This window comes from Humibacter soli, assembly GCF_054779035.1.
This window is the reverse complement of sequence record NZ_BAAGYX010000001.1, coordinates 1024686-1081896: the sequence shown is the minus strand read 5'-3', so window position 1 is coordinate 1081896 and position 57211 is coordinate 1024686. Positions and strand designations below refer to the sequence as shown.

At 66.2% G+C, this 57211-nt stretch carries 54 protein-coding genes and 2 tRNA genes (2 of these 56 only partly in view); 41 read left to right on the top strand and 15 right to left on the bottom strand.

Going from position 1 to position 57211, the window contains the following annotated elements; translation table 11 throughout:
* Both ACYVDN_RS05060 and hemW read left to right on the top strand, forming a co-directional pair.
* Positions 1-730: the 3' portion of a DUF1990 family protein gene (locus ACYVDN_RS05060; protein ID WP_460569064.1), read on the top strand. The gene continues 56 nt to the left of window position 1, outside the view; the window shows 730 of its 786 coding nt (coding positions 57-786); its start codon lies off the left edge, out of view; it ends in the stop codon at positions 728-730.
* Positions 705-1928, top strand: coding sequence for a coproporphyrinogen-III oxidase family protein (gene hemW, locus ACYVDN_RS05055; RefSeq protein WP_460569062.1), 1224 nt, complete (start codon positions 705-707; stop codon positions 1926-1928). The genes ACYVDN_RS05060 and hemW overlap by 26 nt, the downstream gene beginning before the upstream one ends.
* A 7-nt stretch (positions 1929-1935) precedes the next feature.
* On the opposite strand, the gene ACYVDN_RS05050 is transcribed toward hemW, so the two are convergent.
* Positions 1936-2340: a DUF4870 domain-containing protein gene (locus tag ACYVDN_RS05050; protein WP_460569060.1), complete on the bottom strand. Its 405-nt coding sequence runs from the start codon at positions 2338-2340 to the stop codon at positions 1936-1938.
* A gap of 135 nt (positions 2341-2475) precedes the next feature.
* On the bottom strand, positions 2476-3210 hold the full coding sequence (locus ACYVDN_RS05045; protein ID WP_460569058.1) for a DUF4870 domain-containing protein: 735 nt from the start codon (positions 3208-3210) through the stop codon (positions 2476-2478).
* Between the two features lie 240 nt (positions 3211-3450).
* On the opposite strand from ACYVDN_RS05045, the gene hrcA reads away from it, so the two are divergent.
* The 19 genes from hrcA to ACYVDN_RS04950 all read left to right on the top strand — a co-directional run bounded on the left by hrcA (position 3451) and on the right by ACYVDN_RS04950 (position 21787).
* A complete protein-coding gene (gene hrcA, locus ACYVDN_RS05040) occupies positions 3451-4485 on the top strand; it encodes an HrcA family transcriptional regulator (RefSeq protein ID WP_460569056.1) in 1035 nt (344 codons plus the stop codon).
* A gap of 59 nt (positions 4486-4544) precedes the next feature.
* A complete protein-coding gene (gene dnaJ, locus ACYVDN_RS05035) occupies positions 4545-5645 on the top strand; it encodes a molecular chaperone DnaJ (protein ID WP_460569054.1) in 1101 nt (366 codons plus the stop codon).
* 6 nt (positions 5646-5651) lie between these two features.
* The gene (locus tag ACYVDN_RS05030) at positions 5652-6389 is read left to right on the top strand and encodes an RsmE family RNA methyltransferase (RefSeq protein ID WP_460569052.1); all 738 of its coding nucleotides are present in this window, start codon (positions 5652-5654) and stop codon (positions 6387-6389) included.
* A 44-nt stretch (positions 6390-6433) separates the two neighbouring features.
* Positions 6434-6790, top strand: coding sequence for a histidine triad nucleotide-binding protein (locus tag ACYVDN_RS05025; protein ID WP_460569050.1), 357 nt, complete (start codon positions 6434-6436; stop codon positions 6788-6790).
* A 70-nt stretch (positions 6791-6860) separates the two neighbouring features.
* Positions 6861-7865 (top strand): PhoH family protein, encoded by a 1005-nt coding sequence (locus ACYVDN_RS05020; RefSeq protein WP_460572248.1) that lies wholly within the window; start codon positions 6861-6863, stop codon positions 7863-7865.
* A gap of 43 nt (positions 7866-7908) precedes the next feature.
* Positions 7909-8370, top strand: coding sequence for an rRNA maturation RNAse YbeY (ybeY, locus tag ACYVDN_RS05015; protein ID WP_460569048.1), 462 nt, complete (start codon positions 7909-7911; stop codon positions 8368-8370).
* 15 nt (positions 8371-8385) lie between these two features.
* Positions 8386-9717 (top strand): hemolysin family protein, encoded by a 1332-nt coding sequence (locus ACYVDN_RS05010; protein ID WP_460572246.1) that lies wholly within the window; start codon positions 8386-8388, stop codon positions 9715-9717.
* On the top strand, positions 9714-10643 hold the full coding sequence (era, locus tag ACYVDN_RS05005) for a GTPase Era (protein ID WP_460569046.1): 930 nt from the start codon (positions 9714-9716) through the stop codon (positions 10641-10643). Before ACYVDN_RS05010 ends, era begins: the two co-directional genes overlap by 4 nt.
* Before the next feature lie 132 nt (positions 10644-10775).
* The gene (locus tag ACYVDN_RS05000) at positions 10776-11978 is read left to right on the top strand and encodes a sensor histidine kinase (protein WP_460569044.1); all 1203 of its coding nucleotides are present in this window, start codon (positions 10776-10778) and stop codon (positions 11976-11978) included.
* On the top strand, positions 11975-12631 hold the full coding sequence (locus ACYVDN_RS04995; RefSeq protein WP_460569042.1) for a transcriptional regulator: 657 nt from the start codon (positions 11975-11977) through the stop codon (positions 12629-12631). Before ACYVDN_RS05000 ends, ACYVDN_RS04995 begins: the two co-directional genes overlap by 4 nt.
* Positions 12632-12717: 86 nt before the next feature.
* The gene (locus ACYVDN_RS04990; RefSeq protein ID WP_460569040.1) at positions 12718-13479 is read left to right on the top strand and encodes an ABC transporter ATP-binding protein; all 762 of its coding nucleotides are present in this window, start codon (positions 12718-12720) and stop codon (positions 13477-13479) included.
* Positions 13476-14882, top strand: a complete 1407-nt coding sequence (locus tag ACYVDN_RS04985; RefSeq protein WP_460569038.1) for an ABC transporter permease — start codon at positions 13476-13478, stop codon at positions 14880-14882. The genes ACYVDN_RS04990 and ACYVDN_RS04985 overlap by 4 nt, the downstream gene beginning before the upstream one ends.
* A gap of 43 nt (positions 14883-14925) precedes the next feature.
* Positions 14926-15690 carry an alpha/beta fold hydrolase gene (locus ACYVDN_RS04980; RefSeq protein WP_460569036.1) on the top strand — a complete coding sequence of 255 codons (765 nt, stop codon included), beginning with the start codon at positions 14926-14928 and terminating at the stop codon, positions 15688-15690.
* Between the two features lie 117 nt (positions 15691-15807).
* A complete protein-coding gene (locus ACYVDN_RS04975) occupies positions 15808-16677 on the top strand; it encodes a fumarylacetoacetate hydrolase family protein (protein WP_460569034.1) in 870 nt (289 codons plus the stop codon).
* A 181-nt stretch (positions 16678-16858) separates the two neighbouring features.
* A complete protein-coding gene (gene leuA / locus ACYVDN_RS04970; RefSeq protein WP_460569032.1) occupies positions 16859-18631 on the top strand; it encodes a 2-isopropylmalate synthase in 1773 nt (590 codons plus the stop codon).
* Between the two features lie 9 nt (positions 18632-18640).
* Entirely contained in the window at positions 18641-19441 is an 801-nt protein-coding gene (locus ACYVDN_RS04965) for a phosphotransferase (RefSeq protein WP_460569030.1), read from the top strand.
* Positions 19442-19525: 84 nt separating this feature from the next.
* Entirely contained in the window at positions 19526-20263 is a 738-nt protein-coding gene (gene recO, locus ACYVDN_RS04960) for a DNA repair protein RecO (RefSeq protein WP_460569028.1), read from the top strand.
* A complete protein-coding gene (locus ACYVDN_RS04955; protein ID WP_460569026.1) occupies positions 20260-21072 on the top strand; it encodes an undecaprenyl diphosphate synthase family protein in 813 nt (270 codons plus the stop codon). Before recO ends, ACYVDN_RS04955 begins: the two co-directional genes overlap by 4 nt.
* A 19-nt stretch (positions 21073-21091) precedes the next feature.
* The gene (locus ACYVDN_RS04950) at positions 21092-21787 is read left to right on the top strand and encodes a DsbA family oxidoreductase (protein ID WP_460569024.1); all 696 of its coding nucleotides are present in this window, start codon (positions 21092-21094) and stop codon (positions 21785-21787) included.
* Between the two features lie 99 nt (positions 21788-21886).
* On the opposite strand, the gene ACYVDN_RS04945 is transcribed toward ACYVDN_RS04950, so the two are convergent.
* Entirely contained in the window at positions 21887-22369 is a 483-nt protein-coding gene (locus ACYVDN_RS04945) for an aminoacyl-tRNA deacylase (RefSeq protein ID WP_460569022.1), read from the bottom strand.
* An 83-nt stretch (positions 22370-22452) separates the two neighbouring features.
* Between ACYVDN_RS04945 and dusB the strand changes: the two genes are divergently transcribed.
* The 9 genes from dusB to ACYVDN_RS04900 all read left to right on the top strand — a co-directional run bounded on the left by dusB (position 22453) and on the right by ACYVDN_RS04900 (position 31412).
* Positions 22453-23670 carry a tRNA dihydrouridine synthase DusB gene (gene dusB / locus ACYVDN_RS04940; RefSeq protein WP_460569020.1) on the top strand — a complete coding sequence of 406 codons (1218 nt, stop codon included), beginning with the start codon at positions 22453-22455 and terminating at the stop codon, positions 23668-23670.
* Positions 23660-24922, top strand: coding sequence for a deoxyguanosinetriphosphate triphosphohydrolase family protein (locus ACYVDN_RS04935; protein WP_460569018.1), 1263 nt, complete (start codon positions 23660-23662; stop codon positions 24920-24922). The genes dusB and ACYVDN_RS04935 overlap by 11 nt, the downstream gene beginning before the upstream one ends.
* Positions 24923-25001: 79 nt before the next feature.
* Positions 25002-26915: a DNA primase gene (dnaG, locus tag ACYVDN_RS04930; protein WP_460569016.1), complete on the top strand. Its 1914-nt coding sequence runs from the start codon at positions 25002-25004 to the stop codon at positions 26913-26915.
* A 41-nt stretch (positions 26916-26956) separates the two neighbouring features.
* Positions 26957-27772: an ABC transporter ATP-binding protein gene (locus ACYVDN_RS04925; RefSeq protein ID WP_460569014.1), complete on the top strand. Its 816-nt coding sequence runs from the start codon at positions 26957-26959 to the stop codon at positions 27770-27772.
* A gap of 86 nt (positions 27773-27858) precedes the next feature.
* Positions 27859-27931: transfer RNA gene (locus tag ACYVDN_RS04920), tRNA-Asn, on the top strand.
* A gap of 75 nt (positions 27932-28006) precedes the next feature.
* A complete protein-coding gene (locus ACYVDN_RS04915) occupies positions 28007-28888 on the top strand; it encodes a sulfurtransferase (protein ID WP_460569012.1) in 882 nt (293 codons plus the stop codon).
* Between the two features lie 55 nt (positions 28889-28943).
* Positions 28944-30248, top strand: coding sequence for a sensor histidine kinase (locus ACYVDN_RS04910; RefSeq protein WP_460569010.1), 1305 nt, complete (start codon positions 28944-28946; stop codon positions 30246-30248).
* Positions 30245-30910 carry a transcriptional regulator gene (locus ACYVDN_RS04905; protein ID WP_460569008.1) on the top strand — a complete coding sequence of 222 codons (666 nt, stop codon included), beginning with the start codon at positions 30245-30247 and terminating at the stop codon, positions 30908-30910. The genes ACYVDN_RS04910 and ACYVDN_RS04905 overlap by 4 nt, the downstream gene beginning before the upstream one ends.
* Before the next feature lie 151 nt (positions 30911-31061).
* On the top strand, positions 31062-31412 hold the full coding sequence (locus ACYVDN_RS04900; protein ID WP_460569006.1) for an SHOCT domain-containing protein: 351 nt from the start codon (positions 31062-31064) through the stop codon (positions 31410-31412).
* A gap of 139 nt (positions 31413-31551) precedes the next feature.
* On the opposite strand, the gene def is transcribed toward ACYVDN_RS04900, so the two are convergent.
* The gene (gene def, locus ACYVDN_RS04895; protein WP_460569004.1) at positions 31552-32118 is read right to left on the bottom strand and encodes a peptide deformylase; all 567 of its coding nucleotides are present in this window, start codon (positions 32116-32118) and stop codon (positions 31552-31554) included.
* A gap of 41 nt (positions 32119-32159) precedes the next feature.
* Between def and ACYVDN_RS04890 the strand changes: the two genes are divergently transcribed.
* From ACYVDN_RS04890 to ACYVDN_RS04880, 3 genes are all read left to right on the top strand, one after another.
* Complete coding sequence (locus tag ACYVDN_RS04890; protein ID WP_460569002.1) at positions 32160-33128, top strand: DMT family protein; 969 nt, start codon at positions 32160-32162, stop codon at positions 33126-33128.
* 90 nt (positions 33129-33218) lie between these two features.
* Positions 33219-34472: a glycosyltransferase family protein gene (locus tag ACYVDN_RS04885; RefSeq protein WP_460569000.1), complete on the top strand. Its 1254-nt coding sequence runs from the start codon at positions 33219-33221 to the stop codon at positions 34470-34472.
* Positions 34473-34481: 9 nt separating this feature from the next.
* Positions 34482-34555 (top strand) — tRNA-Ile (locus tag ACYVDN_RS04880).
* A gap of 55 nt (positions 34556-34610) precedes the next feature.
* Here the strand turns inward: ACYVDN_RS04880 and ACYVDN_RS04875 are convergent.
* The gene (locus ACYVDN_RS04875) at positions 34611-35729 is read right to left on the bottom strand and encodes a tyrosine-type recombinase/integrase (RefSeq protein WP_460568998.1); all 1119 of its coding nucleotides are present in this window, start codon (positions 35727-35729) and stop codon (positions 34611-34613) included.
* Between the two features lie 470 nt (positions 35730-36199).
* On the opposite strand from ACYVDN_RS04875, the gene ACYVDN_RS04870 reads away from it, so the two are divergent.
* A complete protein-coding gene (locus ACYVDN_RS04870) occupies positions 36200-36505 on the top strand; it encodes a hypothetical protein (protein ID WP_460568996.1) in 306 nt (101 codons plus the stop codon).
* 122 nt (positions 36506-36627) lie between these two features.
* A complete protein-coding gene (locus tag ACYVDN_RS04865; protein ID WP_460568994.1) occupies positions 36628-36795 on the top strand; it encodes a LysM peptidoglycan-binding domain-containing protein in 168 nt (55 codons plus the stop codon).
* A 25-nt stretch (positions 36796-36820) separates the two neighbouring features.
* On the opposite strand, the gene ACYVDN_RS04860 is transcribed toward ACYVDN_RS04865, so the two are convergent.
* From ACYVDN_RS04860 to ACYVDN_RS04840, 5 genes are all read right to left on the bottom strand, one after another.
* On the bottom strand, positions 36821-37246 hold the full coding sequence (locus tag ACYVDN_RS04860; protein WP_460568992.1) for a hypothetical protein: 426 nt from the start codon (positions 37244-37246) through the stop codon (positions 36821-36823).
* A 238-nt stretch (positions 37247-37484) separates the two neighbouring features.
* Positions 37485-37631, bottom strand: coding sequence for a hypothetical protein (locus tag ACYVDN_RS04855; RefSeq protein ID WP_460568990.1), 147 nt, complete (start codon positions 37629-37631; stop codon positions 37485-37487).
* A gap of 210 nt (positions 37632-37841) precedes the next feature.
* Complete coding sequence (locus ACYVDN_RS04850) at positions 37842-38042, bottom strand: hypothetical protein (RefSeq protein WP_460568988.1); 201 nt, start codon at positions 38040-38042, stop codon at positions 37842-37844.
* A gap of 689 nt (positions 38043-38731) precedes the next feature.
* A complete protein-coding gene (locus ACYVDN_RS04845) occupies positions 38732-39229 on the bottom strand; it encodes a hypothetical protein (RefSeq protein ID WP_460568986.1) in 498 nt (165 codons plus the stop codon).
* Positions 39226-43023, bottom strand: coding sequence for an alpha-N-acetylglucosaminidase TIM-barrel domain-containing protein (locus ACYVDN_RS04840; RefSeq protein ID WP_460568984.1), 3798 nt, complete (start codon positions 43021-43023; stop codon positions 39226-39228). Before ACYVDN_RS04840 ends, ACYVDN_RS04845 begins: the two co-directional genes overlap by 4 nt.
* Positions 43024-43293: 270 nt before the next feature.
* Here ACYVDN_RS04840 and ACYVDN_RS04835 point away from each other — a divergent pair, with 270 nt between their 5' ends.
* Complete coding sequence (locus ACYVDN_RS04835; protein WP_460568982.1) at positions 43294-44511, top strand: ROK family protein; 1218 nt, start codon at positions 43294-43296, stop codon at positions 44509-44511.
* 380 nt (positions 44512-44891) lie between these two features.
* On the top strand, positions 44892-47579 hold the full coding sequence (locus ACYVDN_RS04830; protein WP_460568980.1) for an AAA family ATPase: 2688 nt from the start codon (positions 44892-44894) through the stop codon (positions 47577-47579).
* 665 nt (positions 47580-48244) lie between these two features.
* On the opposite strand, the gene ACYVDN_RS04825 is transcribed toward ACYVDN_RS04830, so the two are convergent.
* The 3 genes from ACYVDN_RS04825 to ACYVDN_RS04815 all read right to left on the bottom strand — a co-directional run bounded on the left by ACYVDN_RS04825 (position 48245) and on the right by ACYVDN_RS04815 (position 50779).
* Positions 48245-48841: a hypothetical protein gene (locus ACYVDN_RS04825; protein WP_460568978.1), complete on the bottom strand. Its 597-nt coding sequence runs from the start codon at positions 48839-48841 to the stop codon at positions 48245-48247.
* Positions 48842-49023: 182 nt separating this feature from the next.
* Complete coding sequence (locus tag ACYVDN_RS04820; RefSeq protein ID WP_460568976.1) at positions 49024-49560, bottom strand: hypothetical protein; 537 nt, start codon at positions 49558-49560, stop codon at positions 49024-49026.
* Positions 49561-49681: 121 nt separating this feature from the next.
* Entirely contained in the window at positions 49682-50779 is a 1098-nt protein-coding gene (locus ACYVDN_RS04815; protein WP_460568974.1) for a fatty acid desaturase family protein, read from the bottom strand.
* A 110-nt stretch (positions 50780-50889) separates the two neighbouring features.
* Between ACYVDN_RS04815 and ACYVDN_RS04810 the strand changes: the two genes are divergently transcribed.
* Entirely contained in the window at positions 50890-51102 is a 213-nt protein-coding gene (locus ACYVDN_RS04810) for a hypothetical protein (protein ID WP_460568972.1), read from the top strand.
* Positions 51103-52097: 995 nt separating this feature from the next.
* Here ACYVDN_RS04810 and ACYVDN_RS04805 read toward each other — a convergent pair.
* Positions 52098-53099 (bottom strand): diacylglycerol/lipid kinase family protein, encoded by a 1002-nt coding sequence (locus ACYVDN_RS04805; protein ID WP_460568970.1) that lies wholly within the window; start codon positions 53097-53099, stop codon positions 52098-52100.
* Between ACYVDN_RS04805 and ACYVDN_RS04800 the strand changes: the two genes are divergently transcribed.
* Positions 53074-54072: a GAF and ANTAR domain-containing protein gene (locus tag ACYVDN_RS04800; protein ID WP_460568968.1), complete on the top strand. Its 999-nt coding sequence runs from the start codon at positions 53074-53076 to the stop codon at positions 54070-54072. The genes ACYVDN_RS04805 and ACYVDN_RS04800 overlap by 26 nt on opposite strands.
* Positions 54073-54096: 24 nt before the next feature.
* Entirely contained in the window at positions 54097-54837 is a 741-nt protein-coding gene (locus ACYVDN_RS04795) for a GAF domain-containing protein (protein ID WP_460568966.1), read from the top strand.
* A 730-nt stretch (positions 54838-55567) separates the two neighbouring features.
* On the opposite strand, the gene ACYVDN_RS04790 is transcribed toward ACYVDN_RS04795, so the two are convergent.
* Positions 55568-56152: a hypothetical protein gene (locus tag ACYVDN_RS04790; protein WP_460568964.1), complete on the bottom strand. Its 585-nt coding sequence runs from the start codon at positions 56150-56152 to the stop codon at positions 55568-55570.
* A gap of 349 nt (positions 56153-56501) precedes the next feature.
* Here ACYVDN_RS04790 and ACYVDN_RS04785 point away from each other — a divergent pair, with 349 nt between their 5' ends.
* Positions 56502-57211, top strand: the 5' portion of a protein-coding gene (locus ACYVDN_RS04785; RefSeq protein WP_460568962.1) for an IS256 family transposase. The gene runs 577 nt beyond the window's last position; only the first 710 of its 1287 coding nucleotides appear in the window; it begins with the start codon at positions 56502-56504; the stop codon falls past the right edge of the window.

Genomic DNA, 57211 nt, shown 5'->3' with positions numbered 1-57211 from the left:
CCTCGCACACGACCTCACGATGCATCCGCCGAAGGGTTTCCGCGCGAGCTCTCGTTCGGTGAGGCTCGGCAGCGGCGACGAGAGGTTCACCACCTCGTCGCGCGCGCTCATGACGTGGGGCATCCAGCGCGGAAGCGGTGTGCAGATCACCGAGATCGAGCCGGGCACCGGTGAGGAGTACGCCGGCATCCGATACGCGGAAGACGGCACGCCTGAGCGGCTTGTGCCGCACCGCGGCACGGAAGCCGTCTACGACGAGGACGGTCATCCCTACATCGCGAACGGCATGACAGCTGTGCTGCGGGTTCCCTTCGGCCCGTTGCACGTGCACGCGCCGGTGCGCGTCGTGTACGTGATCGAGGAGAAGCACAGGGTCGGCTTCGGGTACGGCACCATGCACGGTCATCCCCTCTGCGGCGAGGAGTCGTTCGTCGTCGAGCAGCGGGACGACGACTCCGTCTGGCTCACGATGCGTTCGTTCTCCCGCGTGGCATCGGGATTCCGTGCCGTGGCGGGCCCCTTCGCCCGCGCCAATCAGACCAAGCTCACCAAGCGCTACCTTCGCGCACTGCACCCGGTGAGCGGCAACCCCGTCGTTGGTCAGCTGACGGGAGCGGATGACGCAGGTGCCTCATCCGACACGGTCGTCGCAGAGGCCATGCTGGACGAACCGGCCGGTCGCGACGCCGGCTCGATCACGGCACATGCCGAGCGCCCTGCCGATCGCTGATCCGGCGCCGCGCGACGGACTGCTCCCACCGAGCGCCGCCGTCGGCTCCGAGAACCGCGATTTCGGGGTGTACCTGCACGTGCCGTTCTGCCGCGTTCGGTGCGGCTACTGCGACTTCAACACCTACACCGCCACCGAGCTGCGCGGCGTGAAGCAGACCGACTACGCGGACCAGGCGCGCAACGAGGTCGGGATGGCTGCCGAGGTGCTCTCGGCCTCGGGGGTTCCGGCCCGACGGGTCGCCACGGTCTTCTTCGGGGGCGGGACGCCCACGCTGCTTCCCTCCTCAGACCTCGGCGCGATGCTCGGCGACGTGCGCGAGACCTTCGGCCTGGCAGACGGGGCCGAGATCACCACGGAGGCGAATCCGGACAGCGTCGACGCCCGCTATCTCGCCGAGCTCGCGGACGCCGGCTTCACGCGGGTCTCGTTCGGCATGCAGTCCGCCGTTCCGCATGTGCTGCGCACACTGGAGCGCACGCACGATCCTGACAGGGTGCCGCTCGTGGTGCAGTGGGCGAAGGACGCCGGGCTGCAGGTGAGCCTCGACCTCATCTACGGAACGCCTGGGGAGTCGATCGACGACTGGGCGACATCCGTCGGCGCCGCGCTGGCGTGCGAGCCCGACCACGTCTCGGCCTATTCGCTCATCGTCGAGGAGGGCACCAAGCTGGCAAGGCAGATCCGCCGGGGCGAGGTCGCGGAGCCCGACGAGGACCTTCAGGCGGACATGTACGAGCTCGTCGACGAGCGCCTGGGCGAGGCGGGCTTCGAGTGGTACGAGGTGAGCAACTGGGCGACGGATGACGCACATCGGTCCCGCCACAACCTGGGCTACTGGCTCGGTCACGACTGGTGGGGCGTGGGCCCCGGTGCGCACAGCCACATCGGTGGGGTGCGCTGGTGGAACGTGAAGCATCCGGCCGCGTACGCGCAGCGCGTGCTTACCGGAGACTCGCCGGCTGCGGGGAGGGAGACGCTCGATGTCTCGACACGCCAGTTCGAGGACGTGCTGCTTCGCGTGCGCATCCGCGAAGGGCTCCCCACTTCGGCGTTGCACGGTGCTGGGCGCGCAGCGGTCGCCGGACTGATCGCCGACGGTCTCGTCGACGCGAAAGCCGCCCTGCACGGATCTGTCGAGCTGACCCGAGCAGGACGGCTGTTGGCGGACGCCGTCGTGCGACGCCTCGTGGAGTGATCGAGGACTACTTGATGAACTGGATGGTCATCGGGTAGCGGTAGACCTCGCCGCGGTTGGAGTGAACGGCAGCGATGATGCTGAAGACGATGTTCACGACCCAGGCGGCGAGCAGGATGAGGAACCCGATGAAGATGAACGCGGTGATCCATCCCACGATCACGGCGATCAGCAGGGTCAGCTGGAAGTTGAGCGCGTTCTTCGTGCTCTCGCGCACGAACGGTCCGCGGTCCTTCAGGATCAGGAAGCCGATCAGCGCGGGGAGGAACGCCAGCGTCGCGTAGCTGATGAACGCGATGATGCCGCCACCGAGGTTGATGAGCATCGCCCACATCTTCTCGTTGGCGGGGTCGAGCGGCCGCGCGCCCTGGGCATACGGATTCTGCGGCGGTGGGGGTGGCACGTTGCTCATGTCGAACTCCTTTGCGGTTGCGCCCGGCAAGGGCGGCGTACGGCCCCCAACCCTAGGGCACACAGGTTGCTCAGAGGAAGGGGATAGTTCGGCGCGCCGCCGGTGGGTCCTCCTCTGCGGGACCCGCTGGGCTGACTACTTGATGAAACGGAAGTTCCAGGGGTAGCGGTAGCTGCCCCCATCGTTGATCCGCACGCCGGCGATGATCGAGAAGACGACGTTGAGGATCCAGAGCACCCACGGCAGCAGCACCAGGATGCCGGGCAGGAAGAAGATTCCCGCAGCGAAGAAGATGCCGTTGAGGATGGCGACCACGATCCAGAGCGCGACGTAGAGGATCGTGAACGTGATCTGCCAGTTCAGCGCCTCCTTCGCCTCGACGTTGGTGCGTGGACCGCGGTCCTTCAGCACGAGCCAGATGATCAGCGACGGCAGGAAGCCGATGATGCCGCCGATGTTCGCCCACATGGCCGCGCTCTTGTCCGCTTCGGGAGACAACGGCTGAGGCGCAGCTGACGCGTACTGCGGCTGACCGTACTGGGGCTGGCCGTACTGCGGAGGCTGCTGCGCGTATTGCGGGGGCTGCTGCTGCGCGTATTGCGGGGGCTGCTGCTGAGCGTACTGAGGCGGCTGTTGCCCGTACTGAGGCGGCTGCTGTCCGTATTGACCCGGCTGCTGCGGCGCCTGCTGACCATAGGGTGGCGGCTGCTGACCCGGCTGCGGCTGCTGCCTGTACTGCGGTGGCTGCTGAGGAGGAGGAGGCGCGACAGGCTGTTGCTGGGGTGGCTGCTGTCCGTACGGCGGCGGTGGGGGCGAAACCGGTGGCTGATTCGGATCGGCCGGTTGTTGTGGTGTGTTCGGATCGCTCATAGCACGCTGCCTTTCGAACGGATGCGGGATCATGGGTCTCGCGTAGTCGCAATGCGCACGCACGCGACGCACGTCACTGTGCGAACTGGATCATGCTGAGTCGTGCTAGCCATAAGGTACTGCCGGTACTGGCCGTCTGCAATGATCGACGCTCAGCGCGGCATAGGGCGCTGGCGATATGATTGGCACTCGATAGCGGCGAGTGCCAACCCCTTGCCCCGACGACCGAAAGGAGGCGACGTGGTATCGGATCGCAGCCTCGAGGTCTTGCGGGTGATCGTTCAGGACTACGTGGCATCCAGGGAGCCGGTGGGCTCGAAGAGCATCGTTGAGCGCCACGGTTTCGATGTCTCGGCCGCGACGATCCGCAACGACATGGCTGCGCTCGAAGAAGAAGAGCTGATCGTGGCGCCGCACACGTCGTCGGGCCGCGTCCCGACCGACAAGGGCTACCGGCTCTTCGTCGACCGAATGTCGGAGGTGCGACCGCTTTCCGTCGCACAGCGCCAGGCGATCGAGGTATTCCTCGGGCAGTCCGTCGACGTGGATGACGTGCTGGCACGTACCGTTCGCCTGCTCGCGCAGTTGACCCAACAGGTCGCGCTTGTTCAGTACCCGTCGACCTCGAGCGCTCGGGTGCGCCACATCGAGTTCGTGCCCCTCGCTCCGCGCCGTGTGCTGTGCGTGCTCATCGCCGACTCCGGCGTCGTCGAGCAGAGCATGGCGGAGCCGGATGGCGAGCTGGGCGAAGCAGCACTCACCGAGCTGCGAGCCAGGGTGAACGCCGAGGCTGCCGGCCTGCGTCTCGCCGACGCGGCGATCGTGTTGCGCGGTCTCCCCGAGAGGCTGGCCACGGAGCGATGGGACGAGGATGCCCGCGGTTTCGCCCGCGTGCTGTGCTCGGGCATCGTCGAGCAGATCGAGTCCACTCGGCAAGAGCGCCTGATCATGGCCGGTGCTGCCAATCTGGTGCGTACCGAGCACGACTTCAGCGGCAGCGTCACTCCTGTGCTCGAGGCGATCGAGGAACAAGTCGAGCTGCTGAAGCTGTTCGGCGAGATGGCGCAGGACCAGCACGGTGTGGCGGTGCGGATCGGACGCGAGAACGTCGCGACGACGCTCGCGGAGGCATCCGTGGTCGCCAGCGCATATTCCGGCTCGGGTGCGGAGGTCGCACGGCTCGGCGTGCTCGGTCCGACACGCATGGACTACTCGAACAACATGGCCGCTGTGCGTGCCGTGGCCCGTTATCTTTCGCGTCTGCTCGGCGAGTGACTGCTCGGGCGGCAGGCGTGACGCACTCAGTACACGACAGTTAAGGAAACCCCTCTTCCGTGGCCGATCATTACGAAGTCCTCGGTGTCTCGCGCGACGCGACGACCGAAGAGATCAAGAAGGCGTATCGAAGGCTCGCACGCGAGCTGCACCCGGACGTCAACCCGAGTCCGGAGGCGTCTGAGCGCTTCAAGCTCGTCACGCATGCCTACGACGTGCTGAGCGACCCCCAGCAGCGCCAGCAGTACGACCTCGGCCCGCAGGGCGGCTTCGAGGGTGCCGGCTTCAACGGGTTCGGCGACATCTTCGAGACGTTCTTCGGCGGAGGAAGCGGCGGATCGCAGCGCGGCCCCCGGTCGCGAAAGGAACGAGGGCAGGATGCCCTGCTCCGGGTGGAGATCGACCTCGACGAGGTCGTGTTCGGCGCCCATCGCGAGCTCGACGTCGACACCGCCGTGGTCTGCGAGACCTGCGGCGGGTCGTGCTGCCAACCGGGGACCGCACCGGTCACCTGCGACATCTGTCACGGAACGGGGAGCATCCAGCGCACCGTGCGGTCGCTGCTCGGCAACGTCATGACGTCGTCGCCGTGCGGAACGTGCCGCGGCTACGGAACGGTGATCGCGACCCCGTGCGTCACGTGCCAGGGTCAGGGCCGGGTCCGCGCACGGCGCACGGTTCCCGTCGACATCCCGGCTGGCGTCGACACCGGGCTTCGCCTGCAGATGCCCGGCAGCGGCGAGGCGGGGCCGGCGGGCGGCCCGAACGGCGACCTGTACCTGGAGATCAAGGTGCGCCACCACGAGGTGTTCAGTCGCGACGGCGACGACCTTCTGTGCACGCTCTCCGTGTCGATGCCCGACGCGGTGCTCGGCACCCACGCCAGGGTGAAGGCGCTCGACGGCGACATCGACGTCGAGGTGAAGGCTGGAGTGCAGAGCGCCGACGTTCTCACCGTGAAGGGTCGCGGCATCACCCACCTGCGCGGCACGGGTCGTGGCGACCTGCGCATCGGCGTGCAGGTCGTGACGCCCACGAAGCTCGACCGGCACGAACGCGAACTGATCGAGCAGTTCGCGTCGCGTCACAAGGCGGAGAAGCCGACGCTCTCACGATTCCAGCAAGGCCTGTTCGCCAAGCTGCGAGACCGGTTCCTCTAGGACCGGATGGCGAACCTCTACCTGCGCGAAGACCTGGCCGACGCGACCGTCGGCGGCGAGGTCGTGCTCGAGGGGGCAGAGGCGAAGCACATGGTCTCGGTGAGCCGAACACGCACCGGCGACGAGGTGGCGCTGTCGAACGGACGCGGGCTGATGGTCGACGGGGTGGTCGAGGTGGCCGAGCCGGCGCGAGCCGTCGTTCGGGTGGCGGCCGTGCGGGACATCCCTGCGCCGAGTCCTCGCCTCCTGCTCGTTCAGGCTCTCGCAAAGGGCGGCCGCGACGAGCTCGCCGTGCAGACCGCCGTCGAGCTCGGCGTCGACGCGATCATCCCGTGGCAGGCGGCGCGCTCCGTGTCGCGCTGGGTCGGTGACAAAGAGCGCAAGGGCGTTGAGCGCTGGTCATCCATCGTGCGCGAGGCGACGAAGCAGTCGGTGCGGGCATGGCTGCCGTCCGTCGAAGACCCGGTGACCACCGCACAGCTTGGGCTTCGCGCGCCGACCGTCAGGATGCTGGTGCTCGAGCCGGGCGCGCCGCAGCCGCTGACGGGCATCCGCGTCGAGCCGGACGACACGCGCGACATCGTGCTGGTGGTCGGACCCGAAGGCGGGGTCGCGCCGGAGGAGTCCGAGAGGCTCGTCGCTGCAGGAGCGGCCTCGGTGCGCCTCGGCGACTCCGTGTTGCGCACGTCGAGCGCGGGTCCGGCGGCGATCGCGGTGCTCAACGGCACCCTCGGGCGTTGGTGATCACGACCGACCGAGTGTCGGCCCCACTTCGTAGAATGGAAGGTATGACGCAGACCGAGCCCAGCATCTTCACGCGCATCATCGAGCGGGAGATTCCCGCCGACGTCGTGTACGAAGACGACCGGGTGATCGCGTTCCGCGACATCGCCCCTCAGGCGCCCGTGCACATCGTGGTGGTGCCGAAGACGGCACAGTACCGCAACGTGGTCGAGCTGGCCGCCGGCGACCCCGAACTCCTTGCCGAGGTCGTGCGGGTGGCGCAGCAGATCGCAGACGACACAGCAGACGGCCAGTTCCGTCTGGTCTTCAACAACGGCGAATCCGCCGGTCAGACGGTGTTCCACGTGCACGCGCATGTGCTCGCGGGAGACCTTTCGGAAGGAACACTTGGCTCGAAGTGATGGGGCGCCGGCACCGACCGACGCCGGCCGCGACAACGCGGAAGCCCGGCTGCACGTCGACGGGGTCGCCATGGTGCGGCTGCTCGGCGCCCAAGACAGACTGCTGACCACACTCGAGAAGCAGTATCCGTTGGTGAGCGTGCATGTCCGCGGCAACGACATCTCCATCACCGGGGACCCGACTCAGGTCGAGGCGGCACGCCGTCTCGTCGAAGAGCTTCTCGTTCTCGTGCGCGACGGGCACGACCTGTCCCCGGTCGAGGTGGCGAGCTCCGCTCGCATCATGCAGTCGGGTACCAGTCCGGCCGACGTGCTCAGCCAGGCCATCCTGACGGCGAAGGGCAAGAGCATCCGGCCCAAGACGCTCGGGCAGAAGCAGTATGTCGACGCGATCGACCAGAACACCATCGTGTTCGGCATCGGCCCTGCCGGAACGGGCAAGACCTACCTTGCGATGGCGAAGGCCGTGCAGGCCCTGCAGCGCAAAGAGGTCAACCGCATCATCCTGTCCCGGCCCGCCATCGAGGCAGGGGAGCGGCTCGGCTACCTCCCTGGAACCCTCACCGACAAGATCGACCCCTACCTGCGGCCACTGTATGACGCACTCAACGAGATGATGGACCCCGAGCTGGTGCCCAAGCTGCTCGCGAGCGGCACCATCGAGGTCGCCCCGCTGGCGTACATGCGCGGCCGCACGTTGAACGACTCGTTCATCGTGCTCGACGAGGCGCAGAACACCACGCCGGAGCAGATGAAGATGTTCCTCACGCGGCTCGGGTTCGGATCGAAAATGGTCGTCACGGGCGACATCACGCAGATCGACCTTCCGACGTCGGCCAGCGGCCTGCGGCTCGTCACGCGCGTGCTCGACGGCATCGACGACATCCACTTCTCACGACTCACCAGTGACGACGTCGTGCGACACAGCCTCGTGGGAAGGATCGTCGACGCGTACACCGAGTACGACGCCCGCAAGCAGGCCGACCACTACGAGCGCGAGCAGGCCCGCGAGTTCGCGAACCGTGCGGAGCGCCGTTCGGCTGCTCCACGCGATCACCTCCCCAAGCGCCGCTAGCGGCCACGACGAGCACGACCCGCCCCACCGCGAAGAGGACACCGTGAGCATCGAAGTGAACAACGAATCGGCGATCGAGGTCGACGAGTCCGCCCTGCAGCGACTCGCGATCTACGCGCTCGACACCATGCACGTCTCGACGGAGGCCGAGCTGGCGATCCTGCTCGTCGACGAGGCGGCCATGGAGCAGCTGCACGTTCAGTGGATGGACGAGCCGGGGCCGACCGACGTGTTGAGCTTTCCGATGGATGAGCTGCGGCCGGGCACCGAGGACGAGCCGGCGCCGGCCGGACTGCTCGGAGATGTCGTGCTGTGCCCTCAGGTGGCCGGAGCCCAGGCGGAGACCGCCGGTCACGGGTTGATGGACGAGCTGAAGCTGCTCACGGCGCACGGCATCCTGCACCTGCTCGGGTTCGACCACGCCGAGCCGGACGAGGAGCGTGAGATGTTCGCCATCCAGCGGGACATCCTCGTGGGCTTCGCGGTCGCCGAACGGCGACGATAGGCGGTCGTTGTGCTGATCGCGCTGTTCTTCGTCGTCGGACTGCTGCTGGTCGCGTTCGGTGGGCTGATGGCGGCGGTGGACGCGGCGATTTCCGTGCTGTCCAGGGCGGATATCGCGGAGCTCGCGCCGAGCTCGCGGTTCCGACGGTCGCTCGACGCGATCGCAGCCGATCCCGACGCACACCTGAACGCCGTCAGCTTCGCCCGCATCATCTCCGAGACGACGGCAGCCGTGCTCGTGACCCTCGCGTTCGCGAACATCTTCACGCAGTGGTGGCTGGCGCTCATCCTCTCTGCCGCGATCATGACCGGCGTGTCGTTCGTGCTGGTCGGCACGAGCCCCCGCAGCGTCGGACGCGCGCATGCGAAGGGGCTGCTCAAGGCAACGGCGCCGCTGGTGCACGGAATCCGAGTGCTGATCGGCCCGATCGTGCGGGGCCTCGTCGTACTCGGCGACCGGGTCACCCCTTCGCGGGCGAGATCGGCGACCGTCGCGAACGAGGAGCAGCTGCTCAGCATCGTCGACGAGGCGGCAGAGCTCTCCGTGCTCGAGGAGGACGACAGGGAGCTCATCCACTCGATCTTCGAGTTCAACGAGACCCTGGTGCGCGAGGTGATGATCCCCCGCACCGACATGGTCACCGTGGATGACGACGCCACCGTCTCCACTGCGATGAGCGTCTTCCTGGCAACGGGTGTCTCGCGGGTGCCCGTCGTGGGCGGCGACGTCGACGAGGTGATGGGCATCCTCTACCTCCGGGATGTCGCACGGGAAGCATACGAGCGCCCGCTCGACGTGGATGTCGAGACGATCTCGGGACTGCTCAGGCCGGCGTCGTTCGTGCCGGAGTCGAAGAAGGTCGACGCCCTTCTGACCCAGATGCAGTTGGAGTCGAACCACCTCGCGATGGTCGTAGACGAATACGGCGGCATCGCCGGTCTCGTGACCCTCGAGGACCTCATCGAGGAGCTCGTGGGAGACATCTCGGACGAGTACGACCACGAAGCGCCGCTGGTGGAGCCCCTCGGCGAAGGCCGATACCGGGTCAGCGCCCGGCTGCCGGTCGACGAGCTCGGCGACCTGTTCGGTCTCGAGCTCGACGACGACGACGTCGACTCGGTCGGCGGACTCTTCGCCAAGACGCTCGGCCGCCTTCCTGTCGAAGGATCGGTGGCCACCGTGAGCGGACTGAGGCTCACCGCCGACCGCTCCGAGGGCAGGGAGCGCCGCATCAGCACGGTGCTCGTGGAGCGGGATGCCGCGCTGTTCGGCATGGAGGAGGCCGCAGGAGGCCGCGATGACACGCGTGCGACGGCGCCGACAGAGATGAGAGGACACACCGCATGAGCGGACTCGGGGACAGCGAAGCTGGCGACCGGCAGGAGACCGCGTTCCGTGCGGGATTCGTCTCGTTCGTCGGCCGGCCGAACGTGGGCAAGTCCACGTTGATGAACGCCCTCGTGGGGGAGAAAGTGGCGATCACCAGCTCCAAGCCGCAGACGACGAGGCGGGCCATCCGTGGCATCGTGAACCGCGCAGACGGACAGCTGATCGTGGTCGACACCCCCGGAATGCACCGCCCGCGTACCCTGCTCGGCGAACGCCTGAACTCGCTCGTGCAGTCGACCCTCGGTGACGTCGACGTCATCGGATTCTGCGTTCCGGCGGACGAGAAGATCGGCCCGGGCGACAGATACATCAACGAACGCCTCGACGAGTATCCGCGCGCCAAGAAGGTTGCGATCGTCACCAAGACCGACACGGCCGGCAAGGCGGCGGTCGCCGACCAGCTGCTGACCGTGTCCGCGCTGCGCGAGTGGGACGCGATCATCCCGCTCTCCGCAGTGAAGGGCGAGCAGCTCGACGTCCTCGTCGACGAGCTGATCGCTCTGCTGCCCATCTCGCCGCAGCTCTATCCCGACGAGACGATCACCGACGAGCAACTCGAGGACCGCGTGGCGGAGTACATCCGCGAGGCCGTGCTCGAAGACGTGCGCGACGAGCTGCCGCACTCGCTCGCCGTGACGATCGACGACATCGTCGAGCGGGACGACAAGCCGCTCACCGAGATCTACGCCAACCTGTTCGTCGAGCGCGACAGCCAGAAGGCGATCGTGATCGGCAAGGGCGGGTCGAGACTGCGGACCATCGGTGAGACTGCTCGCGCCCAGATCGAGCCGCTCGTCGGCACCAAGGTGTTCCTGTCCATCCGCGTCAAGGTCGCCAAGGAGTGGCAGCGCGACCCGAAGCAGCTTGGCCGCCTCGGGTTCTGACGCCTTCGCTGGTCGAGTAGCGCGCCGCAGGTGCTCACGTATCGAGACCGAAGGATGCACGGGCATCCGTCTGCAGGATGATTCCGGGCTTGCGATGCCGATAGGCACCGTGCCGACGCGTAGCGTTGACGGGTGCTTCGCTCCATCAGCAGGACCCAGCTGGTCGTCGACATCGTCGTCGCCGGCGGCATCCTGCTGCTCTTCGTGTGGTCGGCGGCCGCACAGGCACCGTTCATCGGCACCCTCGTCGCACTCGTCGCGTGCGCGTCGCTGGCGGTACGACGGCTTTCGCCCGGCATAGCGCTGATCGGCGCGTGGGCAGCTGCGCTCTTGCAGATGGCCGCGCTGCAGACCGTGACGCCCGTCGACGTCGCTATTCTCGGGGTGCTCTATGCGACGGCGTCGTACGGCGGGCGCCTGCTGCGGTGGCTAGGCCTGGCCTCGGCGGTCGTCGGCGGCATCATCGCCGCCCTCTACCTCTCCCTCTTCACCAGGAGCGGCTTCGCTGTTCAGCCGAGCGACTTCGCGAGGTGGATCGTCGTCGTGACGGCGTTGACCGTCGGTTTCGTCACGCTCCTCGGGCTGAGTTGGACTCTCGGTCTGCTCGCACGCACGATCCGCCTGTCGCGCGAGGCGCGCATCCAGGCGGCAGTGTCTGCGCAGCGAGCAGCGTACGAGTCCGCGATCGAGCAGGAGCGCACCAGGATCGCCCGCGACATGCACGATGTCGTCGCGCATTCTCTGGCCGTGGTGATCGCTCAGGCCGACGGGGCCCGATACGTCGGGGCGGAGAACCCTGAGCTGCAGGCCGAGGCGCTCACCACCATCTCGGCGACCGCCAGGTCTGCACTCGGCGAGGTGCGGGTGCTGCTGACGCAGCTGCGGAGCGAGGAGCCTGAAGGCCCGCAGCCGTCCTTGGATGACGTGCCGGCGCTGCTCGACGGCATGCGCAAGGCGGGGCTGCGCATCGTGGACTCCACGACGGGGGCGCCAAGGCCGCTGATGCAGGGCAGCGGACTCGCGGCGTACCGAATTCTGCAGGAGGCGCTCACGAACGCCCTGCGGCACGGCGATCTCTCCAGGCAGGTCAACGTCGAGCTGAACTGGGAGCGCGATGCGCTGCGCATCAGGGTGCGCAACGGCATGCGGCTCGACACCGGCGGACAGACGCCGGCAGAGGGAGTGCGTACCGCAGGCCACGGACTCCCTGGCATGCACGAGCGAGCCGCGCTGGCGGGCGGTAGCCTGAGCGCCGGCGTGGTGGCATCCGCTGCGCCACAGTACGAGGTGGTCGCGGTGCTTCCCGCGGCGCCGACGGAGGAGAAGGTGTCGTGAGCGGTCGCATCCGGGTGGCGCTGGTGGATGATCAAGCGCTGTTCCGCGCCGGAGTGCGCATGCTGATCGAGTCGCAGCCCGACCTGGAGTTCGCGGGCGAGGCCGCCAACGGACGCGAGGCCGTGCAGCTGGCGCAACGCGAGCGTCCCGACGTGCTCCTGATGGATGTGAGGATGCCCGTGCTCGACGGCGTCTCGGCGACCAGCGAGATCGTCGCCCGTGCATCGGGCACGACTCCGCGGGTGCTCGTGCTGACCACCTTCGACGTCGACGAGAGCGCAGCGCGGGCCATCCAGGCGGGGGCGAGCGGGTTCGTGCTGAAGGATGCCGATCCTGAGTTCCTCCTCGCGGCCATCCGCACCGTGCATGCCGGCAACGCAGTGATCGCCGCATCGGCCACGCGTCGGCTGCTCGAGCAGTTCGCGACCCGGGAGCGGCGAAGGACGCCTCCCGAGCTGGACACGCTGACCGCGCGAGAGCGTCAGATCTTCGACCTGGCGGCACGAGCACTCAGCAACTCCGAGATCGCGGAGCACGAGTACCTCTCCGAGGCGACCGTCAAGACGCATATCTCGCGCGTGCTGGCCAAGCTCGGTCTGCGAGACCGGGTGCAGCTCGTCGCGTACGCCTACGAGAACGGGCTCGTCGCGTAGCGCCGACCGCAGGTCATCCTCCGGGTTGATGCGGATGCCTCGCCAGGCCGACGACGCCGAAGTCCGTGCTTCGTAGCGTCGAAGACATGCAGATCTCTCCTTCCGACCTCGGGTTGGCGGCGCGCGTCGCCGGACTGACCAAGACCTACGGCACCGGCACCGGATCGGTGACCGCACTCGACGACGTCTCCGTCGGCATCCGACGCGGCCAGTTCACTGCGGTGATCGGCGCCAGCGGTTCCGGCAAGTCGACGCTCATGCACGTGATGGCAGGGCTCGACAGCCCGACGGCGGGCCGAGCGTGGCTGGGCGACGCCGAGTTGACTGCCCTCGGCGACCGCGAGCTCACGCGAGTGCGTCGACGCTCGGCCGGCTTCGTCTTCCAGTCCTTCAACCTCGTGCCTGTGCTCGACGTGCGCGCGAACATCCTGCTGCCGTTCGAACTCGACGGCCGCCGCGTCACCTCCGACGAGCTCGCCTGGATCGATTGGCTCATCGAAACACTGGGGCTCTCCCAGCGCACCGGCCACCGCCCGCACGAGCTCTCCGGCGGCCAGCAGCAGAGAGTGGCCATCGCGCGTGCGCTTGCGACCCGCCCCGACGTGATCTTCGCCGACGAGCCGACGGGCAATCTCGACTCGCGCACCGGTAGAGAGGTGCTCTCGCTGCTGGCCGAAGCGTCGCACGCCCACGGTCAGAGCATCGCGATGGTGACGCACGACCCGGTCGCCGCGAGCTTCGCCGATCGGGTCATCATGCTGGCAGACGGACGCATCGTGCACGACAGCGGATCGCTATCGGCCGCCGAGGTCTCGGAGCTGATGCTGTCGACGGAGGCAGCGCGATGACCACCGGTTCGAAGGGACTGCGCACGGGAGCAGCGACGCGTGACAACGTCGCGACGCTCCTCGTCGCCGGGGTCAGCTCCCTCTTCGGCGTCGCGCTCATCGAGGCGACCGTGCTGATCAGCGATGCCACCGCTGCGGCAGGACTGGCGGGCGGCTCCGTTGCGCTCGCGCTCGGCACGGTCTCCGCCGTGTTCGTGATGCTGGCGGTGTACGTGGCATCGGTCGTGACGGCGAACACGTTCGCGACCGTGGTGGCAGGTCGCCGCAAGTCGATCGCGTTGCTTCGGGTGCTCGGAGCCGAGGCGTCGAGAGTGCGTCGTGCGCTCGCAACGGAGGGTCTCGTCATGGGCGCGCTCGGCGCGGTCGCCGGCCTCGTCGTCGGCGTGCTGGCGGCATGGGTGACCGCGTCCATCGGGATGGCGCAGGGATGGCTCCCGCGAACCGACTACCACCTCCTCACCCCGGCTCTCGCGGCCCCCGTGCTCGTCGTCATCGCGACGACCTGGCTCGCGGCCTGGATCGGATGCCGCACGGTCACGTCCGTCACGCCGCTGGAGGCCACAGCGGCCGCCGCAGGCCCGACACCTCCCGACGCCCGCCCCCGCGGCCGCTCCACCGCGGCGATCGTGTTGCTGATCGTCGGCGGGCTGCTCCTGGCGTTCGGAATGCTGATCGGCGTGGTGTCGCCTCTCGGACTGTTCATCGCCTTCTTCGGCGGCGTGATCTCGTTCTCCGGCGTGATCGCCGGCGCCGGCCGCATCATGCCGGGCGTTCTCGCCCTCGTCGGCAGGGCGTTCGGCCGCTCACCGTCCGCACGCATCGCGGTGGCGAACGCATCGCGCTATCCGGAGCGCAGTACAAGGGCGACCCTTGCACTGGTCATCGGCGTCACCCTGATCACCACCTTCGCCGTCGCGCTCACCTCGTACAGCGACGTCGTCAACTCGTTGGCGTCGTCGGCGGGCTCGCGTGACGTCCTGGACAACACGATCGGCGTCACGATCGGGGTGTTCTCGGCGCTGGTCGGATTCTCGGCGCTCATCGCCGCGGTCGGTCTCGTGAACACCCTCACGGTCGGCATGCTTCAGCGCATCCGCGAGCTCGGCCTGTTGCGCGCCCTCGGCTTCAGCCGCGGGCAGCTACGCGCCATGATCCTCGCAGAGGGAGCGCAGCTCACCGCGGGAGCAATCGTCTTCGGCCTGCTCCTCGGCACGTTGTACGGCTGGGCGGCCGTGCAGTCTCTGCTCGGATCGGTGGGGCACAACCTCATCGTCCCTTCGATGCCGTGGGTGGTTCTCGCGGTCGTCGTGGGCGGCGGCATCCTGCTCACCGCGGTCTGCAGCGCCATCGCCTCACGGCGCGCAGGCGCCGTGTCGCCCGTGGCTGCTCTGGCGGTGGAGTAGCGGGGGCGGCGCGGCCTCAGGCCGTCATCCGTAGGCTGGAGGCATGCCCCGCCATCCCGACCTGCCCGTCAACCGCTTCGAGGGAAGAGACGGGGCGAGCCTCGCCTATCGCGAGCTGGGGGAGGGTCGGCCGGTCGTCCTGATCCACGGCTTCTTCTCGACGGCGTACGTCAACTGGATCAGGTACGGCCACGCTGCACTCATCGCGGATGCCGGATTCCGTGTGATCATGCCCGACCTGCGAGCGCACGGCGACAGCGACAGGTCGCACGATCCGCAGAGCTACCCGAGCGACGTGCTCGTCGACGACGCGTTCGCCCTCATCGACCACCTCGGCCTCACCGACTACGACCTCGGCGGTTACTCGCTCGGTGCGCGTACAACGGTGCGAGCCCTGGTGCTCGGCGCACAGCCGGGTCGCGCTGTGATCGCGGGCATGGGCCTGAAGGGCATTACAGAGGTCGCGAAGCGCAACGAGTTCTTCCGCAGGGTCTTCGACGGCCTCGGAACCCACGAGCGCGGCAGCGAGGAGTGGCGGTCGGAGGCGTTCATGCAGACGACGGGCGGAGACCCCGTTGCGCTGCGCCTCGTGCTGGAGACCTCCGTGGGCGCAACGATCGACGAACTGGCCGGCATCGCGACTCCCGCGCTCGTCGTGATGGGAAATGACGACCACGGACACGGCTCCGGGGCGGACCTCGCCGACGCCATGCCGCTCGCACGGTTCACCGAGATCCCCGGCACCCACATGAGCGCCGTGACCGACCATGCGCTCGGCGTCTCGATCCGCGACTTCCTGGTGAGCTGACCGCTTCGGTGCCGACCCACATCCGCTAGAGTTCAGGCCAGAGGCGGATTGGTCGGATGTTTCGCCGGACCGTCATCGAATTCGAACATCTCATCCAGACGAGAAAGCAGGGCCATCGTGCGCATCGCCAACCTCTCCGGACGACTCGTCCTCCTCTCCGACGACCGTGCCCTCGACGTCGAGCAGGCCAGCGCCGGTCGCTTCTCGTCGAACCCGCAGGCGGTCTACGACAGCTGGGACGACTTCACCGCATGGGCGGGCGAGCAGGATGCCTCGACGGGGTCATCGTTCGACGTGGCCGACCTCGGCCCTGCCGTTCCGCGCCCGGCGCAGGTGTTCGCGATCGGTCTGAACTATGCGAGCCACGCTGGCGAATCCGGGCTCGATGTGCCGGAGAATCCGATGGTGTTCACGAAGTTCGTGTCGAGCTTCGTCGGACCGGAGGCCGAGGTGGAGCTCACGGGCGACACCGTCGACTGGGAGGTCGAGCTCGTCGCCGTCATCGGCAACGGAGGCCGCGACATCCCCGAGTCCGATGCCTGGAACCATGTCGCCGGACTCACCATCGGGCAGGACATCAGCGACCGCACCGTGCAGTTCTGGGGCAGCCCTGCACAGTTCTCGATCGGCAAGTCGCTCAAGGGTTTCGCGCCGATCGGCCCGGCGGTCGTCACCCTCGACGAGCTCGAGGCTGCCGGCGTGGAGAGGTCCGACCTCACCATCGGCTGCACGCTCACGCGCGCGGATGGCTCGACCGAGGTGCTGCAGAACGGTCGCACCCGCGACATGATCTTCTCGATCCCGGTGCTCATCGCGAAGCTGTCCTCGCTCGTCGAGCTGCTCCCCGGCGACGTGATCTTCACCGGCACGCCGGACGGCGTCGGACTCGGCCGCAACCCCCGGGTGTATCTGGAGGCGGGCCAGAGCGTCATCAGCAAGATCGAGGGTCTCGGCAGCATCCGGCAGCGATTCGTCGCCGCGCGCTGACGCCGCATCGGCTCCACGTCGACGACAGCCGGGCGATCGGCGCGTCATCCAGGGTGTACTCTGATCTCGTGCGCTTCGGGCTGCTTCTTCTTAGCTGCCGCGACGAGTCCTAGATCCCAGGCCTCCCTCGTCGCGGAGTTTGTCGTTGGCTGACCAACTTTCACAAGAAGACGAGAAGACCATGAACAACGCACAACAGCCCTCTACGATGCCGATCCACAAGTATCGGCCGTTCCACGAGCAGATCCGCGTCGAGCTGCCCGACCGCACGTGGCCAGACGCCCGCATCACGAAGGCTCCGCGCTGGTGTGCGGTCGACCTTCGAGACGGCAACCAGGCGCTGATCGACCCGATGAGCCCCGAGCGCAAGCGCATCATGTTCGACCTGCTGGTCCGCATGGGCTACAAGGAGATCGAGGTCGGCTTCCCCAGCGCCAGCCAGACCGACTTCGACTTCGTGCGCAGTCTGATCGAGACCGGCGCGATCCCCGACGACGTCACGATCCAGGTGCTGACGCAGGCTCGCGACCACCTCATCGAGCGCACCTACGAGGCCATCAAGGGTGCCAAGCAGGCCATCGTGCACCTGTACAACTCGACGAGCGTGCTGCAGCGCGCCGTGGTCTTCCGCACCGACAAGCAGGGCATCGTCGACATCGCCCTGGCCGGCGCCCGCAAGTGCAAAGAGATGGAAGCGTCCGTCCCCGGCACCACCGTGTACTACGAGTACTCGCCGGAGAGCTACACCGGCACCGAGCTGGAGTTCGCCGTCGACATCTGCAATCAGGTGCTCGAGGTCTTCGTCCCGACTCCGGAGCGCAAGGTCATCATCAACCTGCCCGCCACGGTCGAGATGGCCACGCCTAACGTGTACGCAGACTCGATCGAGTGGATGTCGCGCCATCTGAGCCACCGTGAGAACGTCATCCTGTCCCTGCACCCGCACAACGACCGCGGCACCGCGATCGCGGCCGCCGAGCTGGGATACATGGCCGGCGCCGACCGCATCGAGGGATGCCTGTTCGGCAATGGCGAGCGCACCGGAAACGTCGACGTGATCGCACTGGGCATCAACCTGTTCACCCAGGGTATCGACCCGCAAATCGACTTCAGCGACATCGACGAGATCAAGCGCACCGTCGAGTACTGCAACCAGCTGCCGGTGAACGAGCGACACCCGTGGGCGGGCGACCTGGTGTTCACCGCGTTCAGCGGCTCGCATCAGGACGCGATCAAGAAGGGCTTCGAGGCGATGGCCGCCGAGGCCGCCGAGAAGGGCGTGTCGGTCGACGAGCTGGTCTGGGCTGTCCCGTACCTGCCGGTCGACCCCAAGGATCTGGGGCGTTCGTACGAGGCGGTCATCCGCGTCAACTCGCAGTCCGGCAAGGGCGGCGTCGCGTACCTGCTGAAGACGGACCACTCGATCGACCTGCCGCGCAAGCTGCAGATCGAGTTCTCCGGCGTCGTGCAGGCCAAGACGGATGCCGAGGGCGGCGAGGTCACGAGCGACGAGATCTGGTCGATCTTCTCCGACGAATACCTGCCGAACATCGACGTCGCCGAGAAGTGGGGACGCTTCGAGGTGCGCTCGACGGCGACATCGAAAGACGCCGACGGCACCGTCGCGCTTCGCGTCGAGCTGCGAGACGGACACGACGTCGCGTGGGCCGAGGCAACCGGCAATGGTCCGATCAATGCGTTCCTGACGCTGCTCGCCGACCGCGGCTTCGAGGTCTCGCTGTACGACTACGTGGAGCACACTCTCGCCGAGGGCGGCGACGCGCAGGCGGCGTCCTACGTCGAACTGCAGGTCGGGGACCACCGTCTGTGGGGCGTCGGCATCGACGCAGACACGGTCGGCGCATCGCTCAAGGCGATCGTCTCCGCGGTGAACCGCGCGGTGCGCGTCTCGGGCGTCGGCGGTGTCGGCCAGCGTCAGCTCGCGTCCGTCTGACTCCACGGAATGAGTGTCGAGGCCGGCGCGGGCGCCGACGAGTCTGTCGAGATTCGACCGATCTCGGGGCGGCCCGACGCCGGCCTCTCGCTGCCGAGCGCACTCCGCGATGCGCTCGGCGACAGCATCGACGACGTCGTGTGGATGAACGAAGTCGGCGGCATCACGGTGCGTGGAAGACTCGGCGCTGAGCCCGTCTTCGCGAAATGGGCACCGAGAGGCACGGAGCTGGATCTCGCCGCGGAGGCGGAGCGGCTTGCCTGGGCGTTGCGGTACGTGGCGGTGCCTGAGGTGCTCGAGTTCCGCGCCGACGAGGGCGGCGAGGTACTGGTGACTCGTGCCCTGCCCGGCGAGAACGCCGTGACCGAGACGTGGCGAGCCGACCCCGAGCGAGCCGTCCGCGGCATAGCGAGAGGGCTGCGTGCCATGCACGACTCGCTACCCGTCGAGGACTGCCCGTTCTCGTGGTCGGTCGAGTCACGCATCGCGCGAAGCCGGGCAGAGGGCATCCCGGAGCGACAGCCGTTGCTGGATGCCCTCCCTCACGCGCCCGAGCCCGACCTGCTCGTCCTCTGTCACGGCGACGCTTGCGCACCGAACACCCTGCTCGGCCGCGACGGCACCGTCACCGGGCACGTCGACCTCGGCCGCCTCGGAGTGGCGGACCGCTGGGCCGACATCGCTGTCGGCGCCTGGAGCACCGAGTGGAACTACGGCGCCGGCTACACCGACCTCTACTACGAGGCCTACGGAGTGGCACGGGATGACGAGCGCATCGCCTTCTATCGGGCGCTCTGGGACGCCACCTGACACTCGACCGGTTCGCCACGACCGGCCTGGTCGTTCATCGGCCGGGCACAGCGAATGACGGTGGCTCACGACGATAATGGAGTGATGCCCACCTACCGTGACGAAGCCGTCGTGCTGCGCACCCACAAGCTGGGCGAGGCCGACCGGATCGTCACGCTGCTCACCAGGGGACACGGCAAGGTGCGCGCCGTCGCGAAAGGCGTGCGGCGCACGGCATCGAAGTTCGGTGCGCGTCTCGAACCCTTCATGGTGGCCGACGTGCAGCTCTTCGAGGGTCGCAGCCTCGACATCGTCACGCAGGCCGAGTCTCTCGGCGCATACGGGGCAGACATCGCGGGTAACTACTCCAGTTACACGTCGGCCAACGCGATGGTCGAGACGGCGGACCGTCTCACCGAGGCGGAAGGCTCTCCGCAGCAGTACCTCCTGCTGATCGGCGCGCTGCGATCGTTGTCGCGTGGCGAGCACGAGGCATCCCTCACCCTCGACTCCTACCTGTTGCGTGCGCTCTCGCTCGCCGGCTGGGCGCCCAGCTTCGACACCTGTTCGCGCTGTGGCGCCGTCGGGGAGCACACAGCCGTCGTGGTGCAGCTCGGGGGCGTGGTGTGCGGGGACTGCGCACCCACCGGAGCACCTCGTGTCGGGCGTGAGGTGATCGAGCTGCTCGCCGCGCTGCTCACCGGCGACTGGGCGACCGCAGAGGCGACGGACGAATCCACTCGCGCCAAGGCGAGCGGCATCGTCGCCGCCTATACGCAGTGGCACCTGGAGCGTGGCCTCAGATCACTGCCGTATGTCGCCAGAAGCGGAGCGAGTGCATGACGCCCAAGCCCTTCACGCACAAGGACGCCGTGGAGTATCGCCCGATCGACTGGACGGGGCTGTATCCGCCGCAGTTGCCGTCATCCGTGGTTCCCGACCACGTAGCGCTCGTGATGGACGGCAACGGCCGTTGGGCGAACCGCAGGGGACTCACGCGCATCGAGGGGCACAAGGCGGGGGAGGCGTCGCTGCTCGACGTGGTCGCAGGCGCCATCCAGATCGGGGTGAAGCACCTCAGCGTCTACGCGTTCTCCACCGAGAACTGGCGTCGGTCGCCCGAGGAGGTTCGCTTCCTCATGGGGTTCAACCGCGACGTTCTGCATCGCAGGCGTGATCAGCTGAACGAATGGGGCGTCCGGGTGCGGTGGGCAGGGCGCACGCCTCGGTTGTGGGCGTCCGTGATCAAAGAGCTGCAATTCGCTGAGAAGCTGACCGAGAAGAACGACGTTCTCACGCTGACCATGTGCGTCAACTACGGAGGGCGAACCGAGATCGCGGATGCCGTGCGTGCCATCGCCGATCAGGTCGCTACCGGACGACTTCGACCGTCGGCCGTCTCGGAGAAGCTCATCCAGAAGCATCTGTACATTCCGGATCTGCCGGACGTCGACCTGTTCGTGCGCAGTTCAGGGGAGCAGCGCACCAGCAACTTCATGCTGTGGCAGAGCGCGTACGCCGAGATGGTCTTCCTCGACACCCTCTGGCCCGACTTCACACGAGCTCAGCTCTGGGAGGCGATCGAGCTCTATGCGGCGCGCACCCGGCGGTTCGGTGGCGCCGTCGACGCTCCACGGAATACCGCGGTCTGACGCAGAGTTGTCCCTCTTCGTGAGTGAACCCATCAAGGTCGACATCTGGTCCGATATCGCGTGCCCCTGGTGCTACATCGGAAAGCGCAAGTTCGAAAGCGGAGCCGGCCTGTTCCAGGGCGCCGGCGAAGGTCGCGACGTCGAGGTCGAGTACCACTCCTTCGAGCTGTCACCGGACACGCCCGTCGACTTCGAGGGCAACGAGTCCGAGTACCTCGCGCAGCACAAGGGAATCACGCCCGAGCAGGCGCAGCAGATGCTCGAGCGTGTCACCGGCATCGCGGCACAGGTCGGCCTGGACTACGACTTCGAGGCGATGCACCACACCAACACGGTGAAGGCTCACCAGATCATCCACTTCGCCAAAGCGCACGGCAAGCAGGCCGCGATGAAGGAACGTCTGATGAAGGCCTACTTCATCGAGGGCGGTCATGTCGGACGAGACGAGCAGCTGGCCGACTATGCGGCCGAAGTCGGGCTCGATCGCGACGCCGCGCTGAGCGCACTGCAGAGCGACGAGTTCCTCACCGACGTTCGCGGCGACCAGGCGCTGGCTCAGGAGTACGGCATCAACGGTGTTCCGTTCTACGTGATCGACGGCAAGTACGGCGTCTCGGGAGCTCAGGAGGCGACGACGTTCGCCCAGGTGCTCGAGCAGGTGTGGGACGAGCGTTCGTCGGACGAGGCGGATGACCGAGCAGAGGTCGGCGCATGAGCCCGCTGAAGCCGCTCGGCGACCCGAACGCCGTCGTCTGCGACGGTGACTCCTGCGAGATCCCTTCTGCGGCGCCCCCGGTGGTCGAGTAGCGGGGCGCTACTCCGGATCGGTGATGTCGGCAACGGTGGCGCCGTAGGCGTCGATGAGATCGTCGGCGTCGACGAAGGCGCTGTAGCCGTGCTCGCCGGCGCCCATCGCGATCGTGCGCCCGGCCACTGTGGAGTCGGCGAACACCGGCCAGGCCGTCGTCGACCCGAGGGGGGTGATCGTTCCGCGTTCGTATCCCGTGGCATCCAGCGCGAGCGAGGCATCGGGGAGCGACAGCTTGTTCACACCGACGAGGGCACGCAGCTTCGCCCAGGAGATCTTGCGGCCGCCAGGAACGAGCGCGAACAGGTAGTCACCGTCGTGCCGCTTGACGACGAGCGTCTTCACGATGTCGTGCGGCTGCAGTCCGAGCAGCGCAGCGGCCTCGTGCAGCGACCCGGCCTGAGGACGCTCGACGATGCGCACCTGCAGGCCGCGAGCCTCGGCATCCGCTCGAACCCGCTCGCGTCCCTGCTGCGTCTCAGACGCCATGCGCTCCTCGTTCCTCTCCGGCGACAGCCGACCGTCGGGCGATGATCCGCGCTTTCAGGTGGCATCTGGGAGAATCATGGGTGATGTCTCCCACCGCAACCCTATGCGCTGCACCCATGACCCCTGCGCCCGCGAACCCCCAGCAGCTGGCCATCGGCCCTCTGCGGCTCGACGTGCCGGTCGTGCTGGCGCCGATGGCGGGTATCACCAACACCGCCTTCCGTCGGCTGTGCCGCGAGTTCGGGGCGGGCCTCTACGTGAGCGAGATGATCACGTCGCGCGCTCTCGTCGAACGCACGCCGGAGTCCATGCGACTGATTCGTCACCACGAGAGCGAGACGCCGCGCTCGATTCAGCTCTACGGAGTCGACCCGAAGACGGTGCGCGAGGCGGTGACCATGCTGGTCGCCGAGGACAGGGCCGACCACATCGACCTGAACTTCGGATGCCCTGTGCCGAAGGTCACCCGCAAGGGCGGGGGAGCTGCTCTTCCGTGGAAACTCGACCTGTTCCGCGACATCGTCACGAACGCGGTCGAGGCGGCCGGCCCGCTCCCGCTGACCGTGAAGATGCGCAAGGGCATCGACTCCGACCATCTCACCTACCTCGAGGCCGGGCGCGTCGCCGAGGATGCGGGTGTCGCCTCGATCGCCCTGCACGCGCGCACGGCATCCGAGTTCTACTCCGGCCAGGCGGACTGGTCAGCGATCGCGACGCTCAAGCAGACCGTGACGAGTGTTCCCGTGCTGGGCAACGGCGACATCTGGACGGCGCAGGATGCCGTGCGCATGGTCGACGAGACAGGGTGCGACGGCGTCGTCGTCGGCCGCGGCTGCCTCGGTCGCCCGTGGCTCTTCGGGGACCTCGCCGCCGCCTTCCACGCACGCGCAGGCCTGATCAGCGCCGACCAGGCGGAGGCCGCGATCGCGCACCCGAGCCTCGGTCAGGTGGCCGCAGCGTTCCGCAGGCACGCCGAGCTGCTCGTCGAGTTCTTCGAGAGCGAGGAACGTGGATGCCGCGACATCCGCAAGCACGTCGCGTGGTACTTCAAGGGTTACCCGGTCGGCGGTGAGCTGAGGGCGAAGCTGGCGACGGTCGAGTCCCTGCAGCAGCTGGACGAGCTGCTCGGCACCCTCGACGCCTCGCTGCCGTACCCGGGCGAGGATGCGGAGGGACCGCGAGGTCGCGCGGGAACACCGAAGGTGCCTGCGTTGCCCGACAGGTGGCTTCAGTCGCGTACCATCGCCGCTGAGCAGCATGCGCAACTGGCCGAGGCAGAGGTGAACACGAGTGGCGGCTGACCTGGCGGGCTACACCGAGTTCGACAGGGAGCGCTGGCTGCCCGAGCAGCACTCGACGAGACGAAGCGACTTCGCGCGTGATCGCGCACGACTCCTGCACTCCAGCGCTCTTCGCCGTCTCGCTGCGAAGACGCAGGTTCTCAGTCCGACCGCGGGGCTCGACTTCGCGCGCAACAGGCTGACGCATTCGCTCGAGGTGGCGCAGGTCGGCCGCGAGCTCGCGTCGAGTCTCGGACTCGACCCCGACGTGGTCGACACCGCGTGCCTTGCCCACGACATCGGTCACCCGCCGTTCGGGCACAACGGCGAGCGCGCTCTGTCGGAGTGGGCCGCCGACATCGGCGGCTTCGAGGGCAACGCCCAGACGTTGAGGCTGCTGACCAGGCTCGAGCCGAAGGTGTTCGGAGCGGACGACAGACCGTACGGGCTCAACCTGACGAGGGCGAGCCTCGACGCGAGCTGCAAGTACCCGTGGCCGGCATCGGCTTCCGTCGCAGACCCCAGCGGACGGGCGAAGTTCGGCTTCTACGCCGACGACGAGCCGGCCTTCCACTGGCTTCGCCAGGGTGCCGTGGAGCGCGACCGCTGCATCGAGGCCCAGGTGATGGACCTCTCCGACGACATCGCGTACTCGGTGCACGACTTCGAAGACGCGGTCGTCAACGGCTACATCGACGTCGCAGCACTGAGCAGCCGGGTCGATCACGACAGCCTCGTGAGCTCGATGTACGAGTGGATCGGCGGCGAGATCGGCCACGACGAGCTGATCGCGGCCTTCGACCGTCTCGACAGCCTGGATGTCTGGCTCGATCGCTGGGACGGGTCGCGTCGTGCTCAGGCGAGGCTCAAGAACCTCACGAGCCAGCTCATCGGACGGTTCGCGGTCTCCTCGGCGCGCGCGACCAGGGAGGCTCATCCGGAGACCAGCCTGATCAGATTCGGTGCGGACGTGGTCGTGCCGCGTGAGATCCAGGCGGAGATCGCCGTGCTGAAGGGCATCGTCGCGACGTTCGTGATGTCGCGGAACACGAGGCAGCCCATCTACGCCCGGCAGCGCACGATGCTCTCGGAGCTGGCCGACGTACTGCTGGCGACGGGCGAGGACGAGCTCGACCCCGGCTTCGCGGAGGACTGGCGACTCGCATCAGACGATGCGGAGCGCAAGCGCGTGGTCGTCGATCAGGTGGCGAGCCTCACCGACCAGTCCGCGATCGCCTGGTTCGAGCGACTGGCGAGCGGCCGCCAGCGCTGAGGGCGTCAACAGGGCTGCCTGTCAACAGACCGGGCCCACCCTCCGATGCCGCCGGTGCGCGCTCAGTAGAATCATCGGCATGGCTGGACGGATTCGACAGAGCGATGTCGAGGAGGTCAAGTCCAGAACCAACATCGCCGACATCATCGGCGACTACGTGGCGCTCAAGACCGCGGGCGTCGGTTCGCTGAAGGGCCTCTGCCCGTTCCATGACGAGCGGAGCCCGAGTTTCAACGTGCGCCCTCAGGTCGGGCTCTACCACTGCTTCGGATGCGGCGAGGGCGGCGACGTCTACGCGTTCCTGCAGAAGATGGACCACGTCTCGTTCGCTGAGGCCGTAGAGCGTCTCGCCGCCCGCATCGGCTACACCCTGCACTACGAGGACGGCGGTCCCGCGGCATCCGAGACCGGCAATCGCGCACGCCTGATCGCGGCCAACGCTGCAGCCGAAGAGTTCTTCCGGGAGAAGCTCGGAGCGCCGGACGCGGATGCCGGCCGCCGGTTCCTCGGCGAGCGCGGCTTCGACCCGGCAGCGGCCGAACGCTTCGGCGTGGGGTACGCGCCCAACACGTGGGACTCGCTCGGCGCCCACCTGCGAGGTCGGGGATTCACGGCGGAGGAGCTCGCGGCATCCGGCCTCGTCTCGACCGGCGACCGCGGCAGCGCCTACGACCGCTTCCGTGGGCGGGTGATCTGGCCGATCCGCGACGTCACGGGCCAGACGGTCGGTTTCGGTGCTCGACGCCTCTTCGACGACGACAAGGGCCCGAAGTATCTGAACACCCCCGAGACGCCGATCTACCACAAGGCTCAGGTGCTCTACGGCCTCGATCTCGCCAAGCGTGAGATCTCCCGCTCGCACCGCGTGGTCGTGGTCGAGGGGTACACCGACGTGATGGCCTGCCATCTTGCAGGTATCGGAACGGCTGTGGCGACCTGCGGCACCTCGTTCGGCGTCGACCACATCAAAGTGCTGCGCCGGGTACTGGGCGACGACAGCGGCATCGGCGAGGTGGTGTTCACGTTCGACCCCGACGCCGCCGGCCAGAAGGCGGCGCTCCGCGCGTTCGGCGAGGAGCAGCGGTTCGCGGCGCAGACCTATGTGGCGACCGGTCCGGAGGGGCTCGACCCCTGCGACCTACGGCTCGCTCAGGGCGACGCGGCAGTACAGCGGATGATCGACGCGAAGCGCCCCATGTTCGAGTTCGTCATCAGGCAAGCACTCGGCAAATACGACCTCGAGACCGTGGAGGGACGCGTCGCCGCGCTGCGCGAGTGCGCTCCGATCGTCGCGGGAATCCGGGATCCTGCGCTCCGCCCCGGGTACACGCGGCAGCTCGCGCGGATGCTCGGGTCCGAGTTGTCCGAGGTGCAGAGCGCCGTGCAGCAGGCGGCGAGGCAGGCTCAGAGTGGGCAGGCGCAGAACGGTCGTGGCGGTCATCCTGTAGCGCAAGACGACCGTCGGCCCGCTGAGAACCGCGGTCCGGGTGAAGGCGACGGTGCCCCGAGGGTCGAGCCGGCGGCATCCCTGGCGAGCATCGGCTCAGACCCGGCGACCAGGCTGGAGCGCGACGCCCTGATGGCCGTGCTGCAGTACCCGCAGCACGTGCCGGCCGAGCGTGCGGGCGCGCTGTCGCAGGCATCCTTCTCCAATGCCTCGCTCGCCGTCGTGCGTGATGCCGTCGCGGCGAACCTCGACAGGTACGGCGAAGCCGGATGGGCCGAGCGCATCGCGAACGACGTGCCGCCTCCCTTCGCCGATCTGGTCCGGCAGCTGAGCGTCGCACCGATTCCGGCTCGGGACGAGGCCGGAGCGATGGCCTTCGCGGCGTCCGTTGTCGCGTCGTTGCTCGACCGCGAGCTCCTGCGACGCAAGGCCGCCGCCCTCGGCAGGCTGCAGCGTGCCGATCCCTCCGACCGCGATGGATACTCGGCCATTCAGCGCGAACTGCTTGAGATCGATCAGCAGCGCGCCCGCCTCCGGGGTGAGTGAGGGCAGCATAGGCTGTCCGTCATGCACGTCGGAGTCACAGCATGACAGCACAGAAGTTCCAAGACCCGATCGTGCTCAGCGACCTCTCCGCGGAATATCCACCGCACGGTGCATCCGCCGGCTGTGTCGCTCTGCGCGGCATCAGCCTTCGGGTGAAACCGGGGGAGGTGCTCGGCATCCTTGGCGAGAGCGGGTCGGGCAAGAGCACGCTCGCGCGGATCATCTCGGCGAACTCGGCGAGCGACTCCGGTGCAGCACCCCGCATCACCGGCGGGGACGCCACCGTGATGGGCTACTCGATCAGACGGCTCAAGGGGCGTGAGCGCGACCGCCTCACCTTCCACGTCGGATACCTGAGGCAGGATGCCGGCGCCCGCCTCGATCGAACGGCCACTGTCGCCGAGCTGGTCGCCCGGCCGATCTTCGATCGGGACAAGCATTTCAGCCGTCGCGAGGCGGGCGTGCGCACCGCGTCCATGCTCGATGCCGTACACCTTCCGCTCGGCGTGCTCGACAAGTACCCGTACGAGCTCAGCGGCGGCCAGCGGCAGCGGGTAGCCATCGCTCAGGCGCTCGTGCTCGACCCGGCGTTGCTCGTGGCCGACGAGCCGACCGCGGGCATCGACGTCACCGTGCGCGACTCCGTCGTCGACCTGCTGGCGCAGCTGCACGGCCTCAACGATTTCGCCGCCGTGATCGTCAGCCACGACGCCCGGGTGCTGCGCAACGCGACGGCGACTGTCGCCGTTCTGCAGTCCGGATCGCTCGTCGGGTACGGCACGATGCAGGACGTCTTCAGCGATCCGACCCACCCTTACGTCGCACGCCTCGCGGCCGCTCTTCGGCTCAGCGAGTGACCCCGCGACGACCCACCACGCCGAGGTCGGGCTCGATTTGTCCCTAGGCCGCGCTTTGGTAAAGTAGATGAGCCCACTGGGGATGATCCTCGTTAGCTCAATTGGCAGAGCAGCCGGCTGTTAACCGGCAGGTTGGTGGTTCGAGTCCACCACGGGGAGCGTCGAAGCCCTCGCCTTCATGGCGAGGGCTTCTTTCGTCGCTGCGCGAACCGCATCCGCCGGTAGCGTTGGCGCATGACCGAACGCTCCGACCTGCTGATCACCGCTGACGAGCTGGCGGCATCCCTCGCCGCATTCGCCGCCGGAGGTCACCCGATTCGGGTGCTGGATGTGCGGTGGCGACTGGATCGGCCAGACGGCCGTCCCGATTACGAGGCCGGACACATTCCGACGGCGGTATATGTCGACCTCGATCGACAGCTGGCCGAGATCGGTGATCCGAAGGAAGGCAGGCACCCGCTTCCTTCGATCGAGCAGTTCCAGGCGGATGCCCGTTCCTGGGGCATCGACGACGGAGACCTCGTCGTGGTGTACGACGACACGTCCGACCTCGCCGCCGCTCGGGCATGGTGGCTCCTGCGCTACGCCGGGGTCGACGCGGTGCGCATGCTCGACGGTGGACTGGGTGCGTGGCGCCAGGCGGGACATGCGCTCGAGAAGGGATCGGTGCAGCCGGCGGCTGGCTCGGTCATCCTCGACTACGGCCACCTCGGCGTCGTCTCGATGGCGGAGGTCGCGGGCTTTCCTCGCAGCGGTGTGCTCCTGGACGCCAGAGCCGCGGAGCGATACCGGGGCGACGTCGAGCCCGTCGACCCGAGGGCCGGACACATCCCCGGCGCCCTCAGCTCGCCGACCACGGACAATGTCGATGCTGAGGGGCGGTTCCTCGACGCAGACGCCCTGCGAGAGCGTTTCGCAGCGTTGGGCGTGACGGACGATGCGCCCGTCGCCACCTATTGCGGCTCCGGCGTCAACGCCGCCCACAACGCCGCAGCCCTCATGATCGCGGGATTCGACCCCGCACTCTACCCGGGCTCGTGGAGCCAGTGGTCGCAGCATCCCGATGCCCCGGTCGCCACCGGCCAGGAGCCGGGCCACGTACTCCCACCGGAGTAGTCGCAGCCGACCGGTGGCCGATGGGCGCGCCTCGCGCGCTGATTAGCATGAGGGGATGCCGCCGTACCCGCCATGGACGCGCACCGGCCCGGCGCACTGGTCGGGCCCGGTGTCGCCCGAGCGCGCCGCGCGACGGTCCCTGCGCGCCAGGTGGTTCGCCGCCGCCCTGAGCGCGCTTGTGCAGCTGCCTGGGTTGGCGTTCGCTCTTGCGGGAGCGGCCCATCTGCACCATGCCTCATTCGGGACCGGCTACTTCACCGGTCACAGTGCGTTCGACTCCGGGCTGCCCAGCGGGGATCTGTTCTCGGTTCTGGCCGCTCTGTCGGGAATCGTCGCCGCCGGGCTACTCCTGCTGCCGTGGGCGGGTCCTCGCGTTGTCGCCGTCGGAGTGCTCGCCCTGCCGTCCATCGCGTTCGCTCCTGGGCCTCCGCTCGCGGCGCTGGCCGTCGCGTTCGCCGTCGCCAACGCCGTGCTCCGACGCGCGAGCATCTGGGCGTGGGCGACGCTGATCGGCATGGGCGTCGTCGGTGTCGTCGCGATCGTGATCGACGGTGGAGGTTCGGGCGGCATCAGGGTGCTGATCGCGACGATCATCCTGTGCCTGATCGCAGGGGTCGCGACCGGCGCAGGGGCGAGACGGGAGCGATTCCGTGCGGCGGCGCGCGAGGAGACCAGCCGCAGGCGCTCGGCGGCCGAGGAGGAGCGACTCCGCATCGCCCGCGAGCTGCACGACGTGCTCGCACACTCGCTCTCGCAGATCAGCGTGCAGGCGGGTGTCGGGCTCCACCTGTTCGACGAGGAGCCGCAGCGGGCGAAGGAAAGCCTCAGATCGATCCGGGAGACGAGCACGACAGCACTCGACGAGGTGCGCTCGGTGCTCGGCATCCTTCGGGAGCCCGACGCTCCTGCCGCGCCACGAGCCCCCGGGCCCACTCTGGATGCCCTCCCCGCTCTCATCGCGAGCGTGCGCGCCGCGGGACTCTCGGTCACGGCGAGCGGAATCGACCAGCCTCGCGACGTCGAGGTCCCGCTCGCCGTGCAGTCCGCGGCGTACCGCATCGTGCAGGAGTCCCTGACGAACGTGCAGAGGCACGGAGGAGTCACTTCGGCCACCGTTCGCCTCGACATCACCTCTATTGCCGTCGACATCGTCGTCGAGAACGGGCCGGGCGAGCATCCTGCCACGTCGTCCGCCGGTGAACGCACGTCAGAGGGCGGTGGGCGCGGCGTGCTCGGCATGCAGGAGCGCGCGGCCGCGCTGGGCGGCTCCGTCGAGGCTCACCCGCTCGCGGACGGAGGGTTCATGGTGACGGCTCGACTTCCCCTGCACCCTGCCCGGAGCTCTGGAGGGCGACGATGACGATCCGTGTGGTGCTGGCCGACGACCAGCAGCTGGTGCGCGCTGGCTTCCGAGCACTGCTCGATCACGAGCCCGACATCGAGGTGGTCGGCGAGGCGTCCACCGGCCGCGAGGCGGTCGCCCTTGTGCGACGTGAACGGCCGGATGTCGTGCTGATGGACATCCGCATGCCAGACGGCGACGGTCTGTGGGCCACGGCGCAGCTCGTGGGCGACAGCGCGCTGAATGCCGTGCACGTCGTCATCGTGACCACCTTCGAGCTCGACGAATACGTCGCAGAGGCGATCAGGGCCGGTGCGAGCGGATTCCTGGTGAAGGACACCGACCCCGTCGAACTGATCCGCTCGGTTCGGGTCGCGGCAGGCGGCGAGGCGCTGCTGTCTCCAGGGGTCACGAAGCGGCTTCTTGCACGACTGGCCGCCGCTCCGAGACCCGAGGTCACGGCCTCAGTGCTCGAACCCCTGACGGAACGCGAGCGTGAGGTGCTCGCGCTGGTCGCGGAGGGACTGAGCAATACGGAGATCGGTGCACGGCTCTTCATGAGCCCGCTCACGGCGAAGACGCATGTGTCGCGCATCCTCTCGAAGTTGGATGCCCGTGACCGCGTACACCTCGTGGTGCTCGCCTACGAGTCGGGCCTCGTCACCCCCGGTGGGTTCTAAACCCGTTCGGATCGCCGCCACCTCCGCCATCCCTCGCCGCAACTGCTCCCAACGGAGTATGTGGATGCCTCCGGCCGGCAGACGCGTGTGAAGCCGCTCACGAGGAGTCTGGAATCGGCTCGAACGAGCCCTTCACAGAAAGGTTCCTCTCATGATCAGCGCATTGGCCTCATCGGCGATCGGCTCAGCCGGCGTCGTGGCCGTAGCAACGCACTGGGTCGGGCCATGGGCAGGCGGGTTCTTCCCGTTCTTCTTCATCATCCCGATCTTCTGGATTCTGGTGATCGGTCTGATCATCTTCCTCGTCACCCGACGCCGCCGCGCCTACTGGCACGCGCACGGACCCTACGGAGCCGGCGCGCCCTACGGACCGTGGTCGCCGAGCAGCAACGCGGAGTCGACCCTCGCCGAGCGCTTCGCGCAGGGCGACATCGACGAGGTGGAGTACCGCAAGCGCCTCGAGGTGCTCAGGGCGAACCGCCAGGGGCCGACGCCCCGCTGACGCGTCACGCCCCGCTGGTCGAGTAGCGCGCCGGAGGCACGCGTATCGAGACCTGTCTGGTCCCGCACGAAGGTCTTGATAGGCAAGGTCTCGATACGCGTCGACCTCTGGTCGGCGCTACTCGACCACCTCGAGGGGGTCATCCCTCGAGGTGGTCGACGCCGGGCAACCAGCTCTGCCCTGGCACGCCCCAGCCCTGCTTGCGTTCCACCTTGGCCGCCGTGCGGGCGTAGCCGTCGGTGAGCCGGTCGACGTAGAGGAGTCCGTCGAGGTGGTCGTACTCGTGCTGGAAGATGCGGGCGAGCCAGCCTTCCGCACGCACCTCGAACGGTGCGCCGTCGAGGTCGACCGCTTGAAGCAGAGCCGACGCTGCTCGGCGCAGCGGGAACCGCTCGCCGGGAAAGGACAGGCATCCCTCGGACTCGGTCTCGGGGTCGGCGTCGCCAGCCGGCGGGGGAGAGATCCACAGGGTCGGGTTGATCGCGACGCCACGGTGGCGCACGTCGGAATCGTCGGTCCAGTCGTAGACGAAGAGCCGCTTCGCCACCCCGACCTGAGGGCCCGCGAGCCCGACGCCGGGAGCGGCTGCCATCGTGTCGTACATGTCGCCGACGAGCTCGGCGAGGTCGGCGTCGAAGTCGGTGACCGCAGCGGCGGGGGAGTGCAGCACGGGATCGCCGCAGATGCGGATGGGAAGAACGGCCATTCGTCAAGGGTATCGGCGGGCAATGCCGTTAGGGTCGATGAGTGATCTCGGAACTGGCCGCGTCGACCAATGATCTGACGGCACTTCAGCCGCGCCAGTTCATCGGCATCCCGATCGCCCTCGTCGGCGCGGTGTTCCTTTCGCTTGGCGCGCAGTTCCAGCACCGAGGCGTCACGAAGGTGGAGCGAAACACCGCGCACGATGGCCGCGGCGGCCTGCAGGTGAAGCAGCTGACCTTGCTGCTGGCACGACCTTCGTGGGTCTTCGGAACGCTCATGCTGGGGCTCGCCGTCGTGCTGCAGCTGATCAGCCTGGCCTTCTCACCACTCATCGTGGTGCAGCCCCTTGGCGCCATCTCGCTCGTGATCACCGCGATCATCAACGCGCGCGTCAGCCACACCCGGTTGAACAAGCGCTCGATCGTCGCCATCTGCCTGTGTGTGGGCGGCGTCGGCGCGTTCGTGCTCGTCGCGGCGTTCGCGGCAGTCGAGACGCCGGTGACGGACCAGCAGCTCGTGCAGATCCTCATCGTGCTCGGCTGTGTCGTCGTGGTCTTCGGAACAGCCTTCTGGCTCCTGCGCAAGCGCCTTCTCGCGCTGGGTTACGTCGTCGGCGCCGGCGTGCTCTACGGGTTCGTTGCGACACTGGCGAAAGCGATCATCTCGCGCATCGAGCAGCAGCAGTTCACCTGGCTGACGTGGGTGTGCGCGATCGCTCTGCTCGCCGCTGTCGCGCTCGGTGCGTACTTCGTGCAGAACGCGTACGCCTCCGGTCCACCGGACCTGGTGGTGGCGGGCCTCACGGTGATCGACCCGGTGGTCGCGGTGACGATCGGCATCGTCATCCTGAACGAGGCGGCAGGGGCCGCTGCCTGGCAGATGGTTGCGTTCGTGGTGACCGGGGTGATCGCCATCATCGGCGTGTTCATACTGGCGCGCGTGCATCCGGGTATGAGGTCGTATAACGACGTGGCCGAAACCAAAACAGCAGGTGACCAAGGCCCTGCTTAGACTAAGGCGTTGTGTTTCGGCCGGGGACGGTTCTCCGGCGAGAAGATCGTGCCGACGCCACTTCGGCGGCACGGAGAAGAGGATGGCTCCTTGACGGACTCGAGCGATGCGGCGACACCCCCCACACCGCCGACGGCGCAATCGAAGCCTCTGAAGGTTCTGATCGGTGCCGACACGTTCGCTCCCGATGTGAACGGTGCTGCACGGTTCGCGGAGCGGCTCGCCGCCGGCCTTGTCGGCCGTGGTCACGAGGTGCACGTGATGGCGCCGTCCGCCTCCCGCAGGTATGGCACCTGGGTCGAGGAGCACGAGGGTCAGCGTCTCATCATGCACCGCCTGCACAGCTGGCGCTGGTACCCGCACGACTGGCTGCGGTTCGCGCTACCGTGGCGTATCAAGCAGAACAGCGCCCGCGTGCTCGACGACGTGAAGCCGGATGTCGTGCACTTCCAGTCCCACATCGTCGTGGGGCGTGGACTGTCGATCGAGGCGGAGAAGCGTGGCATCCGCGTGATCGGCACGAACCACTTCATGCCGGAGAACATGCTCGAGTTCACGCTGATCCCGAAGTGGTTGCAGACGTGGTCGATCGGGCTCGCCTGGAAGGCCGCGCGACGCACGTTCGGTCGCGCCTCTGCCGTCACGACACCCACGCACAAGGCGGCGCAGTTCCTGGAGCAGCACACCGGACTGCGCGACGTATACGCCATTTCGTGCGGGATCGACGCCGACCGGTACACCCCCAACTTCGAGCCGCGCACGGAGAACCGCGTGGTCTTCGTCGGAAGGGTCACGGGCGAGAAGCAGATCGACGTGCTGGTCAAGGCTATGGCGCTCCTGCCGGAGGACCTCGACGCGAAGCTCGAAGTGGTCGGTGGCGGAGACCAACTGAAGAACCTCGAACACCTCGCGGAGCAGCTCGGGATCGCCGATCGGGTGACCTTCACCGGCTATGTGAGCGACGAGGAGCTCCGGCAGGCCTACACCAGGGCCACGGTTCTGGCCATGCCCTCGATCGCGGAGCTGCAGTCCATCGTGACGATGGAGGCCATGGCGTCCGCGCTCCCGGTCGTGGCGGCGAATGCGATGGCGTTGCCGCACCTCGTGCACGACGGCGAGAACGGCTTCCTCTTTACTCCGGGCGACTCGCAGGAGCTTGCCGACCGGCTCGAGACTGTGTTCCGGATGCCCCAGGACGAGCTGAACGCGATGAAGAAGGCCTCGCTCCGACTGATCGCAGCGCACGACATCCAGCGCACGCTCTCCACCTTCGAGTGCCTGTATCGTGGTGAAGCGGTGCCGGACCTGATCGTGTCGGATGCCGCACCAGCCGCGGCCGACTAGCCCGGCGATGGGGCGGTAGCTCAGCTGGTTAGAGCAGGGGACTCATAATCCCTGGGTCGCGGGTTCAAGTCCCGCCCGCCCTACTCTCCTTGTAAACACTGGGAACGGCAGCCATTGGATGGCTGCCGTTCTTGCGTTTCAAGATGGTTTTGCCCACATTTTGCCCACACTTGATTCGCCTACTTCGTTGAGCCGGTCGGCGACGGCGTCGAGATCGTCGTCGAAGAGGTCGCTATAGGTGTCCAGGGTCATCGCTGCGGATGCGTGGCCGAGCATCCTCTGCACAGCCTTCACATTCGCCCCGGCGCTGACCGCGAGAGACGCAGCAGTGTGCCGCAGGTCGTGGATTGTCATGGGCGGCAGTCCGGCTTGTTCGAGCGCGGCGTCCCACCATGAGTTGGCGACCATGGTCGGGGTGCGCTGGTAGCCGCCTCGTCCGTCGTCGAACACGATGTCGTCGCGAGTCTTCCCTTCGCACGCGGCCGCGATCGGGACGGTGAGGAACTTGGGGTAGGGGACGCTGCGTCGTTCGTGCGTTTTCGGCGTGCCGACCAGAATGGCTCCGTTGACGTAGACAGCGTTCTCGACGACCATCAGCCGCCGCCGGAGGGTGTCGATGTCCTTGACCCGCAGTGCGGATGCTTCACCCCACCTCAACCCGGTGTAGGCGAGCAGCGCGATCATCGGGCCATGGTCCCCGCAGACGGCCACCAATTGAGCGACCTGCTCGTTGCTCAGGTAGGTGTGCGGGCGGGAGATGCGGCGGGGGAGTTTCACTCCGCGGGCCGGGTTGGAGGGGATCAGGTGGTCTTTGACCGCAGCGTCCAGGATGCCGGCGAGGATGTCGTGCGCGCGGCGCACGATCGTCGGTGACTTCGGCTTCCTCCCTTCACCGCCGGCGCCGAGCTTGGTGATCCACGCCTGGACTTCGCTGTGTCGGATGGTGCCGATCATCGTGGCGCCCCAGTACGGTTCCACGTGCAGCCGCCACGCGGACTCGTAGACGTACGCCGTCGACGGCTTCACATGCGACCGAGACGCCAACCAGGCTGTGCCCAGCACACCGACGGTGGCGCGTGCAGCAGACGGGTCGACGTATTCACCGGTCGCCTTCTTCATCTCCACCGACGCTAAGAACAGCTCCGCATCCCGCTTCGTCCTAAACCCGCGCTTGTCGGTCTGCGAGTGATCAGGCTTCCGGTACCTCACCCGATACCGTCTTCCGGCACCCGTCTCGTAGCTAGTGATACTGCCCATGTCTGAGCCCTCCCGGATGCCCGCCACCGCGCGTCCCTACCAGTACTTCACGATCTGCTGACTTTCGGCGTCGATCCTCGGCGCGCATGTGTGCCGGGTTGGGGAGAGCGGACCGATACCTGCGAACGCTACCCGGCCGCACGGGTGCACTTGCTGCCACGCTCCGGCCGAGGCCACGCAGTGGAAGAACCTGTGGCGCCGCGGGCGCGGCCCTGCCGATCGTCGTGTCGAACGCCGAAGGCGTGGCGCTTTTCCGGGTCTTCTTGCCGCTCCGGCGGTCGATCATAGCCAGGCTCCGTCGGCTGCGATCCCTCCACTCACTCTTTGCAGACTCCGGCCGCGTTGCGTCCTCCGCTTAGCAACCGCTCCCTCCACTCACTCCGCCAACTCCGCCCGGCTCTCGATCTCTCTCGCCGGAACGGCCAGAAGAACGCATCTGGCCACACCACATCAACAAAGGAGAGGGACCAATGAAAGCCGAACTCGTCAACCTGGTCACCCCAGGCAGCACAGAAACAGTCGTCTTGCTCGCCACCGACCTCAACGAACTCACACCCACCGAACGCATACAAACCCTCGAACTCACCATCTGGCTCATCGACGAAGGCTGGACGGTCACGACCACCACCGACTCACCACTCGCACCCGTCGTCCGGAAAGGCGCAGAAGCCATGCACGGCACCTACCGTCCGATAGACGGCTCGCGTGCCTCCCACGTTGAGTCGTCACGGTGCAAACTGCCGCCCATATTCGGGGGACGGTCGATCGCCCACTGACACAGGTCAGGTCCTCTACTGGACAACCGCCGGTGAATAGGACCCCCATCGCATGTGCCTACGCGGCACGGTCGGCGAAGCCCATCGTCGATCATGGGCCTGAAACCGGGGCCGAGGGATCGGTGATCGATGACGCCGCAGGCGAGCCAATCACCTATGTCGTCGTCAGCGGGGACAACATCTCCAGCATCGCGGAACGCCTCGGCATCACCGTCGACGAGCTCACCACCACCTCTGAGGCGTATGGTGCGCTTCTGCCCGGCAAGAAACTCGCCCTCAAGCCGTGGTGAACACTCGAATGCGAACGCGTGCGCGTCACTTCGAGCTGGCAGACGGATCCGCTGTCGGACACCGAAGACGCGGCAGGATGAACAGATGATTCGCGTTGTCCTCTTCGACCTCGACGGCGTGGTGCGCCACTTCGATCCGAGCTACGTTGCCCGAATCGAGAACAAGCACGGTATCCCGGCCGGCGTAATCGAGCATTTCGCGTTCAGCAGCCCACTGATTGAAGAAGCCACTACAGGTCGGATCACTCGTCGACAGTGGATCCAGCGCATCGCGGAGCACCTCGGCAACGCGGAGGCGGCAGAGGAATGGGGGCGTCAGCCGTTTGCGGCCGATCCGATACTTCTCGACCTCGCAGACGAGCTCCGTGCACACGGGCTCACGACCGCGATCCTCACCAACGGAACAGACACCATCCCGAGCGAAGTGGAGCAGCTCGGTCTGAGCGCGCACTTCACCACGTGTTCAACTCGGCCATTATCGGATTCGCCAAGCCCGATCGTCGCGCATTCGAGCATGTCATCGACATGCTCGGAGTTCCGGCGGGGACCGTGTTTTTCACGGACGACTCGATCGGCAAGCTCGGCGGAGCGGCTGAGCTCGGGATGACCACACATCACTACCGAGGCGTCGCCGGGCTCCGAGACGCCCTACACGAAAGCAACGTACTCAAGAGCGCGTAAGGGGATCCCTATGCGTACACGTAGCCGAAGGGCCAAGTGAGTGCGTAGTGCAGGTAGAGAAGGGTAGGGATGGATAGGAGCACCAGGGCGACAACGACCCAGAACACAACCCAGCGCAGTACGTCGCGCGAGGGACGATCCACGCCTCTGCTCATAGGCGTGACATTACTCGCCAGAGGCAGCACGATCACGGATCCCTATTCGACTAGGGCTTGAACTGTATTCCAGAGCGTTCCTTGCCCGCCGTTTTGCAGGAACCGGCCCCCTTCGCGTGTGTAGTCGTAGGGGTGGCCGAGCCACTGTGGGCGTTGGTGGCGAATCCGTGCGATCAACGTCTCAGGTGCAGCGTCATCTGGTTGAGGCACCTAGTGGACGGACCAACGCCAGACCGAGAGCACGCCCTTCGGCGCGTCCGTCAGTTCGATCCGGTAGCGCCGGCCTCCAGGCTCCTCCGCGTAGAACTGATCGATCGAGTCGAGGTCAAAGTCTTCGCCCACTTCTTCACCGTCGACCTCGATGCGGGCAAGGTATCCCTTCATGGGATGAAGGTACTGCGCGATCAGCACGCAGCGGGATTCGCGTGCGCGCGAGATGGCTCGTGCATCATATTCTAGTCGCGGGCGATCCGCGTTGCGTAGTCCTGGTTCAGTACCGGGTAGAAGATCGGCTGACCAGGCAACCGTGGAGGCCAACTTCGCCACCCGGCGGCCTCCACGAGAGCGATTTCCCTCGGGCCCGTCGGCCGCCACAGTGTTACAACCTCCATCGGAAGATCATCCCAGAACAAGACGACGGACAACGCCCGACCAAGAATTCGCGGGTGCGGGAGAGGCCATGTTCTGGGCGGCTTCTCGCTCACATGAGCCCTACTTCGCGATGCTGGCGGCCACGGCCCTTATCCGCAGTTTGAGTGGTGTCGTGTCGTCGCCGGCTTGTTCGGCGTGGAGGTCGACCTCGACGCCCGCGTCCGATGCGGCCTTCGCCAATCGTTCGGAGTCGCTGAGAAGCAGATCGGCGGTTCCGACCAGGATCAGGAGCGGCGGTGAGCCGTTGAGGCGTCACGAGTGGCGACGAGCAGTGCGACGGCGAGGCACCGCCTGCCGAGTCTCCGGCGACCGCTGCGGTGCGCGGCGTCGTCTCTCGCCCGATGCGCAACCATCTCCACGCGGTCAGCACGTCATCGATCGTCGTCAGCTTCGACGGGCGCAGGGTTCGCGTCTGCCCATGGGCCTCCGCGGCGGCGTGACGATGCCCGTCAGTGGAACTCGAGCGGCCGGCCTGTGATGCTCGGCGTCATTACACCTGTGTTGATCCATCGGTTGCGGACGACGGCACGTCTGCTGTCGATCGGCGCTTGTCGTTCCTGAACGAAGAGGACGGTCTCGTGCGGGATCATCTCGAGGATCGCTGCAAGGGCTGGCGGAACAGTACTGACCGAGAAGCTGTGCTCGAATGCCGGAGTGCAGTTCTCCTCCGCCACTCCGTCGACCCCGTCGCCGGAGCTTTCCATCGCAGGAGTTGAGGGTGGCCCAGCATGCGATCGTCGGTACTCGACGGCGACCGAGAACGGGCGGCCGAATGCCTCCTCGACGATGGTGGTCTCTTCGAGTGGCTCTCCGATCTCGCCATCCAACATCACGGCGAGAGCCGGCGTCGCTATGATGACCCGCCGCGTCTGGTGCCGGATCGTGACGGGTAGATAGACGTCGTCCGGCTGGATGGCGTGCTCCATCGTGCCCTTCGTTGCCTTCACCCGAAGTCGTGGGTCGGTACGCCGTTGGCGGCGTAGAGTGTGGCAACCTGGGCGCCGGTCAGTGCGCCGGAGAACACCGAGAGCTCATCCACGCCGCCCGTCGTCGGGTCGGTGCCGACGCTGCCGATGTTCGCACGCCCCAGCGGGAAGCTGGCGTTGATCGTTCCGACGACGACGCCGTTCGCGTACACCGTGATGCGAGTTCCGTCATCCACGAACGTGAGGTACGTCCAGGTGTTCAGCGGAGCGACGTACGGAACCGTGTAGTCCGCGACCGTGCGGCGCGTTGCTCCGACATCGTGGGCCGATCCGCCCTGCAGCTTGATGACCGAGGTGCCGCTGTTCATGATCCCCATGCTCTTCGTCGTCGCGGTGGGGTCAACCCACACGCCGACCGACCAGGCGGCAGACAGGTCCGAGGCTCCTGTGGTGATCGTGCCGGTGGTCGAGCCGGTGAAGAACGCAGCGTTCCCCACCTTGCCGGCAGCCAGCGCCGCATCTCCGCTCACGGTGCCGTCGTACCCACCTGCGGTATCGGCGACCTTTCCGCCCGAGGTCGCGTCGAACGACCAGTAGTCCACGAGCAGAGGCACACCGACGGCGAAGGTCACCGTCACCGAACCCGCATCGGCGCCCGCCTTGGACTGCGTGACCGTCAGCACGTGGCGACCCTGCGCCAGCGGCTGTGCAGGAGCGCAGCTCCAGGACCCGATCGCATTCACTGTGGCGGTGCAGACTCCAGTGCCGCCCTCAGTGACAGCGATGTGGTCTCCTGCGCCGCCGATTCCCGAGATGGACGCAGGCGACACCGTCACCGAGGTCCCGTCCGCCGGGCTGCTCACACTCAACGGCGCATCGATCTCGTTCGGGATGCCGTTGGCCGAGTAGAGCGTGGCGACCTGACCCGCGGCCAACGCGCCGGAGAACACAGACAACTCGTCCACGCCGCCCGTCGTCGGGTCGGTGCCGACGCTGCCGATGCTCGCGCGGCCGAGCGGGAAGCTCGCGTTGATCGTGCCGACCACGGCACCGTTCGCGTACACCGTTATGTGCGTGCCGTCGTTCACGAACGTGAGATATGTCCACGTGTTCAGTGGAGCGGTGTACGGCACCGTGTAGTCGGCGACGTTGCGCCAGGTGGCGCCCACGTTGTGGCTCGCACCGCCCTGCAGCTTGATGATCGAGGTTCCGCTGTTCATGATGGCCATGCTCTTGACGGTCGAGGTCGGGTCGACCCAGACACCCAGCGACCACGGTGCCGAGAGGTCGGGCGCGCCGGTGGCGATCGTTCCGGTGGCTGAGCCGGTGAAGAACGCTGCATCACCCGCTTTGCCGCCCGCGAGTGAGGCATCCCCTCCCAGCGCTCCGTCGAAGCCGCCCGCCGTGTCCGCCACCTTTCCGTGCGACGTGGCATCCATCGACCAGTAGTCCATGAGTGTCGTGCCAATCGCGAACGTGACGGATGTCGTGGCAGAGGTGTCGCCGTGCGTCTTCGGCCCCTTGGTCTGTGCAACGGTCAGCACGTGCCGACCCTGCGCGAGCGGGGTGGACGGGATACAGCTCCACGCTCCGGTCGCGCTGACCACCGTGGTGCACACGGAGGAGCGGCCTTCGGTCACCTTGATGCCGTCTCCTGCGGTTCCGCTGCCTGAGACGGCGGCCGGTGATGCCGCGAGATCGGACCACGCGGATGGAGCGCTCACGAACAGGGTTCCGATGTGCAAGGCGTTGACGATTGCATGCGCCGCGTCGACGGTATCGCCCGTGGGCCTGGCGGAGAACTGGGTCTGCGCATCCGCGAAGGCCTCACCGCGGGCATACCAGTTGATCGGCGCCGGAGCGGAGTGGCTGTTCATCGCCGTCGCCAGTGAGTCGAAGTATGCCTTCCAATTCGGCTCGTAGTACCCGTTGATCAGTCCAGCGAGTTCGTGATTGGCGTAGTTGTTCAGATCGGTCACGCTGCCTGCGTCGGTCGCCCACACCGTCCAGAGGTGCAGCAGATCGGACTGCAGCACCGCGGATTCGGCCCTCGTGCCGGCGGCCGCTGCAGCGGTGGCGGTGTACGTGCCGAGGCGGAACCAGGGCACGGTGGACATGATCTTCTCGTCGAGCTCCATCGACTTGAGCCAGCTGGTGGTCAAAGATCGGAACGTCGAGGTGTCGCCCGCGTTGTAAGCGGCGCTGATCTGCGGCAACAACACCCTGGCCTGGTCGTTCAGCACCTGCTGCGACAGATCGGCGAGGTCGAAGTCGTACGCGGAGTGCTGCACGACAGATGACGCCGCACCCAACAACTGCGGCAGCGCGGTCGCTAGTTGTGCGGTGTTATACCGCTGCGAGGTAGTGACGCCGTACGCCGACCCACCCGTGAGATTCGGCGTCATGGCATAGAGACTGTCGGCTGTCTCAGCGTGCACACCGTCCGCCGGCAATGGAGTGGAATACGCGGTTGCGGCGAGAGTCGTCCACGCGGCCGCGGCGGCGTTCGAGCCGTATCGTCCATACGCGTACTGCTGCATCCAGGTGGCAAGGTCGAAGGTCTTCGCATGCCAGGGGATCTCCGCAAGCAGTTCGAACGACGCCGGGTCCTGGAAGCCCTCCGGCATGATCGCGACCCCGGTCATGTGGCTGCCCGATCGGGCGAGCTGCCCGAAGTAGCGGTCGAGCCAGATCTGACCGTTGCCGCCCATCAGCGTCTGACCGCCGTAGTTGTAGATCGAGCCGAACAGGTAGTTCGTGTTCGGCCAGCTCGACTCGCGGTCGAAGGTTGCCTTGGCGTCGGAGATTCCGTCGGTGATCAACAGGTGGGTGTGGTCGCTGATGCCCGCCAATTCCGTCGTCGTGGGATTGCTTTGCCATCCCAGCTGCATCCACGTCGCCCCTGGCTCGGATGTTTGCAGCGCCGTCATGATGGCGTTCGCCGCGACCCCGACGTTCAGGCCGCCGGTCTTCCCGCCCTCCTGCAGCGGGTTCATTCGGTACATGGTCGTGGTGCCGAGCAGCGAGTCCGCGTGCTTGTAGTAGTCGGCGGCGACCGAGGCGAAAAGCGGATCGGTGGGCGCCAGCCAGGATGGCCGCGTCAGGCTGGCGGACCAGGTGCCTTGCGGGATGACCAGGGGCGTGGTCCCGTCAGGCTGCGTGTTCGCTGTGGCGAAGTCGGTGGGCACCGTGCCGAAGTACCCCGGCAGCACCGGCGTGATGCCGAGTTCCTTGCATCGCGCGACGATCTTGCGCGCCAATGCTGCCCTGGAGTCGAGCAGCGACTGTGAGATCGGCGTGGAGTCGTTTGACATGTTCTGCATGACCCACCAGGGCTGTGCTGCCGGCTGGGGAATCCACGCCCTGGCCTGGTCGGCCGTGTATCCGAAGTCTTCGAGAACTCTCTCGTAGACGGCGTCGGTGCCGGGAAGCACGTACACCTCGTTGATGCCGTGCAACGCGTACATGTCCAGCAGCTGCTGCCAGCCCGACCAACCCATGTTCGGGTCGGTGTAGCCATCCTGGGTGTCGTTGCCGACGTAACGGTCGGAGGCGTTGGATGTCTGCGAGATCGGGGTGGGAGGAGCAGGCAGCTTTGCGGGCACCTTGGGTGTGAAACTGCCGAGGTTGACGTCTGCGTGCACCACGTACTTCAGGTACCAGCCGGCACCCTCGGAGGCTGCCGATGGCGATGTCGCGGTGATCCGGATCGCACCCGTCGTGCCAGAGACGGTGAACGAGTCTGAATCGGTCGAGCTCGGTGCGATGGAGAAGCAGATCTGCTTCGCCTTGGCCCCGATCGTTCTGGTGAGCACAGCCGTTTCAGCCGACGTATCGACCTGAGACCTCGGGCACGAGGCGTGTGGCGGGGACTTCACGCCTTCAGCGGCAGTCGCCGCATACGAGGCCGTCGCGGAACCGGCAACCAGGACCGCAACGAGACCGCTGCCCAACAAGACTCGCCACGGCACACGCATGTTCGACTCCTCACGCCGCGACAGTGCGGCAGAACGGACGCCCCGGGGGACCGGGGAAAATGGTTAGTAAAGGATGCTTCTTTACTTTTGATGGTAGTTTGGCTTCCCATGGTCGAGGTGTCAATAGGCAGCGGTCCACGAGTGCTGCGAGCGCTCAACGCCGCCGCCGTCCTCGCGACACTGCGTGACGAAAGCCCTCTGCGGATCGCGGACCTGATGTCACGCACAGGGCTCACGCGCCCGACGGTCGCGCAGGCGCTCGCACTCCTGACCCGTGAGGGCTGGGTTCACGCCGTGGGAACAAGCGAACAACACGTTGGCCGACCGGCCCAAGTCGTCGCTTTCAACGCTGGAGCCGGCCATGTGCTCGGCGTCGACGTCGGCCCGCACAAGGTGCTCGCGATCCTGACCGACCTCGCCGGCGAGATCGTCGCGGAGAAGCGGTCGAACACTTCGTCTTCCGGTAACGCCGACGAGGTGATGGCCATCACGAAGTCGACGATGAACGCCGTGCTCCGCAGCGCCGGCGTCGCACGGGAAGACCTGTCGGGGCTCGCCATCGGAAGCCCTGGCGTCATCGATGGCAACGGCAGCGTAGTGCTTGCCCCGAGCATCCCGAACTGGACGGCGATATCGCCTCGAGCCGAGCTCGCGCCGAGCTTCCGCTGCCACATCGATATCGACAACGACGTGAATCTCGCGGTGCTTGCGGAGCAGCGCCTCGGAAGTCATCCCGCAACGGGCACGATGGCGTTCGTGCAGTGGGGCACACGTATCGGCGCGGGCATCACCATCAACGGCAGGGTGCACAGGGGCGCTGCGGCGGCTGCCGGAGAGATCGGCTTTCTCGATCTGGATGAATCGCCCGCTCCGCCCGCAGACACCGGCCCCTTTGAACGCCAGGTCGGCCCAGCCGCGATCGCCGAACTCGTGAGACTGCACTGGCCGGACCACTCCCCGGACGTCGAAACCGTTCTCACCGCTGCGGCGAACGGCGACCTGGGGGCAGGTCACGTCGTGGACACGCTCGCCGCACGATTCGCGCGTGGCGTCGCGCCGCTGCTGCTCGTGCTCAACCCTGACCTGCTTGTCATCGGAGGCGGCATGACGGCGGCCGGAGCCGCGTTCCCTCTGGCTGCCATCGAGCGCCACCTTGCCGCTCGCACCGTCGTGCCCACCCCATTGGCGGTCTCCCGCCTTGGCGATCGCGCCGTCGCGCTCGGCGGTGTACAGCTCGCCCTTGACGGGGTCGCGGAGCGCCTGTTCACGGCCGAGGCGCTCGCCGCGGCGGCGGACGAAGGGGCGCGAGCGGCTGGCAGTTCGTAGGCCAGCCACACTTCCCGCTCGAATACGACCAAGTGCTGGTCCCGGCGTCCATGGGATCGCGATGCACGTATGACCCGCGCGATGAAAATGCCCGCAACGGTACGCCAACTGAAACGTGGTCTAGCGCGACGCCGAGTCGTTTCGGGATCGGTCAGCGAAGCGTTCCTCGAAATCACGACAACGGGTCAAGAGACGAAGGACTAACGATGAGATGGATCGAAGCGATGAGAGGGCGCGACGGGCGAAACGGTCCGCGGAGTCAAGAAGGCCCGACGAATCGAATATGGGTAATGCACGCAGGCACTTTGCAGTGGGAGGGGTATTCTGGACTTGTGCGTGGGGGTGTTGCACGGTGGAAGCGTGGGGTTGCTTCACAGGGGGTGAAGCAAGCGGTCGCGTACGCCTTCGGCGGGGTTTGTGACGCCACCCTGACCGCGAAGGATGCTGCTGGTGTGATCGCCGCAACCGATTATGCGGACGCGGTCATGACGCGGTACATCTGCGAGAACGGGTCCATCCGTGACGACCTCCTTACCCGCAAACAACTGCGGGCGTGGGTGGACGGGATGGATCCGCTCACCGGGGAGCGACGGGGCCGGGACTTGGAGTCTCCGGTGGCTGATCTGGTGTTGGATGCGACGGTGAACGCGTCAAAGTCGTTCAGCGTCGCCGCGTTGTTGGACCCGGAGTTGAACGCGGCGTATGAGGATCTGCAGGACCGACTACGAGACCGCATCATCCACCTCTGGCAGACCGAGCTCAACGCACGCCGTGGTGCCGGCGGCCTCATCCGTGAAGACCTCGCCCGCGTGGAAGTGGTCGAGCTGAAGCACGAACGCTCACGCTCCCTTGATCCGCACAAGCACCGCCACCTCTGGTTGAACGTCAAAGTACAAGGAACCGACGGCCGTTGGTCGAACCTGGACACCCGGGTGGCGTTGCGGTTCCAGAACGTCGTGAATGCCGAAGGCGACCTCGCCGCTAGGACTGATCCCGCCTGGATTCACGCCCTCGCCGCGAAGGGGTACACCCTCAACAGCGACGGGGAGATCGAACAGCTCACGCATCTGGTGCGGCCGTTGTCGAAGCGGTCAGCCCAGATCGAAATCAACCGTGCCGCACGTCTTGAATGGTGGCGAGCACAGCATCCCGGTGAAGAGGCGTCGCGGGAGATGTTGAACCAGATCGACCGGTGGGCTTGGGCCACCGACCGCCCCAACAAACCCCACGACCTGGACGAGGGTGACTGGGCGGCCGTCATTAGGCAGGAGATCCATGCCGTCGACCCTGACGTGAAGGCCCGCCAACCTGTGACCGTGACCCCGGTCGACGTGGCGGACGTTGACATGGATCTGGTGGCCGCGAAAGCCATCGTGGATGCGGATGGCCGCTCCACAGGGACCGGTGGCCGGTTCTCCGTGTTCGATGTCCGCGCTGGTGTCCTCCGCGCACTCGCCGACTCCGGTGTGATCACGGAGAGGATCGCGCTCGAGCAGCTTGCGGCGGAGCTGGTTGAGAGGGCGGTGGCCGCGCACACGGTCCACCTGCTCGATGAGGAGGTAGTGCCGGACCATGTAAAGCATCTCGTGGCCACGCAGACCGCGATCACGAAGGCTACTCTCGCGAACCGGCTGGAACTGCTCCCCACTACCGGGGACCCGGTACCGACTGCTGCGATGACGCAGATCGCTGCGGTGGTCAGCCCGGACAAGGAACTAGATGGGGGACAGGTGGCTGGTGCGAGCATGATCGCCGGCACGGGCCGTCTGGTGACGATCACCGGTGCGGCAGGGACCGGGAAGACCACGATGCTGAAGGTCGCGGCTGCTGCGCTGCATTTGCAGGGGCGGCGCATGGTCGTGGTCGCCCCGACGAAGAAGGCCGCGACCGTTGCTGGCCGGGAGACCGGTGCGGACGCGTCTTCCCTTCACCAGTTCCTCCACGCATACGGCTGGCGGTGGAACCTGGACAACACTGGCCGAACCGTATGGACCCGCCTGAGGATTGGGGACACTGACCCTGTCACCGGCGGCACGTACGCGGGGCCGGGTGAGAGCGCCGTGCGAAGTCAGGATCGAATCCTGGTCGATGAAGCCGGGATGCTCGACCTCGACGCTGCGAACGCGCTCATGGAACTCGTGCACGAGACCGGTGCAGGCCTTGCCGCGGTTGGTGACCCGAACCAGGCCCTTCCCGTCGGTCACTCCGGGGCGATGGAACTCATCCGCCGCAATAGCGCTGACGAGGTCGAGCTCCTGGAAGTCCACCGCTTCCGCGACCCCGAGTGGGGTGTAACCACATTGAAGTTGCGGCGAGCAGAAAGCGCGGAAGACCGTCAGGAACTGGCGCAGCAGCTGGTGCGGACTGGGCATGTTCGGCTTGTCGACAACTCCAATGCAGTAGAGCAAGTCATGGCGGATGCCTGGTTTGCAGCGACCAATCGGCGGGAAACTATCTCGCTCATCACCGCAACACATGCCGACGCCCAAGCTGTGTCCGAAGCGATCCAAGCCAGGCGACTCCAAGCTGGGACGCTCTCGACAGCCAGAGTCGCGGTGGGTCAGGGTGGACAGACCGTTTTCGAGGGAGACGTTGTTCAGACGCGCCGCAATGACGCTCGCACCGGGGTGCAGAACCGGCAGAACTGGATCGTGAGCCGAATCATCGATGACGGTTTACTTCTGACTTCCACCACGGACTCTACCCACGTGCGAAAGGTCAGTTGCGACTATGCCGCGGAGCACGTTCACCTCGGATACGCCAGCACCGTCTACGGTGCTCAAGGCGAAACCACCGACCACTCCCTCGTCGGTCCCGGAGTCGACGCACCCGGCCTTTACGTCGGTCTCACGCGCGGTCGACGAAGCAACGAGATCGTCCTGACCGAGCCCACAACACATGCCGCCGAAGTCGAACTCGCCGACATGATGCAACGAGGCAACATCGAACCGAGCATCAACGAGGGACGCAACGCGGCACGCACCGAACTCGATCGAGCGGCTCCCAGCACCCAGTCGCCGCATGCGCCGACTGCCTCTGCTGACGCTGTCCGAGGCATTCGGGTCTAGGGAAGCCGCTCCATGCGGACTATCGGAGCCGCCAGACGATTGCGTGCTTCGATCCCGCCTGTTCGCCCCACAAACCTAAAGAGAGCGATGCCAAGCGAATCCGCCATGGCGGCGGCGTCCGGGAGGCAACCTCCCGAATGGAAGACCAGCCCTCGCCGACCATCCGACGCCACGAGGGCCGCCGCTCGCCCGACGAGCGGCTCGTCAATGTTCCCGATCCGATTCTCGACCAGCGCAACGTACCGAGAACTATAGAGATCACAGACGGCCGCGGCTTCTCCAGCGGCAGCGACGGTGTCAACCTCCCCGAGATAGACCATCCACTCACGGCAAAACTGGACCGCAGAGTCGTCAGAGAAACCGATCGGTCGAGGACGAGGAGGCAGACTGTTCATCTCCCGACCATGCTCCCAGGGAACGACAAACGGCGTCACCACCTATCGCCAGACAAGGTGGAAGCGCCTGCGCTAGCTCTCCCCCTCGGCCACGCAGGGCAAGGGTGCGTCGCAGTTGACGCACCCTTGCGGGCATCTTCAACGGGCGGGGTGCCCGGGCATGCCGCTCACACAATGGGGACGCGCAAGCGGTCGCAACCGTGAGCGCGCTGTCGGGGACCGTCGGACGTACACCGGTCATCGTCTTTAGCAGGGGCGAATCAGGCGCGCTCAGTGCGGTGTGGCCGTGCCGCCCTTGTCGGCATCGTCGGCGCGGCTTGCGCTCTCGTCGAACGCGGAGATCGCCTCGAGGACGTGCTTCACGCCCGCTGCCTCTTCGTCGTCGTTGGTTAGCGGCGTTTCGATCCGGATCCGTGCGGTGACGAAGCTCTCGCTGCCCACCGTGAAGCCGTTCGCCTCGGCCGTCGCCTCGTCGGTCATTGCACCGCTGTACCGGTCGCCTGTGGCGGCGTCGACGATCTCAAAGTGCTGCGTTCGTAGCACGAGGCCTGTCAGCACACCGCGGCGCACGTCGGCGTACTTTGTCTCTGGTGGCATCTTCTCGATCAGCTCGACTTCCGCGCGCACGGAGACGGGCGGCGCGGAGACGGCCTGAACATCGTGCGTGTGAGCGATCGAGGTTGAGAGCGTGATGCCGCTACCGACAGCAGCGAGCGGGCGAAGCATGTCGCGCAGACGATTGCGCGTCTTCGAGGAGTGGCGCTTTAGCTCGGAGAGAACTGTCGGCCCCTCGCCACTCGCGACCGCCTCGACGAACGACGAGAGTTGGGAGAACACGTGGGACGTGACGTCGGTCGCCTCGACCATGCCTGCCGAGTCGATCGCCATCACTAGGACGAACGACGCCGCCTGCAACTCGACAACGGAGACGCTCAGCTCGCGCGCGACGGGCGACTTGCTCTGGCCGACATGCTCACGGGCAAGAGAGACGATCGCGCCATCGATCGCCACCTGCAGCTCACCGGCGTTACGCGCCGGGAACTCGGTGATCACTCGTACTGACTCTGTTTGGCGGCGCGGGCTTCGTAGTCCCCTGAGCTGGACACGCCGTCGTCCACCTCGACCGGTGGTGTACCTGCTGACGGAACCGAGAACACAACAGACTCAGCCAGGCGGACCACTGCTGTCGCTCGTTCTTGTTCGAGTTCGGCGGCGAGCTGCGAGCGTCCGGCGGCAATCACGCGTTGCGATTTCACGCGAATGGAGATGTCTGCCAGTAGCGTCGCAAGTTGGCCGGCCAGGCCGTCGCGAAGCTCCTCCAGGTTGGTGTTGGCGATCTCCAAGCGACGATCGGAGATTTTCAACTCGATGGTTGAGTGGTCATTCTCGGTCAAAAACGTCCGGGTGTTGTTCCCAAGGATCTCCGCGATCTCGTCGTGATCAGGTCGCCTAGTGAACACTGCCTCTACCGTGTACCGCTCGGGACCTGAATCGGTCAAGAGAGCGGCAGGTAGAGAACTGATCAGCACCGATCGCAGTCCGAGCAGTCCCACGTCGGCATCGATCGGGGGTGTTTGTGTACTCATGATCGAACATTACCTTCGTGCCCCGGATGACGCTCGAGCCCCTGAGTCCCGACATCGAATACGGCATGCTCGCTGGGCATCCGCTCTTGAGACGACGACACTCGCTCCTCAGACGGCGCCATTAGATGCTCAGCCGCCGCTCGAGTATGGGGCAGGCGAATGGATCCTTTTCTCCGAGGCCAACACGATTGATGTATTGGAAGACGATCGCATAGGACTGCACGAGACTCGTTTCCACGTACGGCACATCGCGTTCCGCACAGTAGCGGCGCACGATCGGCGCCGCCCGTCGCAAGTGTGGTCTGGGCATTGATGGAAACAGGTGGTGCTCGATCTGGTAGTTCAGTCCGCCCATAGCGGTGTCGAGAATTCGGCTACCGTGAATATTCCTGCTCATCATGACCTGGCGTCCCAAGAAGTCGAGCTTCAAGTCCTTGGGTACGAGCGGCATGCCTTTGTGGTTCGGGGCAAACGACATTCCCATGTAGAGACCGAAGACGGCCAGCTGAAGTCCGAGGAACGCGGCTGCCTTTCCGGGCGGCAGCACGAAGAATACGACTCCCAGGTAGCCGAGTGTGCGCACGGCCAGGAACGAGATCTCGACTGGTCGTCGAGCAATCGGTTCACGAGAGAACACTCGGCGCACGCTGGATGCGTGCAAGGAGACCCCTTCGAGGCATAGTATGGGGAAGAAGAAGGTCCCCTGGTGCGCTAATACCCATCGCAGAGGACTCGGTCGCCGATGCGCCACCTGCGCCGGGCTGAAAGAGATGACCGGCAAGTCAATATCGGGGTCGTGTCCTTCGCGATTCGGATTGGCGTGATGCTTGGTGTGTTTGTGCTGCCACCAGCCGTAGCTCATACCGACGAAGAAGTCGCCGATGATCAGGCTCATCCAGTCGTTCCACCGGCCTGAGCGGAAGATCTGGCGATGCGCGGCGTCGTGACCGAGGAAGGCGGTCTGAGTGAAGAGGACCGCCATAAGCACCGCCATCATGAGCTGCCACCAGGTGTCACCAATCATCACAAAAAGGGTGAAGCATCCGGCGTAGGCGATGGGCACTGCGATGAGCTTCGTCCAGTAGTAGCCATAGCGTCGTCGCATCAGGCCGGACTCGTGGATGGTGTGCGCAAGTAGCGTGTAGTCGTTCGAGGCCGCGGATCGCGGCTCGACCGTTCTCACCCGGCCCAGGCCGATTGGAGCCGTCGTGTTGATCATGGTGTCCTCCCCGTTTTCACTGCTTCCGCAGCAGGTAATGATCAGGCGGCCGGGGTCTGGGACAACCTGACGGCAGAATACGCCGCCGTGCTCAAAAAGAGCTGCGGACAGTGAAACCGATCTACGGTCAGCAACTCGGCCTCGTCGCGGCTGCATCCCAACCGACCTGGGTGTGCATGGTCGTTTCCGGCGAACTGATCGGCGCCCGCACCGTAGTCCTCGCTTGGCGGCCGTGGCATCAATTGGCTGTTGGCCGCGTGAGGTCGGTCCTCCTCGACCCGCTTCACGACAAAATGGTCAAGCTGGGCTGCAACGCGAAATGAGCAGGCGCCAGTGAGCGCGCATCCTTCCTCCACGCGATCAATCAGCCAATAGATCCTCAAAGCGTTGGAGTGCGGAGTTCGAGTGGCATTCACGGTCCCCTACCGTTTGCAGTGACTACCGGCAGGGTGGTTGTGCACATGGCCTGGTGTTCCAGACCGGACCGCTGTCCGGTGTACTTCGGCGGCTACGGCGGCGAAAGGCATCTCCGATAGGCGTGTCGCGCGTCCGTTCGGCGCTGTTCGACTGCTCGAACGGCCGTGCACATCATGACCTGGCGTCTCAAGAAGTCCACGTTCGATCGAGCGGCCGGTCACAACTAGCTCGTGTGCCATCGTGCAGGACGCTAGCTCCGACCGCGACCGCCCAGGCTCTTATATCGCTGTGGGACTGGGGCCTGGCGAGGAAGGATGTCTGCGCCTTAGCTGGTCCGGGATGAGGTCTCCGGACGAGCTGCCATTTATTAGCGCGGACTGTCGTGATCCAATCGGTCAACCCAGTGGTACGTAGGTAGACGGAGCCCGGGTGCCTTTGGCGTGGCATTCAAGATGTAGTTTCCGGTACCGAACTCTATGGCGCCCGGTAGGTTCTCGACGCGCGTTACACCGTCCAGTTGCCTATCTCCATGCCAGGGTCCGCCGAGAAAGCGACAGTCATAACCGAAACCTGACATGATGCACACCCCGTCCCGGGGTTCAGGCTCCTCGGACTACCTCGAAATGAGTCCGATCAAACCAGGCAAAACCCACTTTGAGTGTACGCTCCGGAACAGCATATTGCGACGCCAGGCGACACTATTGCCAGGCACGTGACCGGGGGGAGCCCCCGATCGCACAATCAGGGTGGTCGTCGTCCGTTTAAGGACCGGGCCGAGCCGGGCACACGCCCGGCCATGGACGGGTGTCCGCCACGCTTCTAGGGCGTGATCGCGGACCGAACCCGGCGACGACGGCGCCAACGCCGTTTCGTCCGGCACGGTTCGTCTGCCGGAGTAACTTCAGGTGCCCTGGATATTGTTCCACTGATTTGGAGGTTCATTCGTATCGGGTATGCAGATCGTGAGTGCTCGTGGCCGAAGCGTGATTCGTACCCGGCAAATGGATCCGAGCCCGTCGCCATCGAGTTCAACCTCATGAGGGGTCTCGAATCGGGCTTCGAATCGTTCCCCCTGCGCATAGGCAAGCGCTTTGAGGTCTGGAGCGAGCTGAACAATACGACGCCCAAAGCGAGTACGAGCCCCCACTCCTTGCAGGGTCAAGCGTGTGCCTATGCCGGCCCAGCCGATTCGTCTTCGCGGGCGCAGCATGACCACGTCCAAGAGGCCGTCGTCCACGACGGCAGTCGGAAGCAGGAGCATGTTTCCGGTGAGGGTGCCGCAATTGCCGACGATTACGGTGTGCGCATGTGACGACCGGACGTGACCTCCATCGATCCTGTAGTCGACCTGAAACAGGCGATTGGTGATGATCGATCGTGCAATCGGCGTCACGTAGGCAAGCCACCCAAGGTACTTCTTGGCAACAGCGCTTGTGTTGTTAGCCATTTCCGCGTCGAGCCCGATCCCGGCCATGACAAGAAACACTTCCGAATGTTGTTGGCGTTGCGGGTTCTCCAAGTCAGCAACCGCTAGATCTATGGCGCGTGTGTTGTTTCCGAAGGCGGCACCGATCGCTCCGCGAACATCATTGAGAGGTATGCCGAGATTGCGGGCGAGCAGGTTGCCTGTGCCGACAGGTACCAACGCAAGGGGGGTTCCTGACTCATAGATAGTCGCGGCCACCGTCCGCACCGTGCCGTCGCCGCCGGCCACAACGATCACGGACGCCGCGCCCTGTAATGCCGCCTCTGCAGCACCGCGTCCTGCGTCATCAGCGCCAGTCTGATACCAGTGAGACGGCGCCCACCCAAACTGCTTTTCGTACGCCAGAACGACTGGTTGTAATCGATCTCGTGAAATCTTGGTCGGGTTGTAGATGACAGCCGCCCGCTTCACACTCATCGCCTGCCACCAGGTTGAGGACGGGAAACCCAATCCACCGCGACAACGTGATGATCCGGTTCAGTTGCCGCGACTCGTAATTGCGGCGGAGCCGACAATGGTCTCGAACCGATCATTGCGTCCTCTCCGTGCTCTAACCCGATTTGGTGTGAATCACGAGGCAGCCGGGTCTGAAGCAGCCTGTCCTCACGATACGTGTCACCCCTTGGCAATACGGGCGTACGGTGAGAGTGCGCCATCGGCGCGAAGCCTGCGAGTAGTCATGAATCCGGACGGTCCTAGCGTGGACCGCGAAGCACACAACCTCCGCGCTAGCGGATCAGCCGCCGCGCTCTGTCGTCGATTTGTGAACACCCTCCCGGTAGATGGAGCATCGATATCGGTGTTCGGCATCGGGTGGCAGCAGACGACCATCGCGGCAAGCGATCGTGTTGCTGCAGCCTTGGAAGAGCTCCAGTTCGACCTAGGCGAGGGCCCACACTGGCAGGCGATCCAGACCGGACGATCGGTCTCCGTGACCGATCTGGATTCCGCTCAGTCCGACGCGTGGCCCATGTTTGCCTCTGCCGCCCTTGGTATAGGCGTGCATGCGGTGATCGCTTTGCCCCTCAAGCTTGGCGCCACCACGATCGGGGTGGTCGACCTCAACCGCCGACTGGCCGGGCCTTTCGGCTTCGAAGCGCTCGAAACCGCGGAGGCGCTGGCCAGACAGGCCGCCTTGGCCTCGGCTCGCCTTGCAGTTGCAACGGCCCGCGAGGACGCGGTCGAAGAGTCCGACACGGCGCCCGCGCTTCGGCGCGAAGTGCATCAAGCGATCGGCATGATCGTGGTACAGCTAGACACCACGGCGACGAACGCGTTCGCCCGTCTCCGAGCACACGCGTTCGCCTCCGGGCGTACCGTACAGGCCGTCGCGCTCGACGTGGTGAACCGTCAGCTGGATTTCGCCGCGTTGCAGGATGACGCGACGTAGACTCACCGCATACCGGGATCAAACATGGCAAGTGCTACACGAGAGTCCAGACTCAACGCCGCGTTCGTCGCCGTCGCCGACACACTCACCGCGGACTACGACGTCGTCGACCTGCTACACACCCTCGTCATCGAATGCACGGACATTCTTGATGCACAGGCCGGCGGCCTCCTACTCAGTGATCAACCCGGCGGCCTCCTGAATCTCGTCGCGTCGACCAGTGAAGATGCCGAGCTCGTAGAGCTCATGCAATTGTCGGCCGGCCGCGGACCCTGCCTCGACTGCTTCGAATCTGGTCGCCCTGTCGATGTCCCGAACATTGCAGCCCGTCGCGAATCCTGGCCGAGCTTCGTGGAGATCGCACTTGAACACGGTTTCCACTCCATGCATGCCACCCCCCTGAGACTGCGCGGCGAGATCATCGGCACAATGAACCTCTTTCGCACGCAGTCCGGCGCACTTCCGGAGCCGGATGTGGCCGTTGCGCAGGCGTTGGCCGACGTGGCAACCATTGGCATCCTGCATGAACGCATCAGCAGCAGGACACAGCTCGTAATCGAGCAACTCCAATACGCCCTCGATAGCCGAGTGCTCCTGGAACAAGCAAAGGGGGCAGTTGCGCAAGCCACCGGGCTGAGCATGGACGGTTCATTCGACGCCCTCCGCCGATACGCCCGCAACCACAGCACCACCCTGCGAAACGTGGCTGCATCCGTAATCGACCACACCATAGACCCCGCCCACCTCACACGTCAGGTGCAATAAACAGGACGGTGCTCTAGAGGGCTCTGCTCCAAGGCGTCACGATCAAGGCTCGAAAGATGACGTGACGACACAGTTTCCTGCCGGCGTTCTGTACCCGATAACCGGGTTTCCGGGACGCGCCGCTCGAACTCATTCAGCAAGACCGCACACCGAAGGCTTGACGCCCCAGACCAGACGCTTCGGAGGGCGCGGCGCGTTTATCGGGCCCCGAAAGGGTTCAGGTCACGAGCGCCGAACAACAGGTGGACACGAAAACACATAACGGCCGTGACGCGGGTGGAGTTGCCCGTATCGGCCTCCCGATGCAGAGGGCGCGCGATTGCCGCGCGAAGCCGTTGAACCTGCAAACGGTGCAACTCTACGTGCGCAGATGCATAGAACCTCGGGATTCTCAGGACCGATCTTCAGTGTCGGATCGATCTTGCGTTTCCGCGGAATAGCCCTCATTGTGCCAGTGGGCATCATTGGCGGCCTTCCAACGTACGGCCCTCTTCTCACGCTCTCCTAGATCAGCCCGTGAAACCGTCGTCCTTTCAGGGTGGTGAGCCTTGCTCGGCTCATCGATTCGGCCATCATCCCGATCACTTTCAGCGGTCAACCTGATCGCCTCCCTCACTACAGTTAGCCCTGGACCTTTCGGCATCCTCCGCGTCGGACTTCCCCACACCTCGGCGCTACTGGGCGGCTGCGGCGCGAACCGACTACTTCGAGCCGGCCGGCTACTGTCGCCTCAAGCAAACCCAACCAAACTCTGCGCTGCGTGATCCCAGAGTGAGAACTGTCCGCACTCCTCGGCTCGATCGCGACGCGATCCATGCAACGCAACGAACAGTCTCCCGACATGACGGATGTATCCGATGGTGCCACCGTCATTTCGCACCTCGTCGAGGTCCCCGTCAACCGTGACAAGAACAAGGTTGATCGTCTCGATGCCGGTCAGATCGTCCACAACCCTCAGCGTGACGGACTGCTCCTCGTTCGAAACGGCTTCAGGTGACGGAGCCGACGTCTCTGCTCGCCCGGGGAACGCCTTCAACGCGGCCACATCGTGGATGCCGACAGCGCGGTAGCGGGAACCTGGTGAATGCTGGACGTCATGCCTGCCGCCGCCACCGGAGCCATCGTGAATCCCCGATCGCTCGAACGCTGCCTGCACGGCAAGCCGTTCGCGGTCGCCGCCGTCGACGCTGGAAGAATCTGACGCGCTCGCGATCGCTTCACCCCCACCATCCCAACGCTCCACCGCTTCGGCGGGCTCAGCGATCGATCGATGTAACCTCGGGGAGGCCGGCTCTCTTGTCGGAACATCGCGCATCAGTAACCCCCTTCGATCGTCACGCAGCGAACGTGCCGACACTCAACTCCGTGCTTCCACGGACTACTCGGGGGTTTCCGCCTTCGAGGGCGATGTGATCACCGCACCAACCAGGCTACGCTCCGGCCCCCACGACACCGGATCCCAATCTCGACTCTCAGGATCGACACCACCGTCCGACGGACACCACGCTGCGCGCTTCACGAGTCACCCAGGCCAAGTATCGAAAGGTCACCGGATCGATGCCGGCCGGAGCCACCAAGAAAACACCCCGGTCCCATCGGGACTGTGGATTTAACGGTGTTTCTGGCCTGATTCGTCGAGCTGTTGGCTTGGCGGGGAGGGTGCCGTGATGACGACACTGGAGACCGTGGCGACGCGGAAGAAGATGGTCGAGCCGACGGCTGAGGAGGCCGCAGCTGTTGAGCTGGTGCGGATGGCGAAGGAGCAGGGCCTGTCCTTGACTGGGCCGGGCGGACTGTTGAAGCAGTTCACGAAGCAGGTGCTGGAGACGGCTCTGAACGAGGAGCTGACCGAGCACCTGGGCCATGAGAAGCACCAGGCCGACCCGGACCGGGAGGGTTCGAATATCCGCAACGGGGCCCGCCCGAAGACGGTGCTGACCGAGGCGACAGGGCATGTCACGATCGAGGTGCCGAGGAACCGGGATGGGACCTTTCAGCCGCAGATCGTGAAGAAGCGGCAGCGACGCCTCACGGGTGTTGACGAGATCGTCCTCTCGCTCTATGCCAAGGGCCTCACTACTGGTGAGATCAGCGCGCACTTCGAGCAGATCTATGGGGCCTCGGTCTCCAGGGAGACGATCTCCCGGATCACGGACAAGGTGATCGAGGAGATGCAGGAGTGGGCAGCCCGTCCGCTCGAGGGCGTTTACGCGGCGATCTTCATTGATGCGATCGTGGTCAAGGTGAGGGACGGGCAGGTCGCGAACCGGCCCATCTATGCCGCGATCGGCGTCACACTCGCGGGTGAGAAGGACGTGCTCGGGCTCTGGGCGGCGCCTGGCGGTGAGGGCGCGAAGTTCTGGATGGCGGTGCT

What these genes read in the sequence shown, in the direction of transcription:
- hemW (WP_460569062.1), top strand. Translation starts at nt 705, where the DNA reads ATGCCGAGCGCCCTGCCGATCGCTGATCCGGCGCCGCGCGACGGACTG.
- ACYVDN_RS05050 (WP_460569060.1), bottom strand. Translation starts at nt 2,340, where the DNA reads ATGAGCAACGTGCCACCCCCACCGCCGCAGAATCCGTATGCCCAGGGC.
- ACYVDN_RS05045 (WP_460569058.1), bottom strand. Translation starts at nt 3,210, where the DNA reads ATGAGCGATCCGAACACACCACAACAACCGGCCGATCCGAATCAGCCA.
- ACYVDN_RS05030 (WP_460569052.1), top strand. Translation starts at nt 5,652, where the DNA reads ATGGCGAACCTCTACCTGCGCGAAGACCTGGCCGACGCGACCGTCGGC.
- ACYVDN_RS05025 (WP_460569050.1), top strand. Translation starts at nt 6,434, where the DNA reads ATGACGCAGACCGAGCCCAGCATCTTCACGCGCATCATCGAGCGGGAG.
- ACYVDN_RS05020 (WP_460572248.1), top strand. Translation starts at nt 6,861, where the DNA reads ATGGTGCGGCTGCTCGGCGCCCAAGACAGACTGCTGACCACACTCGAG.
- era (WP_460569046.1), top strand. Translation starts at nt 9,714, where the DNA reads ATGAGCGGACTCGGGGACAGCGAAGCTGGCGACCGGCAGGAGACCGCG.
- ACYVDN_RS04990 (WP_460569040.1), top strand. Translation starts at nt 12,718, where the DNA reads ATGCAGATCTCTCCTTCCGACCTCGGGTTGGCGGCGCGCGTCGCCGGA.
- ACYVDN_RS04985 (WP_460569038.1), top strand. Translation starts at nt 13,476, where the DNA reads ATGACCACCGGTTCGAAGGGACTGCGCACGGGAGCAGCGACGCGTGAC.
- ACYVDN_RS04980 (WP_460569036.1), top strand. Translation starts at nt 14,926, where the DNA reads ATGCCCCGCCATCCCGACCTGCCCGTCAACCGCTTCGAGGGAAGAGAC.
- leuA (WP_460569032.1), top strand. Translation starts at nt 16,859, where the DNA reads ATGAACAACGCACAACAGCCCTCTACGATGCCGATCCACAAGTATCGG.
- ACYVDN_RS04965 (WP_460569030.1), top strand. Translation starts at nt 18,641, where the DNA reads ATGAGTGTCGAGGCCGGCGCGGGCGCCGACGAGTCTGTCGAGATTCGA.
- recO (WP_460569028.1), top strand. Translation starts at nt 19,526, where the DNA reads ATGCCCACCTACCGTGACGAAGCCGTCGTGCTGCGCACCCACAAGCTG.
- ACYVDN_RS04955 (WP_460569026.1), top strand. Translation starts at nt 20,260, where the DNA reads ATGACGCCCAAGCCCTTCACGCACAAGGACGCCGTGGAGTATCGCCCG.
- ACYVDN_RS04945 (WP_460569022.1), bottom strand. Translation starts at nt 22,369, where the DNA reads ATGGCGTCTGAGACGCAGCAGGGACGCGAGCGGGTTCGAGCGGATGCC.
- dusB (WP_460569020.1), top strand. Translation starts at nt 22,453, where the DNA reads ATGTCTCCCACCGCAACCCTATGCGCTGCACCCATGACCCCTGCGCCC.
- dnaG (WP_460569016.1), top strand. Translation starts at nt 25,002, where the DNA reads ATGGCTGGACGGATTCGACAGAGCGATGTCGAGGAGGTCAAGTCCAGA.
- ACYVDN_RS04925 (WP_460569014.1), top strand. Translation starts at nt 26,957, where the DNA reads ATGACAGCACAGAAGTTCCAAGACCCGATCGTGCTCAGCGACCTCTCC.
- ACYVDN_RS04915 (WP_460569012.1), top strand. Translation starts at nt 28,007, where the DNA reads ATGACCGAACGCTCCGACCTGCTGATCACCGCTGACGAGCTGGCGGCA.
- ACYVDN_RS04910 (WP_460569010.1), top strand. Translation starts at nt 28,944, where the DNA reads ATGCCGCCGTACCCGCCATGGACGCGCACCGGCCCGGCGCACTGGTCG.
- ACYVDN_RS04905 (WP_460569008.1), top strand. Translation starts at nt 30,245, where the DNA reads ATGACGATCCGTGTGGTGCTGGCCGACGACCAGCAGCTGGTGCGCGCT.
- ACYVDN_RS04900 (WP_460569006.1), top strand. Translation starts at nt 31,062, where the DNA reads ATGATCAGCGCATTGGCCTCATCGGCGATCGGCTCAGCCGGCGTCGTG.
- def (WP_460569004.1), bottom strand. Translation starts at nt 32,118, where the DNA reads ATGGCCGTTCTTCCCATCCGCATCTGCGGCGATCCCGTGCTGCACTCC.
- ACYVDN_RS04875 (WP_460568998.1), bottom strand. Translation starts at nt 35,729, where the DNA reads ATGGGCAGTATCACTAGCTACGAGACGGGTGCCGGAAGACGGTATCGG.
- ACYVDN_RS04870 (WP_460568996.1), top strand. Translation starts at nt 36,200, where the DNA reads ATGAAAGCCGAACTCGTCAACCTGGTCACCCCAGGCAGCACAGAAACA.
- ACYVDN_RS04855 (WP_460568990.1), bottom strand. Translation starts at nt 37,631, where the DNA reads ATGAGCAGAGGCGTGGATCGTCCCTCGCGCGACGTACTGCGCTGGGTT.
- ACYVDN_RS04835 (WP_460568982.1), top strand. Translation starts at nt 43,294, where the DNA reads ATGGTCGAGGTGTCAATAGGCAGCGGTCCACGAGTGCTGCGAGCGCTC.
- ACYVDN_RS04825 (WP_460568978.1), bottom strand. Translation starts at nt 48,841, where the DNA reads ATGGTCGAGGCGACCGACGTCACGTCCCACGTGTTCTCCCAACTCTCG.
- ACYVDN_RS04820 (WP_460568976.1), bottom strand. Translation starts at nt 49,560, where the DNA reads ATGAGTACACAAACACCCCCGATCGATGCCGACGTGGGACTGCTCGGA.
- ACYVDN_RS04815 (WP_460568974.1), bottom strand. Translation starts at nt 50,779, where the DNA reads ATGATCAACACGACGGCTCCAATCGGCCTGGGCCGGGTGAGAACGGTC.
- ACYVDN_RS04800 (WP_460568968.1), top strand. Translation starts at nt 53,074, where the DNA reads ATGACAGCCGCCCGCTTCACACTCATCGCCTGCCACCAGGTTGAGGAC.
- ACYVDN_RS04805 (WP_460568970.1), bottom strand. Translation starts at nt 53,099, where the DNA reads ATGAGTGTGAAGCGGGCGGCTGTCATCTACAACCCGACCAAGATTTCA.
- ACYVDN_RS04795 (WP_460568966.1), top strand. Translation starts at nt 54,097, where the DNA reads ATGGCAAGTGCTACACGAGAGTCCAGACTCAACGCCGCGTTCGTCGCC.
- ACYVDN_RS04790 (WP_460568964.1), bottom strand. Translation starts at nt 56,152, where the DNA reads ATGCGCGATGTTCCGACAAGAGAGCCGGCCTCCCCGAGGTTACATCGA.